General features: G+C 35.1%; 56 protein-coding genes (1 of these 56 running past the window's edge). 22 read left to right on the top strand and 34 right to left on the bottom strand.

The window, feature by feature from the left end:
* From gyrB to dnaA, 3 genes are all read right to left on the bottom strand, one after another.
* Positions 1–1,164, bottom strand: partial view of a DNA topoisomerase (ATP-hydrolyzing) subunit B gene (gene gyrB, locus OQK60_RS10825; RefSeq protein ID WP_297686929.1) — the 5' portion only. The gene continues 1,149 nt to the left of window position 1, outside the view; the window shows 1,164 of its 2,313 coding nt (coding positions 1–1,164); its start codon is at positions 1,162–1,164; its stop codon lies off the left edge, out of view.
* 160 nt (positions 1,165–1,324) lie between these two features.
* The gene (dnaN, locus tag OQK60_RS10820; RefSeq protein WP_297686927.1) at positions 1,325–2,392 is read right to left on the bottom strand and encodes a DNA polymerase III subunit beta; all 1,068 of its coding nucleotides are present in this window, start codon (positions 2,390–2,392) and stop codon (positions 1,325–1,327) included.
* 179 nt (positions 2,393–2,571) lie between these two features.
* Positions 2,572–3,882, bottom strand: coding sequence for a chromosomal replication initiator protein DnaA (gene dnaA, locus OQK60_RS10815; RefSeq protein WP_297686924.1), 1,311 nt, complete (start codon positions 3,880–3,882; stop codon positions 2,572–2,574).
* A 246-nt stretch (positions 3,883–4,128) separates the two neighbouring features.
* Between dnaA and OQK60_RS10810 the strand changes: the two genes are divergently transcribed.
* From OQK60_RS10810 to OQK60_RS10795, 4 genes are all read left to right on the top strand, one after another.
* Positions 4,129–4,464 (top strand): hypothetical protein, encoded by a 336-nt coding sequence (locus tag OQK60_RS10810; RefSeq protein ID WP_297686922.1) that lies wholly within the window; start codon positions 4,129–4,131, stop codon positions 4,462–4,464.
* Complete coding sequence (gene ruvC, locus OQK60_RS10805) at positions 4,464–4,940, top strand: crossover junction endodeoxyribonuclease RuvC (protein WP_297686920.1); 477 nt, start codon at positions 4,464–4,466, stop codon at positions 4,938–4,940. The genes OQK60_RS10810 and ruvC overlap by 1 nt, the downstream gene beginning before the upstream one ends.
* Positions 4,941–5,021: 81 nt before the next feature.
* A complete protein-coding gene (locus OQK60_RS10800; RefSeq protein ID WP_297686918.1) occupies positions 5,022–5,978 on the top strand; it encodes a PAS domain-containing protein in 957 nt (318 codons plus the stop codon).
* A 32-nt stretch (positions 5,979–6,010) separates the two neighbouring features.
* Positions 6,011–6,322, top strand: a complete 312-nt coding sequence (locus OQK60_RS10795; RefSeq protein ID WP_297686916.1) for a pyrimidine/purine nucleoside phosphorylase — start codon at positions 6,011–6,013, stop codon at positions 6,320–6,322.
* 39 nt (positions 6,323–6,361) lie between these two features.
* Here OQK60_RS10795 and OQK60_RS10790 read toward each other — a convergent pair whose 3' ends face one another.
* The 6 genes from OQK60_RS10790 to purB form a co-directional block, all read right to left on the bottom strand.
* Positions 6,362–7,642, bottom strand: coding sequence for a citrate synthase (locus OQK60_RS10790; RefSeq protein ID WP_297686914.1), 1,281 nt, complete (start codon positions 7,640–7,642; stop codon positions 6,362–6,364).
* Between the two features lie 51 nt (positions 7,643–7,693).
* Positions 7,694–8,116 (bottom strand): thioredoxin TrxC, encoded by a 423-nt coding sequence (gene trxC, locus OQK60_RS10785; RefSeq protein WP_297686912.1) that lies wholly within the window; start codon positions 8,114–8,116, stop codon positions 7,694–7,696.
* 15 nt (positions 8,117–8,131) lie between these two features.
* Positions 8,132–9,514, bottom strand: coding sequence for a Do family serine endopeptidase (locus OQK60_RS10780; protein WP_297686910.1), 1,383 nt, complete (start codon positions 9,512–9,514; stop codon positions 8,132–8,134).
* A gap of 97 nt (positions 9,515–9,611) precedes the next feature.
* The gene (locus OQK60_RS10775; protein ID WP_297686908.1) at positions 9,612–9,977 is read right to left on the bottom strand and encodes a hypothetical protein; all 366 of its coding nucleotides are present in this window, start codon (positions 9,975–9,977) and stop codon (positions 9,612–9,614) included.
* Between the two features lies 1 nt (position 9,978).
* Positions 9,979–12,345, bottom strand: a complete 2,367-nt coding sequence (locus OQK60_RS10770; protein WP_297686906.1) for a ribonucleoside-diphosphate reductase subunit alpha — start codon at positions 12,343–12,345, stop codon at positions 9,979–9,981.
* Positions 12,346–12,559: 214 nt separating this feature from the next.
* The gene (purB, locus tag OQK60_RS10765; RefSeq protein WP_297686905.1) at positions 12,560–13,888 is read right to left on the bottom strand and encodes an adenylosuccinate lyase; all 1,329 of its coding nucleotides are present in this window, start codon (positions 13,886–13,888) and stop codon (positions 12,560–12,562) included.
* A 102-nt stretch (positions 13,889–13,990) separates the two neighbouring features.
* Here purB and OQK60_RS10760 point away from each other — a divergent pair, with 102 nt between their 5' ends.
* Positions 13,991–14,902 (top strand): RluA family pseudouridine synthase, encoded by a 912-nt coding sequence (locus tag OQK60_RS10760; RefSeq protein WP_297686903.1) that lies wholly within the window; start codon positions 13,991–13,993, stop codon positions 14,900–14,902.
* Positions 14,903–15,524: 622 nt separating this feature from the next.
* On the opposite strand, the gene OQK60_RS10755 is transcribed toward OQK60_RS10760, so the two are convergent.
* From OQK60_RS10755 to hisF, 4 genes are all read right to left on the bottom strand, one after another.
* Entirely contained in the window at positions 15,525–15,764 is a 240-nt protein-coding gene (locus OQK60_RS10755; protein WP_297686901.1) for a hypothetical protein, read from the bottom strand.
* A 186-nt stretch (positions 15,765–15,950) separates the two neighbouring features.
* The gene (gene rlmN, locus OQK60_RS10750) at positions 15,951–17,024 is read right to left on the bottom strand and encodes a 23S rRNA (adenine(2503)-C(2))-methyltransferase RlmN (protein WP_297686899.1); all 1,074 of its coding nucleotides are present in this window, start codon (positions 17,022–17,024) and stop codon (positions 15,951–15,953) included.
* Positions 17,021–17,566 (bottom strand): purine-nucleoside phosphorylase, encoded by a 546-nt coding sequence (locus OQK60_RS10745; protein WP_297686897.1) that lies wholly within the window; start codon positions 17,564–17,566, stop codon positions 17,021–17,023. Before OQK60_RS10745 ends, rlmN begins: the two co-directional genes overlap by 4 nt.
* Positions 17,567–17,696: 130 nt before the next feature.
* Complete coding sequence (hisF, locus tag OQK60_RS10740; protein WP_297686895.1) at positions 17,697–18,455, bottom strand: imidazole glycerol phosphate synthase subunit HisF; 759 nt, start codon at positions 18,453–18,455, stop codon at positions 17,697–17,699.
* 424 nt (positions 18,456–18,879) lie between these two features.
* On the opposite strand from hisF, the gene rsmA reads away from it, so the two are divergent.
* The 4 genes from rsmA to fliI all read left to right on the top strand — a co-directional run bounded on the left by rsmA (position 18,880) and on the right by fliI (position 23,637).
* On the top strand, positions 18,880–19,650 hold the full coding sequence (gene rsmA / locus OQK60_RS10735) for a 16S rRNA (adenine(1518)-N(6)/adenine(1519)-N(6))-dimethyltransferase RsmA (RefSeq protein ID WP_297686893.1): 771 nt from the start codon (positions 18,880–18,882) through the stop codon (positions 19,648–19,650).
* A gap of 20 nt (positions 19,651–19,670) precedes the next feature.
* The gene (locus OQK60_RS10730; RefSeq protein WP_297686891.1) at positions 19,671–21,617 is read left to right on the top strand and encodes a ribonuclease J; all 1,947 of its coding nucleotides are present in this window, start codon (positions 19,671–19,673) and stop codon (positions 21,615–21,617) included.
* A gap of 118 nt (positions 21,618–21,735) precedes the next feature.
* On the top strand, positions 21,736–22,320 hold the full coding sequence (folE, locus tag OQK60_RS10725) for a GTP cyclohydrolase I FolE (RefSeq protein ID WP_297686889.1): 585 nt from the start codon (positions 21,736–21,738) through the stop codon (positions 22,318–22,320).
* A gap of 6 nt (positions 22,321–22,326) precedes the next feature.
* On the top strand, positions 22,327–23,637 hold the full coding sequence (gene fliI, locus OQK60_RS10720) for a flagellar protein export ATPase FliI (protein ID WP_297686887.1): 1,311 nt from the start codon (positions 22,327–22,329) through the stop codon (positions 23,635–23,637).
* On the opposite strand, the gene OQK60_RS10715 is transcribed toward fliI, so the two are convergent.
* The 6 genes from OQK60_RS10715 to OQK60_RS10690 all read right to left on the bottom strand — a co-directional run bounded on the left by OQK60_RS10715 (position 23,621) and on the right by OQK60_RS10690 (position 32,937).
* Entirely contained in the window at positions 23,621–25,738 is a 2,118-nt protein-coding gene (locus OQK60_RS10715) for a WD40 repeat domain-containing protein (RefSeq protein WP_297686884.1), read from the bottom strand. The genes fliI and OQK60_RS10715 overlap by 17 nt on opposite strands.
* A gap of 91 nt (positions 25,739–25,829) precedes the next feature.
* Positions 25,830–26,804, bottom strand: coding sequence for an MBL fold metallo-hydrolase (locus OQK60_RS10710; protein WP_297686882.1), 975 nt, complete (start codon positions 26,802–26,804; stop codon positions 25,830–25,832).
* Between the two features lie 96 nt (positions 26,805–26,900).
* On the bottom strand, positions 26,901–28,403 hold the full coding sequence (locus OQK60_RS10705; RefSeq protein WP_297686880.1) for an FAD/NAD(P)-binding oxidoreductase: 1,503 nt from the start codon (positions 28,401–28,403) through the stop codon (positions 26,901–26,903).
* A 146-nt stretch (positions 28,404–28,549) separates the two neighbouring features.
* Positions 28,550–30,163 carry a single-stranded-DNA-specific exonuclease RecJ gene (gene recJ, locus OQK60_RS10700; RefSeq protein WP_297686878.1) on the bottom strand — a complete coding sequence of 538 codons (1,614 nt, stop codon included), beginning with the start codon at positions 30,161–30,163 and terminating at the stop codon, positions 28,550–28,552.
* On the bottom strand, positions 30,153–31,772 hold the full coding sequence (locus tag OQK60_RS10695) for a CTP synthase (RefSeq protein ID WP_297686876.1): 1,620 nt from the start codon (positions 31,770–31,772) through the stop codon (positions 30,153–30,155). Before OQK60_RS10695 ends, recJ begins: the two co-directional genes overlap by 11 nt.
* 103 nt (positions 31,773–31,875) lie before the next feature.
* Complete coding sequence (locus OQK60_RS10690; protein WP_297686875.1) at positions 31,876–32,937, bottom strand: GGDEF domain-containing protein; 1,062 nt, start codon at positions 32,935–32,937, stop codon at positions 31,876–31,878.
* A 155-nt stretch (positions 32,938–33,092) separates the two neighbouring features.
* Here OQK60_RS10690 and OQK60_RS10685 point away from each other — a divergent pair, with 155 nt between their 5' ends.
* The 5 genes from OQK60_RS10685 to OQK60_RS10665 all read left to right on the top strand — a co-directional run bounded on the left by OQK60_RS10685 (position 33,093) and on the right by OQK60_RS10665 (position 37,993).
* On the top strand, positions 33,093–34,709 hold the full coding sequence (locus tag OQK60_RS10685) for a cation:proton antiporter (protein WP_297686873.1): 1,617 nt from the start codon (positions 33,093–33,095) through the stop codon (positions 34,707–34,709).
* A 1-nt stretch (position 34,710) separates the two neighbouring features.
* Positions 34,711–35,541, top strand: coding sequence for an HAD-IIB family hydrolase (locus OQK60_RS10680; protein WP_297686871.1), 831 nt, complete (start codon positions 34,711–34,713; stop codon positions 35,539–35,541).
* Entirely contained in the window at positions 35,531–36,799 is a 1,269-nt protein-coding gene (locus OQK60_RS10675) for a sugar MFS transporter (protein ID WP_297686869.1), read from the top strand. The genes OQK60_RS10680 and OQK60_RS10675 overlap by 11 nt, the downstream gene beginning before the upstream one ends.
* Positions 36,766–37,659, top strand: a complete 894-nt coding sequence (locus tag OQK60_RS10670; RefSeq protein ID WP_297686867.1) for a D-hexose-6-phosphate mutarotase — start codon at positions 36,766–36,768, stop codon at positions 37,657–37,659. Before OQK60_RS10675 ends, OQK60_RS10670 begins: the two co-directional genes overlap by 34 nt.
* Positions 37,660–37,741: 82 nt before the next feature.
* A complete protein-coding gene (locus OQK60_RS10665) occupies positions 37,742–37,993 on the top strand; it encodes an iron oxidase oxidoreductase (RefSeq protein ID WP_297686865.1) in 252 nt (83 codons plus the stop codon).
* A gap of 6 nt (positions 37,994–37,999) precedes the next feature.
* Here the strand turns inward: OQK60_RS10665 and OQK60_RS10660 are convergent, their stop codons facing one another.
* Positions 38,000–38,974 carry a lytic murein transglycosylase gene (locus OQK60_RS10660; RefSeq protein WP_297686863.1) on the bottom strand — a complete coding sequence of 325 codons (975 nt, stop codon included), beginning with the start codon at positions 38,972–38,974 and terminating at the stop codon, positions 38,000–38,002.
* A 50-nt stretch (positions 38,975–39,024) separates the two neighbouring features.
* Positions 39,025–40,239 (bottom strand): GGDEF domain-containing protein, encoded by a 1,215-nt coding sequence (locus OQK60_RS10655; protein ID WP_297686861.1) that lies wholly within the window; start codon positions 40,237–40,239, stop codon positions 39,025–39,027.
* 204 nt (positions 40,240–40,443) lie between these two features.
* Between OQK60_RS10655 and OQK60_RS10650 the strand changes: the two genes are divergently transcribed.
* Positions 40,444–40,587: a hypothetical protein gene (locus OQK60_RS10650; protein ID WP_297686859.1), complete on the top strand. Its 144-nt coding sequence runs from the start codon at positions 40,444–40,446 to the stop codon at positions 40,585–40,587.
* Here OQK60_RS10650 and OQK60_RS10645 read toward each other — a convergent pair.
* Both OQK60_RS10645 and murU read right to left on the bottom strand, forming a co-directional pair.
* On the bottom strand, positions 40,574–41,002 hold the full coding sequence (locus OQK60_RS10645; RefSeq protein WP_297686857.1) for an NUDIX hydrolase: 429 nt from the start codon (positions 41,000–41,002) through the stop codon (positions 40,574–40,576). The genes OQK60_RS10650 and OQK60_RS10645 overlap by 14 nt on opposite strands.
* Positions 41,003–41,014: 12 nt before the next feature.
* Entirely contained in the window at positions 41,015–41,674 is a 660-nt protein-coding gene (gene murU, locus OQK60_RS10640; RefSeq protein ID WP_297686855.1) for an N-acetylmuramate alpha-1-phosphate uridylyltransferase MurU, read from the bottom strand.
* A 104-nt stretch (positions 41,675–41,778) separates the two neighbouring features.
* Here murU and OQK60_RS10635 point away from each other — a divergent pair, with 104 nt between their 5' ends.
* Positions 41,779–42,438 (top strand): ferritin family protein, encoded by a 660-nt coding sequence (locus OQK60_RS10635; RefSeq protein WP_297686854.1) that lies wholly within the window; start codon positions 41,779–41,781, stop codon positions 42,436–42,438.
* 8 nt (positions 42,439–42,446) lie between these two features.
* Here OQK60_RS10635 and OQK60_RS10630 read toward each other — a convergent pair whose 3' ends face one another.
* From OQK60_RS10630 to secG, 10 genes are all read right to left on the bottom strand, one after another.
* Positions 42,447–43,325, bottom strand: coding sequence for a radical SAM protein (locus tag OQK60_RS10630; protein WP_297686852.1), 879 nt, complete (start codon positions 43,323–43,325; stop codon positions 42,447–42,449).
* Entirely contained in the window at positions 43,319–44,257 is a 939-nt protein-coding gene (locus OQK60_RS10625; RefSeq protein WP_297686850.1) for a phosphotransferase, read from the bottom strand. Before OQK60_RS10625 ends, OQK60_RS10630 begins: the two co-directional genes overlap by 7 nt.
* On the bottom strand, positions 44,250–45,335 hold the full coding sequence (locus OQK60_RS10620) for an anhydro-N-acetylmuramic acid kinase (RefSeq protein WP_297686848.1): 1,086 nt from the start codon (positions 45,333–45,335) through the stop codon (positions 44,250–44,252). Before OQK60_RS10620 ends, OQK60_RS10625 begins: the two co-directional genes overlap by 8 nt.
* A gap of 5 nt (positions 45,336–45,340) precedes the next feature.
* Entirely contained in the window at positions 45,341–45,913 is a 573-nt protein-coding gene (locus OQK60_RS10615; protein ID WP_297686846.1) for a thermonuclease family protein, read from the bottom strand.
* On the bottom strand, positions 45,913–46,656 hold the full coding sequence (locus tag OQK60_RS10610) for a M15 family metallopeptidase (protein ID WP_297686844.1): 744 nt from the start codon (positions 46,654–46,656) through the stop codon (positions 45,913–45,915). The genes OQK60_RS10615 and OQK60_RS10610 overlap by 1 nt, the downstream gene beginning before the upstream one ends.
* 59 nt (positions 46,657–46,715) lie before the next feature.
* A complete protein-coding gene (locus OQK60_RS10605) occupies positions 46,716–48,197 on the bottom strand; it encodes a sodium:solute symporter (protein WP_297686842.1) in 1,482 nt (493 codons plus the stop codon).
* Between the two features lie 2 nt (positions 48,198–48,199).
* Entirely contained in the window at positions 48,200–49,303 is a 1,104-nt protein-coding gene (locus OQK60_RS10600) for a glycoside hydrolase family 3 N-terminal domain-containing protein (protein ID WP_297686840.1), read from the bottom strand.
* A 32-nt stretch (positions 49,304–49,335) separates the two neighbouring features.
* Entirely contained in the window at positions 49,336–49,944 is a 609-nt protein-coding gene (gene pyrE, locus OQK60_RS10595; protein WP_297686838.1) for an orotate phosphoribosyltransferase, read from the bottom strand.
* Between the two features lie 132 nt (positions 49,945–50,076).
* Positions 50,077–50,634 (bottom strand): ribosome recycling factor, encoded by a 558-nt coding sequence (gene frr / locus OQK60_RS10590; protein ID WP_297686836.1) that lies wholly within the window; start codon positions 50,632–50,634, stop codon positions 50,077–50,079.
* A 111-nt stretch (positions 50,635–50,745) separates the two neighbouring features.
* The gene (secG, locus tag OQK60_RS10585) at positions 50,746–51,090 is read right to left on the bottom strand and encodes a preprotein translocase subunit SecG (protein ID WP_297686834.1); all 345 of its coding nucleotides are present in this window, start codon (positions 51,088–51,090) and stop codon (positions 50,746–50,748) included.
* Between the two features lie 99 nt (positions 51,091–51,189).
* On the opposite strand from secG, the gene OQK60_RS10580 reads away from it, so the two are divergent.
* From OQK60_RS10580 to OQK60_RS10565, 4 genes are read left to right on the top strand one after another with little or no spacing between them, the layout of a single operon-like run.
* Entirely contained in the window at positions 51,190–52,128 is a 939-nt protein-coding gene (locus OQK60_RS10580; RefSeq protein WP_297686832.1) for a metal ABC transporter substrate-binding protein, read from the top strand.
* Positions 52,125–52,889, top strand: a complete 765-nt coding sequence (locus OQK60_RS10575) for a metal ABC transporter ATP-binding protein (protein WP_297686830.1) — start codon at positions 52,125–52,127, stop codon at positions 52,887–52,889. Before OQK60_RS10580 ends, OQK60_RS10575 begins: the two co-directional genes overlap by 4 nt.
* Before the next feature lie 4 nt (positions 52,890–52,893).
* The gene (locus OQK60_RS10570; protein WP_297686959.1) at positions 52,894–53,691 is read left to right on the top strand and encodes a metal ABC transporter permease; all 798 of its coding nucleotides are present in this window, start codon (positions 52,894–52,896) and stop codon (positions 53,689–53,691) included.
* Entirely contained in the window at positions 53,688–54,371 is a 684-nt protein-coding gene (locus OQK60_RS10565) for a methyltransferase domain-containing protein (protein ID WP_297686828.1), read from the top strand. Before OQK60_RS10570 ends, OQK60_RS10565 begins: the two co-directional genes overlap by 4 nt.
* On the opposite strand, the gene OQK60_RS10560 is transcribed toward OQK60_RS10565, so the two are convergent.
* Complete coding sequence (locus OQK60_RS10560; protein ID WP_297686827.1) at positions 54,368–54,808, bottom strand: MOSC domain-containing protein; 441 nt, start codon at positions 54,806–54,808, stop codon at positions 54,368–54,370. The genes OQK60_RS10565 and OQK60_RS10560 overlap by 4 nt on opposite strands.
* A gap of 250 nt (positions 54,809–55,058) precedes the next feature.
* On the opposite strand from OQK60_RS10560, the gene soxC reads away from it, so the two are divergent.
* Complete coding sequence (gene soxC, locus OQK60_RS10555) at positions 55,059–56,372, top strand: sulfite dehydrogenase (protein WP_297686825.1); 1,314 nt, start codon at positions 55,059–55,061, stop codon at positions 56,370–56,372.
* A gap of 17 nt (positions 56,373–56,389) precedes the next feature.
* Positions 56,390–57,487, top strand: a complete 1,098-nt coding sequence (locus tag OQK60_RS10550; RefSeq protein ID WP_297686824.1) for a c-type cytochrome — start codon at positions 56,390–56,392, stop codon at positions 57,485–57,487.
* Positions 57,488–57,671: the final 184 nt, after the last annotated feature.

Here is a 57,671-nt window from a genome sequence, read left to right as displayed (position 1 = left end):
TAACTCTCTTGCCTTTTTAGCAGCTTCACGACCACGAGCAGCCATTAGCGCTTTAGAAACAATTGCTTTAGCTTCAATAGGATTTTCTTCAAAATATTTAGAAAGAATTTCATAAGTTGACTTTTGTACTAATGGTCTAACATATGTATTTCCAAGTTTACCTTTTGTCTGTCCTTCAAATTGTGGTTCTGGTACACGAGCAGAAACAATTGCTATAAGACCTTCACCTGTATCTTCAGCAGAAAATTTAACATCTTTTTCTTTTGCCGAGCCATTTTGAGTATTATAATTAGAAATTACACGAGTAAGTCCAGCTCTAAAACCGGCTTCATGAGTACCACCGTTTGGAGTACGAATATTATTTACAAAAGATGCTAATTTTTCTTCATAAGAATCATTGTACATCAAAGCTATATCAAATTCTACATCTTCTATTTTTGCTGAAAATGAATAAACTTCTGCTACTTTAATTTTTTTATTCATATCTGTAACATATTGAGCGATACCGCCCTCAAAGTGATATGTTTCAGAAACATCTGTTCTTTCATCTTTAAAATTAATAGTTATAAATGGATTTAAGTATGCTAATTCTTTAAAACGACGAGAAAGGTATTCATATTCAAAATTGGTAGTTTCAGTAAATATACTAGGATCTGGTGAAAATTCAATTGTTGTACCGCTTTTACGAGTTTTCCCAACAACCATTAATACTTCTTGAGGAATCCCTTTTTTAAAATCTTGTTCAAATATTTCACCATTTCTATTAATGGTCATTTTCAAATCAGCAGAAAGTGCATTTACAACGGATACACCAACACCATGAAGACCACCGGAAACTTTATAAGTATCTTTATCAAACTTACCACCGGCGTGAAGAACCGTTAAAACTACTGTTGCAGCACTCATTCCTTCAGTTGGATGCATATCTGTTGGAATACCACGACCGTTATCCGATACTCTACATGTACCTTCTTTTGTAAGTACAACATTGATAGTATCACAATGACCAGCCATTGCCTCATCAATCGAGTTATCAATTACTTCATAAACTAAATGATGTAAACCTCTATGGCCTGTATCACCAATATACATACCAGGTCGTTTACGAACAGCCTCTAAACCTTTGAGGACTTTAATATTACTAGCACCGTAATTTTGTTCCATTTGATACTCCATCATCATATTTTGCATAATTGAGGATATTCTATCTAATTTATTCTAAAAGAAAGTTTTATAAACCGGTTAATCGGGGTTTGGTATTTGTTTTTATTATTAAATGGCTTTCTTCTCAACTATATATCAAGAAGAAATTAAAAATGAAGATTTATATTACTATTGGCATTACTACTGTTCTAAAATTTTCATCACTTAATATAAATGGAAGGTTACCTTCATTTAGTCCAATGGTAAATTCAGAACTGTTAATACTATTTAAAAAATCTAAAAGATATTTAGAATTTATTGCAATAACAAAAGGAGATGAAAAACCTGTTTGACAGTTAATTTCTGTCTTTGCTTCTATATTATCATCACTAAGCGATTCAAAAGTAATCAAATCATTTAAAAAAGTAATTTTTACATCTGTAGAAATAGTTGTAATCTGCTTTAGAGATTCTATCATTATTGCTTTTGGCAATATTAAATTATTTGCTATCTCTTTTGGAATAATTCTAGAATATTCAGGAAATTTACCGTTTATTAGTTTTGTAAAAAAAGTATATTGGTTTGAGTGTATTATAAGACTTGTTTCATCGTAATATAACTCTATATCATCAAAAAACAGTTTTTGAATTTCAATAATTGCTTTTTTTGGAACAATTATTGATAACTCAGAGCTGTTGTGATTAGGTATATTAACAACTGCTAATCTTCTTGTATCAGTTGAGGCAAAATTTATACTATCTTGTTTAATATCAATCAAAGCACCATTTAATTCAAATTTGGGATTATTGGTATCTATTGAAGGTGTTATTTTTTTTAGAGACTCTATAAGTGAATGAGAATCTATGGAAATACGAGGTTTACCTTCATAAGTTGGAAATTCTGGAAATTCATTATAAGCAAATGTAGGTAATTTAAAATTTGAGTGAGCTTGAGAAATATATAATATATCATTTTTAACTTCTAAATTAATATCACCTTCTTTTAAGATTCTTACAATGTCTAATAATTTTTTACCATTAGCAGTAACACTACCATTTCCAATAATATTTACATTATCTGTTGATACTAAAAAGCCTATTTCATAATCTGTAGCTTTAACAGTTAATTTAGAATTAGACACATCTAAAAATACATGAGATGTAATTTGTGAAGTATCTTTTTTTTCTAAGAACGGTTGAGCATGGACTAAGATGTTTTCAATAATAGATTTTTGCAATGTTATTTTCATATGAATTTCCTATTTATTATATATAAATTATAGTATTAGTAGTAGGGGATAGTGAATATGTGAAAAACACTATAGAGTCCCTACTTTAAGAGTTCTTTAGATGTGACGAACATATCTAACTCTTTTCACAATTGTTCACATAGAGAATTATATCTTTTTTTTACTACTTTTTTTATTTTTTAAGAAGATGAAGTAATTTTATTTGTCAATTCTTCTATTTTAACTTTGAAATCTTCATCGTTTTCAAGTAGTTCATTTATCTTTTTTAAAGTATGACTAATAGCTGTGTGGTCTTTCATACCAAAGTATTGAGCTAGTTGAGGCATAGTGTTTTGAGTTAATTCACGGCATAAATATATAGCGATTCTTCTTGCATAAACAAGATTTTTACTTCTGCCTTTTGAACGAAGTTCACTAGGTTTTATATTTAAATCTTTTGCAACACTTTTAGTGATATTATCCAGAGTTAGATTTGCACGATTTTCTTGCATCTGGTCTTTTAATATATTTTTTGTAAATGGCAGATCTATATCAACATGCATTAGTTGAGAATAAGCATGCAGTTTTGAAAGTATTCCTTCTATTTCACGCACATTACTCTCTATAACAGTAGCAATATAGTTTATAATATCGTTTGTAAGTACGACTTTATTGATTTCACATTTATTTTTAATAATAGCAATTTTTGTTTCAAGTTCTGGAGGTTGTATATCAGCAACAAGACCATGTTCAAAACGGCTTTGAAGTCGTTTTTCTAAACCACCGATTTTTTTAGGATGTTTATCTGCTGTAAGAATAATCTGCTTTCCGGTACCTTTTAGAGCTTCAAAAGTGTGAAAGAATTCCTCTTGTATATTTTCTTTGTTGCTTAAAAATTGAATATCATCAATAAGAAGAACATCACATTTACGATATTTCTCTTGAAATCTATCCATAGTCTTGTTTCTTATGTGTCTAATAAAGTCATTTAAAAATTGTTCTACTGTTGTGTAAATAACAATTTTTCCTTGATTTTGAAAAACATTACCGGCTGCCTGCATAAGGTGAGTTTTACCAAGACCAACACCACCGTGGATAAAAAGAGGATTATAAAGTTCTCCAGCTTTTTCACTAACACTTTTCACTGCTGAGTATGCAAATTGGTTGGAGCCACCAACCATAAAGTTATCAAAAGTATGTGAAGGGTTTAAAAGAGAGTGTATAGAAGGTTTTTGTTCAACTGCTTGTTTAGTTTTTCTTTTATCAACAAAATTTTTCAGTGTAATATTAACAGTAACCTTTCTGTTAGTGTTTACTTCAAACAGATGTTCTATTTTTATTGTGTATTTATTTCTTATCCAGTTTGAAACTAGGTTGTTTGGAGCATAAAAGATGGCTAAATCGGCAGTAGATTTTTTTGTATCATATGTTAGATGTTTTATATATCTGTTATATTCAACTTCTGTTATCTCTTCTTTTAATAGTAATAATATCTTTTGACCTATATTCACACAAAACCTCGTAAAGTTAATTAAATGTGAATAATATCTTTTTATAACATAAAGTATTGTTAAGTCATCACTGGTCACATTATGACAATGCCTATAGCTGTGAACTTATAAGCAACAAAAAACCCTTGTTTGCTTGAGCATTTTAATGTGAATAACTAATTTTATTAAGTGTGAATAATATTATGAAACTAAAATATGGTATCAAGCTTGCTATTAGTATTTTAATAAATAAAAAAGGATTCCTAAATGCATGAAAGTATTTATTTTGGTATAGATTTTATTGTTAGCACACTGTATGCGATGTTTGGTTTGTTACAGATGCTGACTTCAACAACTGATGTTGAATCATTAATAACTGTATTGGCTTTAGTCTTTATAGCTGTTTACTCAGTTATGAAACTGTTAGAAATAGAAACAATATTTAAAAATATGCTTTTTATACTGGCTATTTTTGCACTTTTTGCCAATATAGAAATGTATGGATCGGTAAATGTGTATTTAGTATCAACGCTTTTAGGAATTATATTTCTTATAATAATTTCAGTATTTACTAAATATGAAGATGCAAAAGAATACGCTTAATGATAATTCTTGGAATAGATCCAGGAACGAGAAATATGGGTTATGCTCTTATATTTTTAGATAAGGGTAAAATATCACTTCTTGAAGCAGGTCTTATCAAAATAAAAGCGGATGAATTACAATTTCAAATTCCACAAATGGTTGAAGCTTTTGAGAGTATATTTAAAAATCATAAAATTGATGAAGTTGCCATAGAAGATATCTTTTATGCGCATAATCCAAAAACAACTATAAAATTAGCTCAATTTCGCGGAGCGATTATGCTTACAGTACTTCAGCAGTTTGGACAGTTTAGTGAATATACGGCACTTCAAGTTAAGCAGGCATTAACTGGAAACGGTAAAGCTACAAAAGAACAAGTTTCATTTATGGTAAAGAGACTTTTAAATATAAAAAAAGAGATAAAACCGCTTGATATCACTGATGCCATAGCAGTTGCTATAACTCACTCACAAAGAGTAAAACTAAAGCAATAATAACTTTTTATCTTGTTTCATATCAAACGCTAAAAATTATAAACAGAGTATAATCCCTCAATTAAATCACTAAGGCAATAAATGAATAATTTACCTGAGGGTCACCCAGTAAGAGTATATTTAGAAGAAAATCAACTTATTCGCGGATTGATGGCTAGTATTAACAGCATTAATATTCAAGATAACAATGAAGAGTTTAAAGAAAAATTTGCAAGACTATGTCTGGTAGAAAAACATTTTGCAAGAAAAGAAAATCAATTATTTCCATATTTAGAGCAGTACGGATGGACATCACCTTCACAAAATATGTGGGCATTTCATGATGATATTCGTGCGATAATCAAACAAACAAGAAATTTAGTAGAGGCTAACGAAATTCAATCACTGAGTATGGCACTACAAAATCTTTTTCACAATTTAGAGCATATCATGCAGGTTGAGGAAGGCAGGCTTCTTCCAAGAGCTTTAGAGATGCTTCAAGAAGATGACTGGAAAGAGATGCGTGATGGAGATGAGGAGATAGGTTGGATGTTTGACGAAGCACCAGTTCCTTATCCGGCACACACTTCTGATGAATATGTTCATCCATCACAAGATACCAAAAAAAGAAAACTTCCATTTTCACTTGATGGCAGGATAGATTTAGAACAAGGTCATATGCTTCCTGAACAGATTAACTGGCTACTTAAGTTTATGCCTGTTGATATCACTTATGTTGATGAAAATGACATTGTAATATTTTATAATCGCGGTGAAGATAGAGTTTTCCCAAGAAGTGCAGGGATTATCGGCCGTGAAGTTAAGTTCTGTCATCCTCCAAAATCTGTTGACCAAGTATTGATGATTCTTCGTGAATTTAAAGCCGGTCGCAGAGATGAAGCTGAATTTTGGATAACTTTTAAAGGTAAATTTATTCACATCCGTTATTTTGCAATTAGAGATGATGAGGGTAATTATAAAGGTGTTATAGAAGTTTCTCAAGATGTTACTCACATTAGAGGTCTTGAAGGTCAGCAAAGACTGCTTGATTGGGAATAGTTTAGTTATAATAAGACAAAAAAAGGTTAGACATGTCAAAACTTGAAAATGTTAGTGTAGTAAAAGAAGCAAATATCTATTATGATGGAAAAGTTACAAGTAGAACAGTTGAATTTGCTGATGGCTCTATAAAATCTCTTGGAATTATGTTGCCTGGTGATTACACATTTGGTACCAACGATGCTGAAATAATGGAGATGCAAAGCGGAGAGCTAAATGTAAAACTTCCCGGAGAAGATTGGAAAACTTTAAATACGCCGGAGAGTTTTAATGTGCCTGCCAATTCATCTTTTGATGTTAAAATCAAAACGGTAACAGACTACTGCTGCTCATACATTAAATAGTAAAATACAATTTTTTTATAATAATATACTCCAGAGTTGTTAATACTCTGGAGTTCTGTCATTTGGACCTGTGTAGAGTTGACGAGGACGGGCGATTTTTATAGTTTTTTGTTTATTCAACTCACTCCACTGAGCAATCCAGCCAGGTGTTCTGCCGATTACAAAAATAACCGCAAACATCTCTTTTGGAATTTTAAGCGCTTGAAGAATTAATCCCGAATAAAAATCAATATTTGGGTATAAATTACGACTTATAAAATATTCATCGCTTAGAGCAATCTCTTCTATTTTATTTGCTACATCTACAAGCTCGCTGCTGATTCCCAGCTCATGCATTAGTTCATTACGAATATCTTTTAGTATAGTCGCTCGCGGGTCAAAGTTTTTATATACGCGATGTCCAAATCCCATAAGTCTAAATGGATCTTCTTTGTCTTTAGCTTTTGCAATAAACTCATCCACTCTATCAACACTTCCTATCATCTCTAGTTGACGAATAACACTCTCATTAGCTCCACCATGACTTTTCCCCCATAAAGCACCAATACCGGCACTTATAGCTGCATAAGGGTGAGCATTGGTTGATGCCAGATTTCTTACAGCCGTAGTAGAGGCATTTTGTTCATGGTCGGCGTGAAGAGTAAAGATTGTGTCGAGTGCTTTTATTTCTATCTCTTTTAGTTCTACATAGTTGTGAGGGTATGATCTTAACATGTAAAGAAAGTTTTCTGTAAAACCTCTGTTCATATCAGGATATATAATGGGTAAACCATTAGAGTATCTATGTGAAAATGCTGCTAGAGTAGGAATCTTTGCCACTATTCTATTTGCCATCTCTTTATACTCTTCTTTAGTATTTATCTCTAAATGCTTGTAATAGAATGCAGAGAGAGCTGAAACACCTGCTGAGAGTATTGCCATAGGGTGAGCATGGTCTGGAAAAGCATCAAAAAGGTTTTTTACACCTTCATTAACAAATGAGCGCTTTTGCATCTCAAATGAAAAGTTGTCCAACTCTTCTTTGTTTGGTAATTCACCATTTAAAAGAAGGTAAGCTGTATCTAAAAAAGTTTTTTTCTTGGCTAGATATGCGATATCATAACCACGATACATAAGCTTGCCTTTTTCGCCATCAATATATGTTATAGACGAACGACAAGAAGCGGTAGATGTATAACCTTCATCATAAGTGAACATATCGGTCTCTTTGTAGAATGTTGATATATCAACTACAGATGGACCAACAGTTGCGTTGAGTATTGGAAATTCATAACTTTTAGCATCACGATTGTTTGTTAGTGTTATAGTATCTTTATTCACAATATATCCTTTTGTAATATAATAAAATACTATTGCAATAGTTCTTAATTGTTACATAAATTGTGATACTAAATTATTTAAGCTGTTTTCATCCAAAGCGCCAGATACCCTGTGAGCCTCTTTGCCGTTTTTAAATATTATAAGAGTAGGTATACTTCTTATGCCAAATCTGGCACCAAGATTTTGTTCATTTTCAGTGTTTACTTTTGTAAAAAGTGTTTTTAAGGGAAAGTTTTTTGCACTTTTTTCAAAGTTTGGTCCCATCATCTTGCATGGACCACACCATGGAGCCCAAAAGTCAACTATTACAGGTATATCACTGTTAACAACAACTTCATCAAAATTATCAGTTGTTAACTCTATAGGTTTTGTATCCAAAAGAGACTCTTTACATTTACCGCAATTGGCTTTTTTGTATGAATCTTTTTGTGCAACATTATTGACACTTTTACAATGTGGACAGACAATTCTCATTTTTTCTCCTAATTGTTATAAAACTATCGCGAAAATAGAGCCTCTGCGATAAACAAAAAACCTTTTTTTATTTTTTGAAGCTGTTGCTCTTTTGAAATCTTTCAGCGAGTTAATCTCTATGTTTTCTATTTGGATTATTACATCGCCCTCTCTTACTCCGCTATTATACGCTTCACTGCCATTTTCTACATCTGTAACTATCACACCGTTTACATTGCTGCGCAATTTTTGTCTGTCAGTTGTAACCAGTTCTGATAGATTCATTCCTTTATATGTAGTTTCTCCTGTTACAGATTTGTTATCAAGTGAGGCTAGTTTTACATTTAATGTTTTTATTTTTTTATCTCGTAGAAATTTAATATTTACAATTTTTGATGGTTCGTAAGAGCCTATAGTGTTTTTTAAATCACTTGCACTTTTAATTTTTTTACTATTGACAGAGATAATTAAATCTCCACGCTTTAGACCGGATTTTTCAGCTGGAGAGTTCTCTTCTACTCCTGTTATCAATGCTCCATATTTATTGTTATAAAAACTACTCATGTCATCACTAACATCTGAAATCGTTACACCTAGATAAGCTCTCGTAAATTCGCCTTTGTCTATCAGTTGAGTTGCTATTGAAGTAACCATATTTGATGGGATTGCAAATCCTATCCCTACATTTCCACCGGATTTTGAGATTATTGCTGAGTTTATTCCTATAAGATGTCCTGCAGAATTTATAAGTGCACCACCTGAATTTCCTGGATTTATAGAGGCGTCAGTCTGTATAAAATCTTCATATTCAACAATTCCGACACCGCTTCGTCCTGTTGCAGATACTATGCCCTGAGTTATAGTCTCACCAACTCCAAACGGATTGCCAAGAGCAAATACAACATCGCCAACTTTTACTTTGTCAGAGTTGTAAAAGGTTACAGCATTTAAATCTTTAGCTTCTATTTTTATGATTGCTAGATCACTCTTTTTATCTTTACCTATTATCTTCGCTTCATACTCTTTTTTATTTCCGGCAATAGTTACTTTGATTTTATCAGCACCTTCAACCACATGGTTGTTAGTAACTATATAGCCATTTTCAGAGATTATAACACCTGAACCTAAGGCACTTTGGATTCTCTCTTGAGGAATTCTTCCTTGTCCTCTAAAAAACTCTCTAAAAAAAGGATCATCCATAAAAGGGTTTGCATAGCCACCGTTTTTTACAGTTTTAGTTGTTGAGATATTTACAACAGTTGTTCTTACGGTCTCTAATATATTGTTATATGACAGTATATGGTCTTGAGCTGTTGGATGTTTTCTTTGTGTATCAGTATCAGCATATTTGAATTCTACACTATCTCCTGCATAAAGCATTGTTAGAGCAACTACACATATTAAAATCAGATTTTTCATTTGTATTCCCCTGTCTTGATATTTATTGTTTAAGTTTATAACTAAATTGTTTACAGAGTGCTAATGAATGGATAATAAAAAGTTAATAATAAAAAGTTTAAAAAGCGCCTTCTTCATATTTAAGAGTAGATGATGTTATATAACATGTAGAGTTTTGTATGCTCGATAAGTTTGTGTAGTTTCCAATGCCAAATACATATTTGTCATCTTCATAGATAATATTTATGCCCTCATCCGTATCTATAAGGGAGAGTTTAGAATTTTCGAGTACTCTCGCATCGCTAACACCACTAAACTCTAGTTTTATACTTAACCAGTCAAAGCCTCTGGCACTGTCTTGAGCAGCCAAGGTCACTAACATTGTTGTTGGTGAAGTTATATCTATGGAACGAAATTCACAGTCAACAAAATTACCAAATCTTTTTAAGAAAGTCGGTAAATCTTTTTTTAGAAGTGGCTTCATTTTATTGACAACCTGCACACTCCATACTTCTATCTTCTACATCGTTTGCAACTTCTGGAGATTGTGAACGAAGGTAATAAGTAGATTTCAAACCTAGTTTCCAAGCTAACATGTATATCTCATTTAGGTATCGTCCACTTGCTTTATCAAGTGTAATAAATATGTTTAGTGATTGGCCTTGGTCTAACCATTTTTGACGAATCGCAGCCGCTTTGATAAGAAGTGTTTGGTTTAACTCGTAAGCTGGGGTATAGTAAGACCATGTATCAGGAGAGAGGTTAGGAACAACTACCGGAATCAAACCAGAGAGGTTCTCCTCATACCATTTTCTTTTATATACCGGCTCAATTGCTTGAGTTGTTCCGGTAAGAATAGATATAGAACTTGTAGGAGCGACAGCCATCAAGTAACCATTTCTCATACCTTGTTTTTTTACTTTAGCTCTTAAGTCATCCCACTCATAAGAAGATGCAAAAAGTCCACCACGGTCAACAAGGTTTAAAACTTGAGCATTTGCGTGATCCATCGGCATGATACCTTGACTCCATTTAGAGCCTTCATACTGAGGATAAATACCTTTTTCTGCTGCTAAATCAGAAGATGCAGAGATAGTGTTATAGCTAACAGCTTCCATAATCTCATCTATCTTATCAAAATGTTCTTGTGAGCCCCAAGCTATACCTTGCTCAGCTAACATCTGCGCTTCACCCATTACACCTAAACCAATAGAGCGACTTTTCATGTTAGTGCGTTTTACTTTTTCAACAGGGTAGAAGTTAAGGTCAATAACATTGTCCAAACATCTAACAGCAACAGGAACGATTCTATCTATGTCCTCTTTAGTGTTAATGCGAGACAAGTTTACAGAAGCAAGATTACAAACAGCCGTATCACCGTTTATTTTTTCTTTCTCAACAACATAGATTGGCATACCGCCGATAGAGTCAAGAGCTGTAACTTTTTTAGCAGGTTTTTCTATTCCGCTGTCAACTTTTATTATCTCTTCTTCTTCATAAGAGATACTCTCTCCATTTTCAAAAATAAACTTTATCTTGTAATGGTTAGGGTTTGTATTTTGAAATATTTCTGTACAAAGGTTTGAACTTCTTATGGTGCCGGCATGACTGTTTGGGTTAGCTCTGTTAGCGTTATCTTTAAAACATAAAAACGGTGAACCTGTTTCAAAGTAAGATGTTAGTATCTTTTTCCAAAGATTTTTAGCTTTGATTTTTTCTTTTACAATACTTTCGTCTTCTTCGAGCTCTTTGTATCTTTTGTTAAACTCTTCACCATAAAGTGTAGTTAACTCCCTCACATCATAAGGATCAAAAAGAGTCCAAATACCATCTTCTTCAACTCTTTGCATAAACAAATCATTGAGCCACATGGAAGGGAAAAGGTCATGAGCACGACGGCGCTCTTCACCAGAATTTTTCTTCAGGTCTAAAAAGTCATTTACATCTATGTGCCAAGGTTCAAGATAAACGGCGATTGCACCTTTTCTTGTTCCTAGCTGGTCAACAGCTATTGCAATGTCATTTGTGATTTTAAGAAATGGCACTGTACCACCTGCTGCATTTTTGTGGCCATCAATAAACGAACCCATCGAACGAACATTTGTCCAATCCCATCCGATACCTCCACCAAACTTAGACAGCATAGCCATCTCTTGGTAAGAGTCAAAGATACCTTCGATATTATCAGGAGTAGAACCAATATAACAAGAACTTAGCTGATGTCTTGTTGTTCTGGCATTACTTAGAGTCGGTGTTGCAAGCATTACTTCAAATTGAGAAATCATGTCATAGAACTTTACAGCCCATTCATGCTTGTTTTCTTCTCTTTGAGCCAAGAACATTGCTATAGCCATAAACATGTGCTGTGGAAGCTCTATGGGATTGGCTTTGCTATCTTTGATTAGATATCTGTCGTACAGTGTTTTAACACCTAGATAGTTAAATAGCATATCTCTCTCAGGTTTGATGTGTTTTTCCAATTTGTCTAAGTCATACATCTCTTTTAGACCTAAAAGAAGTCTGCCCTCTTTTTCTCCTCTGACAAAGTACTCCTCAAGTGAGCCGTAACCTGTAAAACCATTAACCTGATGATACATGTTAAATAAAAATAGGCGTGAAGCAACAAATGTCCAATTGGGAGCGTCTATATCTATTTTATCAACAGCAGTCTTAATAAGAGTCTCTTGTATCTCTTTTGAAGTTATGCCGTCACGAAAGTGAATCTGAGCATCAACTTCCAGCTCACTTTGAGATACATTGTCTAAGCCCTTTACCGCTGCAGAAGTGTATTTCTGTATTTTTGTAATATCTAATGTTTCTGTTCTACCGTTTCTTTTTATAATTGTTATCATTTATTGTCCTAATCAGATTAGTAATTTTTAGACAAATATTGTCAGAATTTTTCTCTAAAAAACATTTAATTAATATTGATTTTATCTAAGAGTAGTTGATTTGTAGATTAAATTATGAAGAGATTTTTGAAAAATAAGCTATATATTTAACACATAATTATTAGTATAAAATATACTAATAATTAGCATAACCAGAAGGCTATACTAAATATGATTATTTAAAAACTCTTTTGAAAATGTTGTCTACATTTTTTGTATAGTAATCATAGTTAAAACACTCACGAATCTGTTCTTCATTCAAAGAATTTCTCAATTCTTCATCCGCTAACAAATGGTTAAGATACAAACTCTCGCCTTTTTCATTTGTAGTTGGCTTGCCTTGTTGTATCTCTTGCCAAACTTTCATAGCGTTTCTCTGTACAATTTTGTAAGCATCTTCACGGCTTACACCTTGTAGAGGAAGTTCAAGTAAAACTCTTTGAGAGAAAACTAATCCTCCGGTAAGGTTTAGATTTTTCATCATATTATCTGGAAATACTGTTAGGTTAGCAATTACATTGTTCATGCGGTGAAGCATAAAATCCATTGTAATAAATGCATCCGGTAACCAAAATCTTTCAGTAGATGAGTGAGAGATATCGCGCTCATGCCACAGTGCTACATTTTCCATAGCCGGTGCTGCGTAAGCTCTAATAATTCTTGCTAAACCTGTGATGTTTTCAGTAAGTATAGGGTTTCTTTTGTGAGGCATTGCGGATGAGCCTTTTTGACCTTTTGCAAAAAACTCTTCAGCCTCATATACTTCTGTTCTTTGTAGGTGTCTAACTTGAACTGCAAACTTTTCAACCGAGGAAGCAAGTAGTGCTAAAGCAGTAGCAAGTCTTGCATAGCGATCACGATGCACAACCTGGTTTGAACAAGGCTCTGGTTTTAATCCAAGTTCAGCCATTGCATACTCTTCCAACTCAAGTGGTGCATGAGCAAAGTTACCCATAGCTCCGGAGATTTGTCCCACTGCAATAACCTCCATAGTTTGCTCAAGATTTAGAAGGTGACGAGCTACTTCATCATACCATACAGCTAAAGTCAGACCAAAAGTTATAGGCTCGCCGTGGATTCCATGACTACGCCCAACCATAAGAGTCATCTTGTGCTCCTCTGCACGCTTTTTGATAGATTCCATCAACATCTTTACATCATCAATGATAATGTTTAAAGAGTCTCTCATTTGAAGCGCTACACCGGTATCAACCGCATCAGAACTAGTCATTCCATAATGAAACCATCTTGACTCTTCACCTAAGCTCTCTGAAACACTTGTGTTAAAAGCAATAAGATCATGTTTAGTAACTGCCTCAATCTCTTCTATTCGTTCTACAGAGAATGTTGCATTTTTTACAATTTTGTCTGCATCATCTTGAGGAATTTTTCCAAGTTTTGCCCAAGCTTTTACTGCAGCTTTTTCTACTTCTAGCCACGCAGCATATCTTGCATGCTGTGTCCATTTTGATGCCATCTCTTCTCGTGAATATCTATCGATCATATTTATTGCCTTTAATGATTATTGTTTATGCTAAAATTCGCACATAATTAAGTTGTTTATTCTACTAAACTTATAGTAAGAGAATGATTAAAAGGGATTGATTTGCCATTTGTAATTAAGAAGATGTATGTTGAAAAAAAGCAGAGAGCTTTCCTTTTTTTTATAAAAGAGTTGAACTATACACAAAAAGAAGCTCAGCGTTTTATAGCCAGAGGTCGCTTGCTTATAAATGGCGAAGTTATGGATAAGTCTTCGCAGAAGATTCAAGGAGAAATTGAGTATATATATTTTGAGCCAATCACTAGAGGATTGAATGTGCATGTAGAATACGATCAGTTTGTAGTATTTGATAAACCAAGCGGAGTGTTAATCCATCCGCAAAATAAAAACACACCCTACTCTTTAATAGATGAATTGAAATATCAGTATGGTAGAGATGCCAATATAGCTCATAGAATAGATCAAGAGACAAGCGGCTTAGTGTTGTGCTCTAAAAACAAAAACAGTGAAAGAGATATCAAGATGATGTTTGAACACAGAGATATGAAAAAGAAGTATCTTGCTATGGTTCACGGTGAATTAAAAGATGATATATCTATAGAGGCTCCGCTTCTCAGAAAAGAAGATGAGAGTGCAATTGTTAGAATGGTAGTAAAAGTACATGTAGATGGTAAAAGCTCCAAAACTGATATAAAGCCTTTAAAGTATTTTGCAGATAAAGATATTACATTGGTAGAGTGTTCGCCACTTACCGGAAGACAACATCAAATAAGAGTACATTTGTTTCATGTGAAACATCCAATAGTCGGAGATCCAATTTATGGACAAAGTGAAAAAGACATAGTCAGGTTTTTAGATAAAGAGTTAAGCATAGAAGATCGTATTAATCTTAGCGGTGCTTCAAGATTACTTTTGCATGCAAATGAATTGGAGTTTGATCTTTACAACGAAAAGTTTCATATTAAAAGTGATGTAGATTTTGAAAAAATATGTTTTGAGAGTATGAGTATCTAAATGACATGTTACTTTATCGAATTATAATAAAAAAGTTTGCTTAATGTAATTAGAACGATATTTCAAATGAAATATCTATCTTGTTTATTTGAACTGTAGTGAGAACATTTGTTTCACATGAAACATTGTTATTACTAATCAATTTAGTGAATATTTACAACTATATATAAAATATTTATTTTAATTATTAGTTACTTCGCTAGATGTTTTCATGTATAAATATATGAGGTGTGAATAACTTATTGTATTATATAGAGACAAAGTATATATAATTATAACTACAAATAACTAAATCCCTATAAGCCCCTAATTATAGGCATTTAAGCTATCTCAAAGTATATTGATTTCAGGATAATTTTATATAAATTTGTTCTTAAATAATAAGAAAATTTGAAAATTTGTACATGACAGCAACTCACAGTATTCACACCTTAGAACAATGTGTGAATACTGCACACTTTGAATAAATATATTAATTATTTTAATGCTAAAATTATATTTAAGTTTATTGTAGAAGATGACGAAGATTATTTTCTTATAAGAAAAGTAGGGTATTATTACACTTATAAACGACCTCCCTGGTGTGTTGGTCGTTTTACTTATTTGTGAACTAAATCACTTATTAAACCGCGTTATATCTCTTGATGATTTTTTTAACACGATTTTTTAAATTACGAAGAGCTTCTACGCTTGTTTCACCATCAGCAGTTAGGTTCTCAAATCCATCATCAAACTGTGCTTTTGCAATCCAACCAATTTTTTTATGATATTTAATCCCTACAAAACGAATATCACCAAAATGTTCTTCACACAAATCATATATTCTTTTAATTCTATCAGTGTTTGTTTTCTTTACAGCCATAGTTATATCCTTTAAATTAAATCGCTTTCAATATAATATCATTTTTTTAATTTCAAAATGATTACAGATTGTACTACTGTTTCTTGTCATCACCTGTATCATCATTTGTAGCAGCTTTTATAAAACCAATCAAGCCAACTGCAAATACAACTATTAAAAAAACTATTTGAAATATCTCTATATAGCTCATTTTATTTCACCTTGTTCTGTTTGTTCTTTTAATTGACCGCATGCTGCACTGATATCTATGCCTTTAGAGTCTCTTATAGTACATAATAAGCCATGATTGACTAAATACTCTTGGAAAGCTACCATATCAGCTCTTGTAGGTCTATCGTAAGTCGTACCAGGATAAGGATTGAAGTATATGAGGTTAACCTTCGCCTTGATATCTGTTAGTAGCTTTACGAGCTTCTTAGCAGAGGCTATATCATCATTTTTATCTTTAATGACTAAGTATTCAAACATAACTCTTTTTCTGGTATCAATTGGAAAGCGTTTAACCGCTTCTATAATAGAAGAAATATTGTGGGCTTTATTCATAGGTATAAGCTCAGTGCGTAGCTCATCATCAACAGCATGTAGCGATATAGCGATATGAACACCTAAGTCCATCTTGCCTAATTGGTCTATTTTATTGCTCAAACCACTTGTAGAGACTGTTTGTCGTTTACCGGATATACATAAGCCCTCTTCTTCTTTATATATCTCTATAGCTTTTGCAAGATTATCTAGGTTGTCTAGCGGTTCGCCCATGCCCATATAGACAATGTTGATTTTTCTATTGTGTTTATGGTCGTTATCTCGTTTTAGTGCAACAACTTGAGCTACTATCTCTCCGGCAGTCAAGTCTCTTGTAAAGCCACCTTTTGCAGTTAAACAGAATGTACACCCTACTTTACATCCTACTTGAGTAGAAACACAGATAGTGTATTTTGCTTCTTGAATCACTTCGCCCTTATCATCTAACTGCGTTTCTTTCATTTTAAGCCATACAGCTTCCATTGTTTTGCCATCTTGAAGCTCAAATAGGTACTTTATGGTCCCATCACTTGATTCTTCTTTATTTACTATTTTTAGAGGGTCTACTATATATTTTTGAGAAAGTTCTTCTTTGAGAGCTTTGGGAATATTTTTCATATCATCAAAGTCAGATGCATAGTTATGATAAAGCCAGCCAAATATCTGTTTTACTCTAAAAGCAGGTTTTATTTGAGACAAAAGTTCTTTCTGCGTAAAGTCTAGAAGTGATGGCTTCATTTTGCTGTCAATTCCTTGATTCTTTTTTTAACATGTAGAGTTAAAAGTTCTTTTGCCTTTTCATGATTTTTCATAAAATCATCATGAGCATCTTTGTTAGTATAGTTAGTTATACAAAATACACCCCCAGCAGGAATATCAAACTCTTGCGCTATTTTCAAAACCGCGAAAAATTCCATGTTTTCTATGCCTACACCAAGTTTTAAAAACTTTTTTGTTAGCTCCTCATTTGTGGAAACATAGTTCGAAGAATTGACTATAACATCTTTTTTTTGGCTATCTATGTTAGTGGAAATTACATTATCCAAAGGAGTGTAAGCGTCATTATTTAAAAATCCAAGTTCAATATTTGAAGCTGTTTTTGACTCAACAATGTCAAATATTTGTGAACTGCCATAACTACCTGCAGAACCGACAAACAGTAAAAACTCAGGTTTGTCAAAGAGACAAAGTCTTGTAAGGTTCATTGCTGTTTCGATTAAGCCAACCCCTGTTGGTTGTGCAAAATCAAAAGTTTCATTATTTCCGGCGCAAATAATCATATTTCTCCTTTAATTTATTTTATAAATTTAAGGGAACCATTTATCCCTTTTCTAACGATAAAGGAAGTAATTCCTTTATCTACGCTAACGCTTGGTTCTCTTCGGCAGAGAGCCCTCGCATCTTGATGCTCTAAAGTCTTACAGGTATGTTGTTGTCATGAAGATAATGTTTTAAATCCATAATATCTATCTCTTTATAGTGAAAAATACTCGCGGCAAGTGCAGCATCGGCACCGTGTTCAAAGGCTTCTTTAATATGTTGCATTGTCCCTGCTCCGCCACTTGCGATAACGGGAACATTTACAGCTCTACTTATCTGCTGAGTAATATTTAGCTCAAACCCTGCTTTTGTACCATCTGCATCCATTGAAGTCAGAAGTATTTCACCGCTTCCTCTTTCTACGACTTCTTTAGCCCATTCTACGGCATCTATACCGGTGTCAACTCGTCCGCCATTTAAGTAAACATTGTATCTGTCACCGGTTTTTTTAACATCAATCGCAGTGACAATACACTGTGAACCAAAGCGTTTTGCACCCTCGTCTATTAGCTCGGGTCTTTTTATCGCTGCAGAGTTAACGCTTACTTTGTCACAGCCTACATTTAAGAGTTTATATATGTCATCAAGCTTTCTAATGCCGCCACCGACTGTAAGAGGTATAAAAACTTCTTTCGCCACTTGAGCTACGATATCTACAATTGTATCACGGTTATCGCTTGAAGCTGTAATATCCAAAAAAGTAAGTTCATCCGCACCCTCTTGGTTGTATCTCTTTGCAACTTCAACAGGATCACCGGCATCTCTAAGCCCGACAAAGTTTACCCCTTTTACAACACGACCATCTTTAACATCTAGACAAGGGATAATTCTTTTAGCAAAATAGTTCATGGTAGTTGAGAGCCTCTTATAATTTAGTGCAATTATACACTTTGCGGCTTATATTTAGGTTATTGTTTTTATTGTGCCTATTTACATGTAAGTTTATTTAATGCAGCTAAAACGGAATAATAATGAAAACACTTGTTTCATAAGTATTTTCATATTAGTTGCTATAAAAGAAATTAAATGTTTCATGTGAAACAAATATTTTCATTTTAGTTTTTGCAAACAAGATAGATATTTCAAATGAAATATCATTTTAGCTACATTAAAAAAAGTAATGTGATATTTATTGTAGTATCAATAATTATTATTATCTATTGTTATAATCATAGATATTTTGAAATAATAAAGCTCAAGATGTGATATAAATATTAATATTTCTTATTGATATTAACTAATTATAAGCAAAATTATAATACACTGTCCGCTAATGGATAAAATTGTAGCAAAAAAGAAGTTTGGACAAAATTTCTTAAAAGATGAGACTGTTTTACAAAAAATCGTCGAAGCGATGCCCAATAATGATAATAAAATCGTTGAAATTGGGCCTGGCTTAGGTGATTTAACTAAATATTTAGTAGATGTCAAAAGTGTAGAAGCTTTTGAGGTCGATACCGATTTGTGTAAACTGTTACAAAAAAAATTTGATAAAGAGATCGCAACCAAGCAGCTGCATATAAATTGCGGCGATGTTCTTGAAACTTGGCAGAGTAGTTTAGTAGATGAAGATTACGATTTAGTGGCAAACTTGCCTTACTACATCGCAACAAATATAATCTTAAAAGCACTCGCAGATCCAAAATGTAAAAATATACTTGTAATGGTACAGCTTGAAGTGGCAGAGAAATTTTGTGCAACAGAGGGTGAAAAGGTATTTGGGTCTTTGGGTGTAATAACTCAAAGTGTAGGAGAGGCGCATATTGTTGTGCAGGTTCCACCAACCGCTTTTGAACCACCGCCAAAAATAGACTCAGCTGTATTCTTGATTGAAAAAAGAACTGATAGAAGTGATGAGAATTTTGAGGGCATGCTTAGAGTTGCATTTAAGCAGCCTCGCAAAACTCTTATGAAAAATCTATCGGTGATTTATGATAAAGAGATACTTCAAGAAGTTTTTAATGAACTAGAATTTACACAGACAATTCGTCCTCATCAACTCTCAACTAGTGACTATCACCAACTCTATAAAAAAATAATATAAAAGATAAACAAGGAGTTTGGATGCAAGACAATAAAGGTAACACTCAAGAAGGTGTTAAACCAGCAGTAAACGGTAATAAAAAAGAAGAAACAAGACCTAATCAAAATCGTAGACCAAATAATAATCAGAATCGTAACAACAACAGTGGCAAGCCTCAGGGCGGCAATAACCCTAACAAAAATAAAGGTGGAGGAAGAGGGCGTCGTCGTCAAAGTACACCGGTAGATGAAAATCTTAAAAAATTTGTTGGTATCAACCAAGAAGCACAGAAACAAAGACTAAATCCTCACTATAAATTAGATTTAAACTCAAAAGCAAAAATCCGTATCACACCGCTTGGCGGGCTTGGTGAAATCGGTGGAAACATTACAGTATTTGAAACAGAAAATGAAGCAATTTTAGTTGATGTCGGTATGAGTTTTCCAGATGAAGATATGCACGGTGTTGATATACTGGTACCTGATTTTACTTATATCAGAGAGATTAAAGATAAGATTAAAGCGGTAGTAATTACTCACTCACATGAAGATCATATCGGTGCAATGCCATATCTTTATAAAGAGATGCAATTTCCTATATATGCTTCACCTCTGCCGCTTGCAATGATTGGTAACAAGTTTGACGAGCATCATATCAAAGAGGCTAGAAAGCATTTTAATCCAATTGTAAAAAGAAAGATTTATGAGATAGGAAATGACTTTAAAATTGAGTGGATGCATATGACTCACTCTATTTTAGATAGTTCTTCTTTAGCAATTACTACTGATGCCGGTACAATTATCCACACGGGTGACTTTAAGATTGACCATTCTCCGGTAGATGGCTATACGGCAGACTTACATAGACTCGCTTACTATGGTGACAAAGGTGTTCTCGCTCTTTTAAGTGACTCTACTAACTCTTACAATCCACAACCTACTCCATCTGAGTTAAGTGTTGCACCGGCACTTGACAGAGTATTTGCAAAAGCTGAAGGTAGAGTAATCTTATCTACTTTCTCGTCTAACATACATCGTGTTTTTCAAGCTATTCAGTATGGTGTAAAATATAATCGTAAAGTTTGTGTAATTGGTCGTTCGATGGAAAGAAACATTGAAATCGCTATGCAGTATGACTATATAAAGCTGCCAAAAACTATTTTTGTCGAACCGGATCAGATCTCTGGTATGAACGATAAAGATGTTCTTATAGTTACTACAGGTTCACAAGGTGAGCCTAGTTCAGCACTATTTAGAATGTCAATCGGTGAACACAGGCATGTAAAGATTAAGCCAACAGATTTAATTGTTCTTTCATCTCGTGCTATTCCAGGAAATGAGGGTTCAATCTCAGGAATGTTAAACCACTTACAGCGTGCCGGTGCTAGTATTTCTAGAGAAAAAGATATACATGTATCAGGTCACGCTTCTATAGAAGAGCAAAAGCTTATGCTTCGCCTTGTTAATCCTAAATTCTTTTTACCTATCCACGGTGAGTATAATCATGTAATGAGACATAAAGAGACGGGTATGATTTGTGGTGTTCCTGAGCGTAATATTTATATTATGAATGATGGCGATACTGTAGAAGTGGCTCCAAAATATATGAGAAAAGTTAAGTCGGTAAGAACCGGTAAGACATATATTGATAATCAAAACAATCATAAAATAGATGATGATATCGTTATAGATAGACAGAAACTGGCTACTGACGGTATTGTTATGATTGTTGCCCAAGTTGATGGACAACACTCTAAAATGTTATCTAAGCCGCTAGTTACTACATTTGGTTTGGTGGCCGATAAGCAAGATAAATTCTTTGCAAAAGAGATTGAAGATGTTATAGAACACTTTTTATTACATATAAAAGACGGGCTAATAGAAAACCCAAGAGCTTTAGAGAATGATCTTCGCCAAGTTGTAAGAAAACATATCTATAGAAAAATGAAAAAATATCCACTTATTGTTCCACATGTATTTGTACAGTAGGTAAAATGTCAAAATGCATTAACATGTAGAATTTTCTACATGTTAATTTCTTCCATATATAAACCTCTCAGCTATTTATTGATACTCTATCACTATAAAAACTCTAAAAGGCAAAAAATTGTCACAAAATAAAGATTTAGAATTTGAAAATGCTGTAAAAAACATGATGCTTCATGTCGGGGAAGACCCAAGCAGAGAAGGACTTTTAAAAACTCCACAAAGAGTTAGAAAAGCTCATGAATTTATTTTTGGCGGATACAAAGAAGACCCAAGAGAGATTCTTAAATCTGCACTATTTACTAGCTCAAATGATGAGATGGTGCTTTTAAAAGACATAGAATTCTACTCTACATGTGAACATCATCTTTTACCCATTATCGGAAGAGTACATGTAGCTTATATTCCGGATGGGAAAGTTGTAGGTCTTTCTAAAATTCCTCGTGTTGTAAATGTTTTTGCGCGCCGTATGCAGATTCAAGAACAGTTAACCGAACAGATAGCTGATGCCATCATGGATACTATCGAACCAAAGGGTGTAGCAGTTGTAATTCAGGCTCGCCACATGTGCATGGAGATGAGAGGTGTAGAGAAGATAAACTCTACTACAACATCATCAGCTCTTCGTGGTCTGTTTAAAAAAGATGAGAAAACAAGAAGTGAGTTTTTCTCTCTTATCAACTCCCCTACCGGCACACGCTACTAAACCATCATGCCTTTTGCATCATTAAAAGAAAGAATCTCAGCTAAAAACCACTCACTGGCATTTGGTGAAGTTGTTAAGATAAATGCTACGGTCATCACTGCAAATGGTTTAAAAGTCAGTATAAGCGATATGGTGAAAATTGTTTCAAATGCAACTAACCAAGAGACAATGGGGATGGTTACAGAGATAGACGGACCTACATTTTTTATAACCCCTTTTAGTTTTGTTGAGGGTTTTTGTTCTGGCGATAAAGTTTTTTTGGATCAGACGGGTCTAAACATACCAGTAGGCGAATCGCTGCTCGGACGGGTTGTTGACCCATTTATGAGACCTATAGATGGCAAAGGCAACATAAACAACACAACAATTTTACCAATCATAAAAGCTCCTATTGCCGCAATGAAGCGCGGAATGATAGATGAAGTCTTTAGCGTGGGCGTTAAAAGTATTGATGGACTTTTGACATGTGGAAAAGGTCAAAAGTTAGGCATTTTCGCAGGAAGCGGAGTAGGGAAGTCTACTCTTATGGGCATGATTGTAAGAGGCTCTGATGCACCCATTAAAGTTGTAGCACTTATTGGTGAGCGTGGTCGCGAGGTTCCGGAATTCATAGAGAAAAATCTTGGAGGAGATTTGACTAATACTGTAATAATCGTAGCGACTTCGGATGATTCTCCTTTGATGAGAAAGTATGGCGCATTCGCGGCCATGAGTGTTGCTGAGTTTTTTAAAGACCAAGGCTTAGATGTGCTTTTTATCATGGACTCGGTTACAAGGTTTGCTATGGCTCAAAGAGAGATAGGTCTGGCTCTTGGTGAGCCGCCGACTTCAAAAGGTTATCCGCCATCATCTCTGACACTTCTGCCGCAACTTATGGAGCGTGCCGGAAAAGAAAAAGGCAAAGGTTCTATTACAGCCTTTTTTACGGTTCTTATCGAGGGTGACGACATGAGTGACCCTATCGCTGATCAATCCCGTTCCATTTTAGATGGGCATATTGTACTTTCACGCGAGCTGACTGACTTTGGCATATATCCTCCCGTTCACATATTAAATTCTGCCTCTAGGGTTATGAACGATATAATCTCAATCGATCAGTTTAAAGCTGTAATGAAATTTAGAAGGCTCTATACACTTCTAAAAGAGAATGAAGTTCTTATACGCATCGGTGCTTACTCAAAAGGCAGTGATTCTCAGTTGGACGAAGCTATGGATAAAAAAGAAAAGATGGAGAGGTTTTTGATTCAAGGCTCTACATTTATAAGCCCATTTGAAGAGACTTCAGAGACTCTTATAAGTCTTATGAGTGACTCTTAATAATATCAGAATCAATCCAGCTGTCTCTTGGAGGTCTATCTTGCTGAGTTTGTGTTATTGCAAGCTTGCGAGTTGAACTTTTTTCAAACTTCTTCATAGATTTTACCACCTCGCTGTCAAGACCAAAAACATCAATATAAGAGTATATGATCGCTTCAGCACCGGTAAAGTTCTTCTTTTTTAGTAGTTGCTTTATTCTGACATGGAAGCTTGTTCTGATTAGATTGCCGGTTCTGTTATATCTTGTAGGCAGGTCAATAAGCTCACCAAGGGTTTTTTTAATATTTTTTATATTGCCGTTTAACGCGTATTCTTCACATTTTAACATCAGTTTTGTCCAGTGTTTTTCTAAAAGAATTCCTAGTTCACTGAGCTTTAGTGAGTTGTGTAAATCCAAAAGTGTGTAGCAGGATTTGAAATCATCTTTGTTATAAGCATTGCGAAGCTCTTGCATAAGCCTATATTGGCCATATAGATACTCAATTTTGTCTTTTATATGTGGAACTCCCCTAAATGTTGCTAGCTCTTCTCTTGTAGTTGTTGTGTGAGACATATTTATCTCTTGTTCTATATCTTTTAGTTTAGTATCTATCTCATTCATTAGTGAAGTATAATTTGGCAATTGTGCAAAAAGTTCATTAGTATCTATGAGTTCATATATTTTTTTAAAGTCTTTACTCTGTATTGCTTTTAAAAAATCAATAAACTCTCTATTTTGCGTTAGAACAAGCTTTATGATTGGTTTTTTGGAGATAACTGTCATATATTCATGTAGAAACTCTTTAGCTTTGTCCATATCACCTTTTAAAATTGCTTTTTGTGCATTTGTAAAAGCAGTTTTGAAAAGAGATTCTATTTTTTCATACTCTTTTGTCTGCTTTAGAGCTGGAAATTTTGATGCCATGGCATATGCAAGAGCATACTTTTTGTCAAAAATTATTTCTTGAAATCTAGGGTAGCTTTTAAATGCATCAAATAAATCTTTTATTTGTGATTTTTTAGAGTTTATATTTTTATAGATTTCCAAAACAAGGCTTGCCTGCGCTTCATTATTATTTATTAGTGCCTTTGTAGCTCTCAAATAATCATTTTCAAACCTCTCTTCAAGCATAATATAAGCACTTGAACCGTTTAGCATAGGCTCTTGAGCAACAAGCTGATATGCTTCTTCAATAGAGTTGCTGATAATGAGTGATTTTAGTTTTGCATTGTTGGGAAGTTCTATATTTATAATTTCATTGTTTTGCAAGGCAATTATCAAGTAAAAGTCGTCTATGAGAGCTACTTTGCTTATCTTCGTTTTAAGTTCAATGTACTTGCTATGTACAATTTTATATTTTTTTATATCTACTATAGAGATAATATTGCTATCTCCTACAAGCATTACATAGTCTGGATTTTGCATAATAATAATCTGTTTTATTGATGAAAGAGGAGTGCTTACTCTTTTGTGATTTTTCACATCATGCAAAGGTGTTATGTAAACTTCTCCAGCTTTATTGGCGCTCACTATAGTGTTTTCATCTAAAAAACACAAAGCACATATAGAGCTTTTGCTATGCTCAATGCTACATATGTTTGTTTGCAAGTGCAGGTCTATTATGCAAATGTTCCCATTATTATCGCCACACGCAGCATAGTGAGCATAAAAGGCAAAGGAATTTACTTGATTCTCATGAGACTCTGTATACGAAAATGAGCACAGTCTCGCTAAGAGAGTTGAAGAATCATATCTGTATTGAAGCACTCTTGCATCTTTGGTTCCTGCAATAATATACTTTGACGATGCGTCAAAACCAATAATGCTTATCTCTTCATTATCTGTCTCTGTCATCTGAATAGTATTTCTGGTTTGTATATCCAATACATAAATAGTTTGATTATTTACAAATGCAAACATCTTGCCATCTGGACTAAATGCCGATACTTTTGCATCTATGTTTAAATATTTATGGGTAATATTGCTTATAAGTCTGTTGTTGTCACAATTAAATATCTCAATCCCATGTTCTTTTGTGCTATATGCAACAAGAGAGCTATCAATAACCTTTAACTGCTCAATATCGGATTTTGCTGTAAGATGTTTTTGTATATAAGACATGGGATATTATAGATAATAAATCTAGTATTTTGGCTGAAATTGTAGTGTTGAAAATAGAGGGTTGAGCCACGAATCGTGACTCAAAATGGTGTTACATATCTCTGGCTTCAACTTCAGAGTAAGCTTTCATCAGGTGTTTACCCATCTGACCTTCGATATCATCCCAGCTGTGAAAATCTTTTAAATTCTCCATAACTTCGGGTTTAATCTCATAACTCTCCATCCCTTCTTCATAAGCTTTTTCAGCTCCTTGTACAACTATCTTCATGTACTTTAAGAATGGGTCTAGAGTTTCATGTAGAGCACCTGAAGGACCATGACCAGGAACATATAGTTTATAATCACCGTAACCGTCTTTTTTATTTATAACATTTTCAAGTATCTCTATGTTGGCGTAAATGCTTGACGATTCATCAAAAGCACCAAAGCGACCTTTCATGAGGTTATCACCTAAGAAAAGTGTTTTAGAGTTAACATGCTCTATTAAAAGGTCCGTATCTGTATGACCGCGTGCCGGATGACGCATAATAAAAGTTTGACCGTCAACTACAACAGTCTCTTTATGGTCAACACCGGTATTTGGAAAAGCAAAAGGATTGTTCGTTCCAGCTAAGTTACCTGTCAGTCTGTCAAGGATTCCGTACCATAGGTCTGCTGAGCTTTCTTTAACTTTTTCTATCATATATGCTAATGCATAAATCTTAACATCAGGATATTTTTCTTGAAAGTTTTTGTTTGCAAACCAGTGGTCGCCGTGCTTGTGTGTATTAAATATAGCAATAACCGGTTTTTTACTTACTTTTTCTACTTCTTTAAGTATTTCCTTGCCTACATTATAGTTACCGCCCGGATCTACTATTATAAGGCCGTTTTCGCTTTCAATAAGTGCAGGATTATTCATAAATCCACCATTTTCTTTATTGGGCATCATTACAGGACCGTGCATTACCCAAACATTAGCATTTACTTTTTCAAATTTAAAATCTCCAAGTTTGCCTAAAGTCCATGCGTTTAGCGATAAAGAAAATAGCATTGCCATTGTGATTAAAAGAGTGATTTTTTTCATTTTGTTTCCTATTTGTAGTTTATAAAGGGGAATGTAAATTTAGTCAAAAAGCGTGACTAAGTAGAATCTAAATAAATTCAGATTCTACGAGATATATTATGCTTTACCTGAAAGCATACCGTGGATTGTCATTGGTTTAAGAGCGTAAACTTTTAATAACCACCAAATCCATCTCTCTTGAGTCGGGTCAAGTGGGAATGACGCAGCATTTTCACCAGAACCTGGCTCTTTAGAAGCCCAGTTAAACTCAGCTAGCATAACAGTACCGATACTTGTAATAAGTGGACAAACTGTATATCCATCATATTTAGCAGTAGGCTCTTTACCGCTCATTACTGAAATCATGTTATCAACAACAACTTTGTATTGTTTACGAGCAGAACCACCGGTTTTACCCATTGGAACACCGGCAACATCACCTAGAGACCATACATTAGGGAAGAAAGATGATTGTAGAGTCTCTTTGTTAACTGTTACCCAGCCTGGACCTTGAGAACCGATTTCTGATTTACCGACAACATCCGGAGCTTTCATTGGAGGTGTTACATGCATGAAATCATACTTAACTTCTACAGGCTCAGAAACCTCCACTTTTTTCATATAAGGCTCATCCATCTCATCTAAGAACTCTTTTTCTACCATTTTCCATTTGTCGAAAGTAGCAGTTTTAGTAGCTGTATCTACTGCAACCAGATTATGTTGATAGTTCCATTTGAAATCTCTTGCTTCAAACTGTTTAAGAATTGCCGTGTGGTAATCTTTGATACCAAACATACCGCCGCCATTTGGATAGAAAGTCAGTTCAACTTTGTCACGAACACCGGCTTCTTCTAAACGAGCATGAGTTAAATACATGATTTTCTTAGGAGCACCACCACATTTTAATGGTCCTCTTGGGTGAGTAAATATTGCTTGAAGTTTTCCCGGACCTTTATGAGATTTTGCTTTTTCAATTAACTCTTGGATACCTTTCCATGTTGCAACAGCACCATCTTGGAAGTAAATTGAGTGAAGACCATCTTGAGTGATAGTTTTCTTAGTAGCTGCATTGTCTGTACCAGCTGAAGTGATTTCACCCTCAAGACCTTTGATAGCTCCGTAGTTAAGGTTGATACCAGTTGCAACAACTAGTTGGTCATAAGAAACTTCTTGACTTCCATCAACAGTAACCTTGTTGTTTTTAGCATCAATATTAGTAACTGTACCTTTGATTAGTTTAACACCTTTTGGTACGAACTCATCTCTTTTGTATATAATATCTGACAGTTCCCAAACACCGGCACCGATTAAAGTTTGACCAGGCTGGTAAGAAACAGATATTGGATCCGGCTCAATTACAGTAATGTCAGCATTGCTGATAGAGTTGTTAAGACGAGCTGCTGTACTCATACCAGCTAAACCACCACCTACAATAACAATTTTACCGCTAACATCTGCAGATGCTGCACTTGCAGAAGATGCGCCTACCGTAGCACTTGCTAAAACAGATGCTGCTAATGGAGATATTGTTAAATACTTTAAAGCGTCACGACGAGACATAATCTCCGGATGCTTATCAACTTCATTTAAAATCTCTTCTAAAATCTCATTTTTTTTCATGATTTCCCTTTTTTTGTGATAAAGTTATCAATTTTACATCTTTGTGGCTTAAGAAAGTTTTAAACATTACTGTTTTTGGGTGTTATATGCTATTTTATCTATATTGTTGGTTAGTTGAAGCTTGATTTTAGTAGAAAAGTCTTTATTTAATAATTGTATATTTTATTTATAATAAGTTGAGCTGATACTCTATTGTTGAATTCATTTTTAGTGACCCTATAACTACATGTTAGTTTTTTGTTTTTAGGCATTTGTAGAACTTTTTTAAACAAAATCAATTCTATAGTTTTTCTTTCGTGAGTAAATTGTCTAACAATAATTTTGGTATGAGATTTATCTTTTCCAAATAGTTTTATTTCAATTATATTAGCATCTTGTATTAAAAAAAGAGGTCGAGAGTTTGCTTCACCGTAAGGCTCAAAGCTATCCAGTATATTTAAAAGTTCCAAATCTATTTCATCACTTGGCATTACGCCGATTATTTCTTCTGATGGCATAAAATCATCCGGATGCAGTGCAGATGCAGATTTGTTTATAGCGGCTCTAAAAGCATCAATATCTTCTTCTAAGAGACCAAGTCCGGCTGCCATTTTATGACCGCCAAATTTTGTCAGATATTTTTCATTTTCTTTTATAAGTTTATAAATACTTACATTTCCAATACTTCTAGCACTGCCTTTGGCTACACCGTTTTCACAGCTAAGTACAATTGCCGGTTTACAAAAATGATCTACCAATCTTGCCGCTACAATACCGACTACACCTTCATGCCAATCTTCATTAGCTACAACAATTACGGTGTCATTTTCATTTCCACAAGAGAGCGCTTGTGCAGTTGTATCAGCTTCGGTTTCACGTCTAAGCTCATTAAGAGAGTTTAGTTTTTCAAACTGTTTATATGCTTGGTGCATATCTGCAGCTGTAAAAAACTCTAAAGCGATGCCGGCATCTTCAAGTCTTCCTGCTGCATTTATGCGAGGTGCAATCTGAAAACCTATATCTTCTGAGGTGATAATAGATTTATTTAAAAAGTCTCTTATGACTACACAAGCAGGTCTGCTTGAACTCATCAAAACTTTCAAACCTTCTATTACAAGAGTTCTGTTAATATCTATGAGAGGCATAATATCTGCAATTATAGCTATAGCCAGTATGTCTAAAAACTGTTTCATATCAATAGAGAGTTTCAGTTCTTTTTTTACAAGTCCCAGAAGCAACCAAGCGACCTGCGCCCCACAAATCTCTTTAAAAGGATAACTACATGTAGAAAGCTTTGGATCAACTATCGCATAAGCTTCAGGCAAAACTTCTGATGGAGTATGATGGTCTGTTATGATTAACTCTATCCCTTTTTGCTTGCATATCTCAGCAGCCTCAACAGCAGATATGCCATTGTCAACAGTAATGACTAAATCAGCATCAACTCTTTGTAAAACTGTAGGGCTTACACCGTAGCCGTCATTGAAACGATTTGGGATGATAGCTTCAAGCGGATAGGGAATTTGTCTAAAAAAATCAACCATTATTGCAGTTGAACTAACGCCATCTACATCATAATCACCGACAAGGGTTATCTTTTTGTTTTGTTTTATAGCATCGGCTATTTTTTTGGCAGCTTTGTCAGCATCTTGAAGCAGGGCAGGGTTAGGGATCTGAGAGAGCTTTTTGTACCCAAAGGGCACACCGTTTTCGCCGTCAAATCTAAGAGAGAGCAGCTCAAAGAGAGCTGCCTTGTTTAAAATGTTTATATTATTCAGCACACAATGATGCTTTTACGAAAGCTAGTATAGATGGGTTTGGAGTTTGAAGTCTTGATGTAAACTCAGGGTGAAACTGAACACCTAAAAACCAAGGATGATCTTTTATCTCAACAGTTTCTATAAGTCCATTAGATTCGCCTGTTACTATCATTCCAGCTTTTTCTAACTGTTCACGGTAAGCAGGGTTGGCTTCATAGCGGTGGCGGTGTCTCTCATATATAGTTTTCTCGCCGTTGTATGCTTTTCTGATTATTGAACCCTCTTTTGTATCACACGGATATTCTCCAAGTCTTAAAGTTCCACCCATAGGAGAAGTATGAGTTCTTAATTGCACCCCTCCGCTTTGGTCAAGGAAGTTGTCGATTAGATAGACCATTGGATGAGGAGTATTTTCGTCAAACTCAATAGAGTTAGCACCCTCTAAGCCAAGTACATTTCTTGCATATTCAACAAGCGTAAGCTGCATACCAAGGCAGATACCTAGATATGGAACTTTATTTACACGGGCATACTCAATAGCTTGTATTTTTCCCTCAACACCGCGAGAACCAAAACCTCCGGCAACTAAAACAGAATCACAGTCACCAAGAAGCGCCTCGGCACCTCTTTCTTCTATCTCTTCAGAGTCTACCCAATTGATTTCAACCCGAGTATCCAAGTGAGCACCACAATGAATAAGTGATTCAGTTAAAGATTTGTAAGCCTCTTTAAGTTCAAGATATTTTCCAACAAAGCCGACAACTATCTTGTTCTTGGGTTGAACAATTTTTTTAACCAGAGAATCCCACTCTTCCATATCTGGATTAAGTTCACCAAGCTCTAGGGCTTTTGATATAGGAGTTAAAATGTTTTGTCTTAAAAATGTAACAGGGATATCATAAATAGTCGCTGCATCAAGTGCTTCTATTACCGAGTCTTGTGAAACATCACAGCTCATCGCAAGTTTCTTTTTGAATGTTTTTGGAAGTGCATTCTCGCTTCTTGCAATTATCATCTGAGGAGTGATACCGATACGGCGAAGTTCTTGGACAGAGTGCTGAGTCGGCTTAGATTTAAGCTCACCTGCGGCTTTTATGAACGGGATAAGAGTTACATGTATAAAAAATGTTCCGGCAACTTCTTCATCATGTTTCATTTGACGAATTGCTTCCATGAAAGGAAGACCTTCTATGTCTCCGACAGTTCCGCCAAGCTCAACAACAAGTATCTCATGACCTTTACCCGCGAGTTTTATGCGGTTTACAATCTCGCCAACGATATGTGGAACAACCTGAATAGTCTGTCCAAGATAGCCGCCGCTTCGTTCACGCTCGATAACGCTTGAGTAAACCTGGCCGGTAGTAAAGTTACTTGACTTTAAGTAAGAAGAGTCTAAAAATCTCTCATAGTTTCCGATGTCAAGGTCAGTCTCTGCGCCATCTTTTGTAACAAAGACTTCACCATGTTCCAGTGGACTCATAGTTCCTGGGTCGACATTGATATATGGATCTATTTTCAGCATGCCCACTTTTTTACCAGAGTGCTTAAGAAGAGTACCAACACTAGCAGCTGTAATCCCTTTTCCAAGAGAACTTAAAACCCCACCGGTAACAAAAATGTATTTGGTCATTTTGACTCCATATATAAATAATGACGCGATTATAATATAGAATCTCTTAAAATCTGTATAGCCCTGTAAGTTACAAAGAGCTATCTTTTATTATTGTCAAAAACTATTTGGCAACAACTTTGTTTCGTCCACTCTCTTTGGCCTCGTAAAGTGCGTCATCAGCCCGTTTTATGGTGCGTTTAATAGAGTCATCTTGAGTAGAATACTGTGAAACACCGAAGCTGCATGTCTTATGACCAACAGGTTTTATAGCATGTGACTCTACGGTTTTTCGTAATTTTTCTGATAAGATTTTTGCTGATTGCAAGTCTGTCTCAGGACATAGTATGATGAACTCTTCTCCTCCCCATCTAGCCATAATATCTGTACTTCTAATGTTTGATTTGATAATATTGGCAACTTCAACTAGAACAATATCGCCCACATCATGGCCAAAATCGTCGTTAACCAGTTTGAAGTGATCAATATCCATGAATATTATTGAAAAAGTTTGTTGGTATCTTTTTGCTCTTTGTAATTCAGCCTCAAAAATATTTTCCATGTATAAACGATTGTAAAGCTTTGTTAATGGGTCAGTTACAGACATCTCTTGAAGTCTTTTTTCATAACGGGTCAACAGTAATGAGATTATAAATAGAAAAACAAGAAGAGCAAGCAGAGTGAGAAAGTATGTTATTTTATATGCTTTGAGCTCGGAAAGTATAGTTTTTTGCAGTTCATTTTCTATAGTGTATACTTCTGCGATAAGCTCTTTAAACACAGTATCATACTCTTTGAGTATTTCACTGTCGGCATGAAAATCGTTAAGGTTTTCATATCTTAGCTTCGTGAATTTTTGAAATTTTTTAAGTTTATCTAAAATAGATTTTGGTTTTATTTCCAGTACTTTATTGTCTATGGCTAAAAATGTTCTCTCATGATTGTCTCCACCATGGATAATGGCATTTGTGTACCAGATTGCATTATCGATATTTTTTATGACCTTGTCGATGTCTTTTTGCTTCTCTGCGTTTAATATCTCCTCAAGCCGAAGATGAGCTGTTGTAGTTTCTAGTTTGATTTCTGCGGCTGCTTCAATGAGCGGAGTATACTTTGATGTCATGTCGTAGCCAATGTGAAAGTTGTGGGTAATCATTAAAGCAACAACCAAAGTAATAGTTGACATAAGTAGCATTAATTTCAATGTAAATGATTTTGTGCAATTAACAAGAAAATTTATCATACACTTATTGTACATCAATATAATAAATATAACTTGACTTTTTGATAAGCTTAATAGTATATAATACTTTAATTAAATTGTTTACGGAAAGTATATTAATGGATTCTGCACTTCTTTATATAGTTATGGCACTAGGTGTCTCGACAGTATTAAACCTTTTTTTAAAGCGTCTTGGTGTTTCGCAGATCATAGGCTATATCTTGACTGGTACCATCATAGTCTATGCATTTGATTTAAGAGATATGACTGATTCATCAATGCTTGAGCATATTGGCGAGTTTGGTATAGTCTTTTTAATGTTTACTATTGGACTTGAGATATCTCTGGCAAAAATGAACAGCATGAAAACGGAGATATTTTTTAACGGCTTTATGCAGGTTGGTTTTACAGCTTTGGTTGTTTATGCTATTAGTCATTATATTTTTGACCTTGAGTCTATCTCGGCTCTTATACTCTCTTTGGCTTTTGCCCTCTCTTCCACGGCAGTTGTGCTAAGTTATCTCAAAAGTTCAAAAGAGATATACAACCCTTACGGTCAGCGTGCGACAGGAATACTCATATTTCAGGATATTGCGGTTATCCCGATTTTAATTCTTTTGGGGTTTTTAACCAGCAATGGCGATAGCTCAGTTGGAATGATTTTAAGAGACACTTTTGTAAGTGCTGTCATAATTATTTTACTGATGTTTGTCGTTGGTAAAAGAGTTATGACTTGGTTATTGCACTTCTCAGCTTCAAGTGAAGTCGATGAACTTTTTATGGCCTCCGTTTTGTTTATCGTTATTAGTGCTTCACTATTGGCTTCGGTAATGGGCTTTACATATTCGCTCGGTGCTTTTGTAGCTGGTATGATTATAGCCGAGACAAAGTACCATCATAAGGTGGAATCGGATATTGCACCATTTAAAGACATACTTCTAGGTACATTTTTTATTGTTGTGGGAATGAAAGTAGATATTCTTTTTCTTGTAAACAACATTGGAGCAATAGTAGGGATATTTGTACTTGTTTTAATACTCAAAACCATAATCATATATCTTTTACTCAGAATTACATCTTCGCATATGCTATCACTTAAAACAGCTCTGGCACTTTCTCAGGTAGGAGAGTTCTCTTTTGTTATATTTGCAGTTGCAAGCATGGGAGGATTGCTTGATAAAGAGCTAGAGTCTCTGTTTGTTCTTATAGTTATTTTATCTATGGTCGTTACACCATTTTTTATCTCTAAGATAAACAAGTTTGTCAGCCGTATAACACATCATGAATATCTGGGCTTAGACACTTCGGATTTTATTTCAAGAAAGAATCATGTGATTGTGTGCGGGTATAGTATTATAGGTAAGTTTGTAGCAAAAAACTTAGATACGATAAATGCTCCATATGTGATAATCGATAATTCACCAAAACATGTTCAAGAAGCTTTGCATGAGGGTAAAGAGGCATATCTGGGAGATATGTCCAAGCTCTCTCTTTTAGAAGCCATTCATGCAAGTGCCTCAGCTGCCGTAATAGTGACTTTGGACAATATTGATAAAAAAAGAGCAGTTTGTGAAGCGGTACTTAAACATACTAAAAATGTTAACCTTATTGTAAAAGTAGCGACTTTAGAAGATAAAAAGAATTTAGAAGATTTAAATATTACATCTGTAGTTGATACTAAGGTCGAAATTGGGCGAATTTTGGTCGAGAAAATGATGACATGTAAGTTGAAATAAAATGAAAAAAGTATATATAACAGATCTTGACCACACATTTCTGCGAACAGATTTATCGGTAAGCTCCTTTACTAGAGAAGTTTGGAACAGTGTCGGAATTGATTCTATTGTAAGTGTTGCAACGGCAAGAACATACAAAAAAACAGCACAATTTTTAAAAGATATTCATATCAATGCACCGATGATACTTCTTGACGGTGCCCTGATAGCAACTATGGATAAGAAGATAATTGACACAAAGTTTATAAACAAAGAACTAGGCGATGCTATCATAGATGAAGGTGCAAAATTTGGCATATACCCTTTTGTACTCTCTTTGGCTGATAAGGACTTAAGTGAGTCTTTTTTATACTCTACTACTTTAAATTCATATCAAAAAGAGATTATTAAAAATTATAAAAATGACAATCACCACCATCAACATAAAAATCTTCGTACAATGGATGAAAACTTTAAAATTGTGTATTTTGCAGAGCAAAAACAATTAAGCGAAATTGCTGAGCATTTCAAAAAGACTTTTGGAGATATATTGAAGTATATTTTAGCACCGGAAGTTTACGCAGGCTGCTACTTTTTAACTGTCTTACATAAAGATGCAGATAAATCTCACGGGATTAAAAGCATAAGTGAATATGCCGATTTTGACCTCTCAAACCTTAGTGTGTTTGGTGATAATTTTAACGATTTAGGAATGTTTGAACTTGCAGGCAACGCTATTGCAGTTGCAAATGCTCAAGAGAGCGTAAAAAAAGCTGCGGATATAATACTGCCACATACTAACGATGAAGATGCAGTTGCGAAATATTTAAAGGGCATAAGTAATGGACACTAAGACAACGATGTTACCTATGGTAATTATAGGAATCTTGTTCTTTATATTTGGATTTGTAACATGGTTAAATGGATCACTTATACCTTTTTTGAAAGTTATATGTGATCTTAACGACTTTCAAGCTCTTTTTGTAACTTTCGTTTTTTATATAGCATATACCGTTATGGCGCTGCCAATGTCTTATGTGCTGGAGAAAACAGGCTACAAAGATGGCATGGCTCTTGGTTTGGCTGTTATGGTTGTTGGTAGTCTTCTTTTTATACCGGCTGCAATAAGCGCAAGCTTCATGCTGTTTTTACTTGCACTTTTTACACTTGGAACAGGACTAACCATACTTCAAACCGCATCAAATCCTTATGTGGTTTGTATAGGACCCATAGAGAGCGCTGCCATGAGAATAAGTATAATGGGACTTATAAATAAAGGTGCAGGAGTAATCGTGCCTCTTCTTTTTACAGCTCTTATCCTTTCAGATATTGGTTCTTTAGAAAATCTATCGGCGTTTGAAAAAGAGGCTCTCTCATCTAGACTCATAACTCCTTATATTATTATGGCTATTGTTTTAGCGGGACTTGTAGCTCTTGTTAAGTTTTCATCGCTCCCTGAACTAGAATTTGAAAAAGAAGTTCTTTTGGATAAAAATAGTATTTTCCAGTTTCCTCGCGTTGTTTTAGGTGCTGTCGCACTTTTCTTTTATGTTGGTATTGAAGTTATAGCCGGAGATACCATAGGGCTTTATGGACAGTATCTTGGTGTGGGTAACTCCACTGCACTTACCTCTTACACTATGGTATTTATGGTTGCGGGCTACTTGGTCGGTGTAGCTTTTATACCTAAGTATCTTTCACAAGAAAAAGCACTTATAGGCTCTGCTCTTTTTGGGATTTTGTTTTTGATTGGTGTTGTATCTTCATCGGCAGACAGCTTCTTTATCTCAGAAATATTATGGGGATGGATGGGCATACCGACACTTCCAAATACCGTAACCTTTGTTGCGCTTTTAGGCTTTGCAAATGCTCTTGTGTGGCCTACCATCTGGCCGCTTGCATTGGAAGGTCTTGGAAAGTATACAGCACAAGGGAGCGCTCTGCTTATTATGGGTATTGCAGGTGGAGCGATAATGCCTCTTATTTTTGGTAAGATCTCATCTGTAAGCGGCGATATGCAATCAACATACTTACTAGGTATAATCTCTTATGTCTTTATACTCTTTTATGCTTTTAAATGGCACAAAATTACAGTTTGGCAAAAGTGGTGATAGAGCACAAAAAGCTCATTAACGGTTTTGAGTACATAGAAATAAAAAACACTTCAGCGACAGCCAAGATAGCACTTCAAGGCGCACATATTTTTGAGTATAAAAGACATTACGGCAACCCTGTTTTGTGGCTTAGCGAGAGTAGCGACTTTGAGCATATGAAGTCTATTCGCGGTGGTATTCCGGTTTGTTGGCCATGGTTTGGTACCCCAAGGGCACTTCCTTCAGGGCGTATGCCTAAAGATGAAAGCCTGCCTCAGCATGGTTTTGCAAGAACTGCTATGTGGAAGCTAAAAAATACCAATGAGACAGATGCCAACTCAACAGAAGTTACTTTTTCACTTTCTCACACACCTGAGAGTTTAAAACTGTGGCCGCATAGATTTGAGCTGGAGTTACATGTAATAGTTTCAGATACTCTTACTGTGGAGTTAAAAACTACAAATCTTGATGATAAAGCATTTCTTATTACGCAGGCTCTGCACACCTATTTTGATATTTCGCATATTTCACATGTCAGAGTAAAAGGTCTTGATAAAAAGCCGTATTTTGATGCTTTGAGTATGAAAGAAAAAATACAAGACGGAGATATAATTTTTAATAGAGAGATTGATAGAGTTTATCAAGATGTCTATGGAAAAATATTGCTAATAGACAAAAATAGAACAATCAAGATACAAAATGAAGGTTCATCTTCTGTAGTTGTTTGGAATCCATGGGTAGACAAATGCAAGAGAATGAGCGCTATGAAACCTAGTTCTTATGAAGGTATGGTCTGCATAGAATCTGCAAATGCTTTTGATGATGCCAGAATAATTAAACCAAATGAATCACACACTTTAAAAGCCATGATTAACTAAGACTAATTATAATAATTTATTATATGCTTAAGTAAAATCCACTAGAGTATAGTAATACGAATTATTTTAAAAAGGAGTTGTGATGAGAATTTCTACAAGAAGAGCGTTTTTTAAATATATGGCTTTACTCGGTTTAGTTACTTGGGGTACTACTCCACTACTGGCTAAAATTGCTCAAAATAAGATAGCTTATCAAGATACACCAAAAGATTCGCAAAAGTGCATTGATTGTATACATTTTCTCCCAGAAACCAATGAATGTAAATTAGTGGAAGGCTCTATCGATCCTAATGGCTGGTGTTTATTGTATTATAAGTATGTAGCAAAAAAATAAACTTATTTACTTATTGAGACTTTTATGTGCATCGTATGCCAGACGCATTACGCCCACAGCATAGTTAGATGAGTTGTTATAACGCATAAGTTTTTTGCTATATTCCCTAAGGTATGTTAATTCCGGTTTTTCACATGTAAAACAATCATAGACTTTGTTTGATTTTTTACTTTGGGCATAAACGAATGAAGCGTCGTCATTTTCGAACTCATAATCATACCACTCAGATTCTATGCTTGGAATATCAGGCATAATACTCCAATCAATCAACACTGAGAAATTTGCTTTTTTATGTAAGAATTTGCTTGCTGACACAATGGCATCTTCCATCTTTGTTAGATCTGCCACTTCTGTTTTATAGCCCTCCGCATAAACAAAACTGTTTGGCATAAACTGCGGTATCCCTACAGCTCCTGCATAAGAGCTTGGCAGATTACATTGCTCAGGAGTTACCCCCTTTTTATAACAGTGGACGATGATAGAGGTCATATTTGTCTTACCCATATTTAGCAGCCACTTTTCACGGCTAGAATTTGGTTTGGTTCGTACGACTAAAGTGTTAAATACTATAAAGGCATCATGAGTAGGTTTTATCTTGCCGAGTCTGGTCTCTTTTATTAAGATAGCAGCTATTATCTCGCGGTTTACACCGTATTTTTTCTCCGCATAATCATACACCTCTTTATATTTTTTTAGATGAGTTACCATATCGGGTATATATTTGACAAGTACATTGTTGGCTTTTTTCTCATTTTTTTTATGAGCTTTGATAAATCTCGGTTGAAGATATTTATAACTTACCTCATCAAATTTTTTCGTCTTAAAATATGAGAGTAAAAATTCATTGGCATATTTATATGAGACACCGTTTTTTACCGCTTTTTGGCATATTTCTGTATAGTTTTCATTTTTAAATTCGCAGTTTGTGTATTTTGCAAAAAGCAGAGTGCTTAGAGATATTAGTAAGATTGACTTTAACACTTCATTTCCTTGATAGTATATAATTTTGTCTAAAGTATACTATACTTGTGTTAACTGCTGCTATGCATAGCTTTATTATAAAACAAATAAGCATTTTTAGAAGCTTGTTTTACCTCGTACATAGCTTTATCCGCATTGTTTATCAGAGTGTCAATATCATCTGCATTTTTTGGAAAAAGACTAATGCCGATACTTACACCTATTTGTGAACTATTTGGTAGGTAATCGTAATCACGGTTAATTTCATCTATGATACGCTTTGCAATCATCTCAACATAGCTTATATCTTTAAGGTCACCTATAACAATCGCAAACTCATCACCGCCTAATCTTGAGATTTCATCCTCTTCTCTAAGCAGAGATTTTAGTCTAAAAGAAACATCTTTGAGTACTTGGTCTCCCGTAGCATGTCCTAAATTATCATTTACCCCTTTAAAACCGTCCAAGTCCATAAATAAAAGAGCAACGCTGTATTTATTTCTTTTTGCGTGTGCTAACTTGTGGCCGAGATGTTCTCTTAGGTAATATCTGTTTGGTAAAGCTGTAAGTGAATCATGATTGGCGTGGTACTCTAGTTTTTTATTTGCCTCATGTAGTTCTTGCGAGCGTTTTTGTAACTCTATATGCTCTTTTTTAAGAGCTTCATGCGTACTTCTTTCATTTTCATTTATATAATATCGAATTAAAAAGTAAATACCTGACAGCCCTAGTGTAATATTTAAAAGAAAAAACATCTCCACCGCTATTTGAGGCATAAAGGTTGTATGAGAACTTAAAAGACTCTCGTCTATAATAGTTGAAAAAACTATAAGAGCAATAAATGCGTAAAACCAGTAGAGTGCTTCGTTTTTGCTATTGTAAATCAAGGCTGAAATCGGTGCAAAAAAAGCCCATATAAAAACAAAACTTCCCAGCGCAAAACCGCCTAGAACCCACATAAGAAAAAATGGAAACAGAAGTATAAGAGTAGTTTGTATATTTTGAAAAAGAGCTATGTTTTTTGTCTTTTTAAAAGACCATAGATTCAGTAGAGATATTAGTGAATAGCTAAACGGAATTATTGCGGGAACCGAGTGGTCTAAATAAATATAAAACAATCCCCAGATAATCGCAAAAGGTATAAGGTAAATAGGGATGAGTACAAGGGCATTTTCTTTTATTTTTTGTGTATTATAATCGTTTGAGGACATGTTATTGCTAAAAAAAGCTACACTTGAAATCATGCCAGTAGTAAAATATTTTACAAAGTTTTTATAAGTATTCATGCATTAGTATAACCACTTAATATCAAATTAATATTAATTTTTATTATTATGTGTTTATAAGAGTATAGTTGTTTCAATATAAAAATAATATTTATTTTTATTATTTTATATTTTAATAAACTCTTGGTATTTTAAATTTATAATAAATATCGCCTATTACACTCATATCTGTTATAATTCCATAAATAAAAGATAGGAATATAGATGGTAGATAAAGCCTGCGACAATAAAACATGTATGAAAAGTGAAGAGTGTGCCCGTTACGCTTCTTGGTTAAATGGCAATCAGGATTATAAGACTTTTAAAGGTAATGAGCAAAAAGGGTGCGGACAGTTTATACAGAAGTAGAGTATTGCAGATACTCAAGCAGTATCTTTTTGTGATCAAACACCAAATCATCCAAAGGTAGCTTATCTAAGGCAAAAACTCTTGCCTCTTTTGCATCATCTGCTCCTTTAGGAGTGCCGATAGCTTTGCAGATATAAACAGCAGATGCAACATGAAACCTGCTATCTCTTGCAGGGTCCGAATAGATACCAAGCAGTTCATCTACATGTACATCAAGTGATATTTCTTCTTTCATTTCCCTTACAACAGCATCTTCGACACTCTCTCCAATATCAACAAATCCGCCGGGAAGAGCAAGTCCAAGAGGTTCATTTTTTCGCTCTATCAAGACAATACCCATAAATTTATATGACTCATCATATATTTCAACTATGCCGTCTGTTGCTAAATATGGAGTTTTCGGAGGCCATGACATGTATAAATCCTTTTATTTTAATCTGTTCGCAGCTTCGAGCCTCTGCGGAGTTCCGATGTCATACCAGATACCTACATGTAGATTTCCGCTGACACTGCTTTTGTCTATTGCCAAGCGAAGAAGTGGAGCCAATGCACTTTTTTCAGCTCTTAAACCTTCAAAAAGTTTAGGCGAGTAATAGCCTATGCCTGAAAAGGTGAATTTTTCTTCACCATTGTTTAAAACTCTTTCATCTTTTAAAGCAAAGTCGCCGTCAGGATTGTGCTTTGGGTTTGGCACCAAGATAAGATGAGCCAAATTATCGCCAAGCTCAAAACTAGAATCAAATTCATAGTCGCAAAAGATATCTCCGTTTACAACTAAAAAGGTGTCATTTCCAAAAAATGCAAGTGCTTTTATGATTCCGCCGGCACTCTCTAATGCTCCGCTATTTTGCTCATCAGAGTAGACTAGGTTTACTCCCCATTTTGAGCCGTCACCTAAAGTCTCAGGTATTTTATAGCCCAAATGCGCGATGTTTATCACTATTTCATCAAATCCAAGACAAGAGAGTTTTTCAATGTGATGTACAATAAGAGCCTTGCCGTGAACTTTTAATAATGGCTTTGGAGTGTGGTCTGTAAGTGGTCGCATTCTCTCGCCCCGACCGGCTGCTAAAATCATTGCTTTCATTAGATTGATTATAACAAAATGTAAATAAGTTTGTCTAACAGTAAAATAAGTTTAAATAGAGTAAACTTTTTAAAAGATACCATTTTATTATCAAAGGATAAGCTGTGAGAAAGTACGAATCATATAAATGTAAAAAGTGTGGGAATGCTGTTGAGGTACAAGCTGTAGGTGGCGGAACTCTTTCTTGTTGTGGACAAGATATGGAAATGGTCACTGATGACTTGACTCTGGTAAACCTGCTTAAAGCATTCGCCGGTGAGTCACAAGCGAGAAACAAGTATGAGTACTTTGCTAAAGTTGCTCAAAAAGAGGGTTTTAGAGATATCGCAGAACACTTTCAAAGAGCTGCTGACAATGAAAAACAACATGCTAAAATGGAGCTTGCTCTTCACAACAGAATGCTAAACGAGAGTGAAGATAGCTTTGGAGATACTGAATATAATCTTCAAGAAGCTATTGACGGTGAGCGTTATGAACACACGAAGATGTATCCTGAGTTTGCAGCTATTGCAAAAGAAGAGGGACACAAAGAAGCGGAAAAACTATTTACCGGAATCGGCAAGATAGAAGTCGAACATGAAAAAATGTTTAAAATGCTCTTGGATAGACTCGAAGAAGAAGCAGAGTTTGTAAGTGAAGATGAGAATGAGGCTTGGATATGCGAAGTCTGCGGTCATATCCATTATGGCAAAAAAGCGCTAAAAGTCTGTCCGGTGTGTAAACATCCACAAGAGTATCAGTCAAGGCTGAATTCTAAAAAGTAGAAATTTGCCTAAAATCCTCTAAAGTAGTTAGGAACAAAAGCAGATTTTCCGACATCTAGAGCCATTTTTAGCTCTTGAACAAGTCTGTCTCTGTCTTTTGGCAGAGTGCCTGCTAGATGAAGAGCATTTGAAGCGTGGTTAGAGCGAAAAATGATTTTGTTAGTCGGCTCTAGTAGTTCTAAAAACCTTTTTTGCTCAGAGAGTATCTGCTCATCATCTGCCATTGTAAAATCATCAAAGTATCTGTAGAAATTTTCTTTCGCTTCTTCTTCAATTCCTAGTTGAAGAGTTGAGAGATAGTTGACTTTTGTAGCATTGATAATTTTGGCAGTCTCTTGTACATGTAAGTCGGAGTATTTACTTCCGCCAATGCCTAAAATGACCGTTGCAGATATCTTTACACCTGCGTCAGTCGCTTTAGTCAGTGAGGTGATTATCTCTGCTTGATTTACACTCTTTGTAATCTTCTTTAGCACAACATCACTGCCTGTCTCGATACCATAATAAAATAGATTTAGTTTGGATTTACAAAGAAGTTCTAGCTCTTTGTTTGATTTACCAAGTATATTTTGAGTAGAAGCATAAGTTGATACTCTTCGCAGTTTAGTAAATGTGCTGTTTAGTTTATCTAGTAATATTAACAACTGTTCACAAGGCAAAGAAAGAGCATCACCGTCAGCCAAAAAGATTTTAGTTGCGTTTGGGTAATGATGCGCGAGAGTATCTATCTCCTTGAACACATCTTCTAGCTCTCGTACCTCATAATTCTTAGTTTTGTACATAGAACAGAAGCTGCAGTTGTTGTAGCTGCAACCTAATGTGACTTGTAGGATGAGGTTGTTAGCTTCTGCCGGCGGACGAAATAACGGGTATGAATACTCTAGCATTTCGCTTTTAAAAACTCTGCCAACTCTTTAGTCTCATCATATCTGCTTGCAGTATCAAGTACATATTTTAGAGTGAGAGGTATGTCTTTTAAGTAACCATCTTTGCCATCACGAAGATATAGACGAGAAAAAATACCAAGCACTTTTATATGTCTTTGCATACCCATAAAATCAAACCATTTTAAGAATGTCTCATCATCTACATGTAGATCGATTTTATCACGAAATGCTAAGGCAAGGTTTTTTATCTCTTTGCGGTCATAAGCGACATAGCAATCTTTTAATAAAGAGACCAAGTCGTAAGTGATTGCTCCGTTCATTGCATCTTGATAATCTATAACACCTATATCATGCTCGTTTGCAATCATAATATTGCGTGAGTGAAAATCTCTGTGAACAAAAACATCTTGGGGCTGCTCAAGCACAACAGTTGATATAGCATCAAGAGTCTTTGTTATGAGCTCTTTTTGAGACTCATCTAGTGTTAGGTTTAGCTTCTTTTGCAAATACCACTCTTTCATCAAATCCATCTCTACATGTAGAAATTTTTTATCATAAATTGGAAGGCCTGAAGTATCTGCTTTTTGCATCTTTAAAATGGTATTTATCGCTTTTAAATAAAGGCTCTTATAGTTTTGATTGTCTAAAACATCCAGATAGTGAGTGTTTCCAAAATCTTTGATAATCAAAAAGCCGTCTTGCAGGTTCTGTTCTAAAATACAAGGAGCATTGACATGTACATCCAAAAGTCTTTGAGTCACATCCAAAAATGAAGTGAGAGATTCTTTTTCAAGTGATGAGTCCATAAGTAAAACAGTTTCATCTCCACTTGTAAGTCTGTAGTATTTTCTAAAACTTGCATCAGCAGAAGCAATTTCTAAAGAGTGATTTTTGTATTTTGTTGTTTGTAGCCACTCTTTTATTTTATTCATATATACAACCCAAAACAGAATTTTCTCTCGCACCGGTAACCGATGAAAGCTCTACTTTTTCTTTGTTGATCCGTTTATACGCAAGCCATGCAAAAGCCATAGCTTCCATAAAGTCGCCGTTTAAACCATAATAATCGCTGATAGATACTTCAATATCTTTGAACTCTCTGCGAAGCTTTTCCATAAGAGCACCGTTTTTTGCACCACCGCCACAAACTAAAAGAAGCTCAACGGAGCTTTTTTTTACTTCATTTGCGATAGTTACTGCGGTAAATTCCAGAAGTGTTGCTTGAACATCTTTGTCTATAACATATCCAAACTCTTCTAGTTGCTTCTCTATCCATTTTTCGTTGAAATATTCACGACCGGTACTTTTTGGAGCTTTTTTCGAGAAGTATGGATCACGGAGCATTGTGTCCAATAATTCTGCACTGACATGACCGGACCTTGCCCACTCTCCATTTTTGTCGTAAGTGAGGCCTTTTTTCTTTGATATCCAAAAATCCATTAAAACATTTCCAGCTCCCGTATCGTAGCCAAGTAGTTGATTTCCCAATATGCTAAGATTTGCGATGCCGCCAATATTAACAACTGCAATATTACGATTTAGTTTTGAGAACATCTGCTTATGAAAGGCAGGCGCAAAAGGTGCTCCTTGACCGCCAAGTGCTATATCTTTTTGTCTAAAATCACTGACAACACTAATGCCTGTTTGTGCTGTTATAATGTTGGCATTTCCAAGCTGCATTGAAAAAGGAAACTCACCGTCTGGTTCATGCCAGAGTGTTTGACCGTGTAGTCCAATGGCACTTATATCTTTTTTTTGTAAATTGTTATGGCGCATAAAAGCAGTAATATACTCGGCATAGATTTTGCCTAAACGAGTGTCAAGTTCACCTATGGTTTTTAGAGTAGTCGGTCCATTTATAGCAGTTAAAATATCATTTTTCAAGTTTGTATCAAAAGGGTATTCCGCATAAAACACAAGCTCACAAGAGCCGGAATTTATCTTGCATAGAGCTATATCAACTCCATCAAGGCTTGTGCCTGACATCACACCAATGTAAAGCTCATCCATCTGATTTACTTTGATTCATAGCTAGATTTATCTGTCTTGCTATCTTGAGAACTTATTTTTTCCAAGCACTTAATAACTTCGCCTCTTTGAGAGTTGTCTCCCCAAAGACCATTATTTTTATTTTTTGCATAGGTTAAAATACTACTGAAGTTTTGTTCCTCTTTTTGTTTTTTGTCAACCTTCCACACTACAGCATACCCATCAAGCAGCATCTTCTCACTAAATGTAATACCGTTACCGAGCGAAACCTCACAAATTTGTTCACTGTTTTTAATGTAGGTGCTATAGCTGTAGTTATTTCCAATTTTTAGTAATTTATTAGCATGTTTTGTCGCACTATCTCCAGCATTTAACATAACCTTAGTAGGTATATCTTTACATATTTCAATCTCTTGTTTTAGTTTGTCGTTGTAACTGTTTTCCGGAGTGTCAATGTATGCTATTTTACATTTGTCAATTTTATTTTCTGTTTTAAAATATAAGGTATCTCCATCAAAAATCTTGACTAAAACACCTTCCTTTGCTTGAGCGAGTGATGATATAAAAAGGATAGCTATTATATATATTAGTTTTTTCATCATATAATCTTTACATGCCATGGTTCATATCTAACGCCATCCAAGTTGTTTGGAGAGTATCTGATATTAATATATTCAAGTTTTGTCATCTGCTCAAACTCTGATGTTTTAGCAAAATCCAGTGTAAAGTTTCTGCTGCCAAGCCCCATCTTGCCGACATCAAAATCGCCGATAGTATGAAAAGAGTGAGACGGCGGGGCTATGTCTTTTGAGGCTTGAGTAATATTTCCTTTTACTCTTCTTAGTTTAGAACAGTAGAGACTTAGCTGTTTAATGGTGTTTCTTACACCTGATGTTAGGTAGAGAGTATGTCCGATATCACCAATAATCCTCTCATAGTCCTGAGTAGGCTTTCCTTTAAATATATAATGTCCGGTACGAGGAATTTTAACAACATCTTTTTTAGAGATTTTATTGTCTAAGTTGTAACATGTTCTTTCGCCGTAAAAACCGTATTTGCTTGGCTCATCATAAAAAAATCTATCGATAAGTGATATCTCTTCATTTGTGAATGCTCCTATTTTAGGGTTCATTTTTGCTATTTGTAAAGAGTCGCCATAGGAAATCAAATTAAAATTTCCAAATCCTACATGTCTTCTTATCTGAGTTAATCTATAGTCCAGCGAAAGTAAGGCTGTGTATTCGTTTGCAGATAAAAACACATCACTTTTATATAATTGCTCGGCATTAAGTGTGGTTAACGCTAGTGCAGATGAGTATAATAAAAAATTTCGTCTTGTCATATCTGAATCTTTTTTCTTATTTTTGTCCTTATGATTATAGCAATCTTTTTGTTATTTGCCTATAAACTTATTTTTGTGTCTGTTTTTTTGAGCTGCATTATAAAAAATGAAACAAAAGTTCCAATGACTATCTGCCATGAAAAGCCGATGCTGATACCAAAAGTGTATGGCTGAAGCGCCAAAACAGTCATAAATCCGCCAATCAATGCAAAAAGAACAGTCGTTTTGTTTCCGCGAGATGTAAAGATGGCAGAGAAGTAAACGCCTAAAAGACCGGTATATGCAAAAGCCATTACACCCAGAGCAAAACTGATAAGAGAGAGGTCACTGTAGCGTTGCCAGAAGTAACTGAGCATCGCCATAAGAGATAAAACAACGGCAAATAAAAGAACCGCAACTCTTGAAGCTTTTACAAAGTGCATCTCATCAGTATCTGTGCGTTTTAATCTCCATGGTCTGTATATATCTTCAACTGCTACAGATGCCATAGCGCCCAATACTGAGTTTGTACTTGAGAGTGCTGCGGCAATTGCTCCAACGGTCACTAGACCTCGCAGGCCCTCGGGCATCTCGTTTAGGATGTAGTACATAAAGATAGTAATTTTTTCACCCTCAAAACTCTGAGTCACATCACTTTGCAGATAAAAGACAAACAAAAGTGCGCCGATAGCTAAAAATAGAAGAACAAAGGGAATAGTCAGAAGTATAGAGATTATCAGTGACTTTGCAGCTTCATTTTTGTTCTTACATGAGAGAACTCTTTGGGTCATATCTTGGTCTAGTCCAAAGGCTGCGATGTTTAAAAGCAACCAACCGCTTAAAAGACCTACAAGACTAAATTTACCGTCTATGGATGTATCTACAAACTTTAGTTTGTTATGCTCTTGGAGCTTGCTTATAATGTCGATATTCTCTAAAGAGTAGTAAAGAAAAACCAAAACCGCAACACCTGCGCCAATGTAAGTAAGCGCTTGGATGACATCACTCAAAATTACTGAGCGAACACCGCCAAAGTATGTATAAGCAAGTGCTCCAAACATTAAAATCAAAATCGAGACAGCTACATGTACAAATATAATATTGCCAAAGAGTATCATGCTTATAGCAAGTGCTCCGATATAAAGTCGTGCTCCACTAGCCAAAACACGACCTACAAGAAACATGATACCAGCCTGCTTTTTAGCACTCTCTCCATACCTAACCTCTAGCAGTTCATAGACTGTAACGGCTTTCATCTCATAAAATTTCGGAATCAGTACATAGGCTACAAAAATTACAGCAAGCAAAGCTGAGAAATAAAAGCCTATAAATGTAAAGTCATGAACATATGAAAATTCAGGGGCGCCTAAAAATGTAGCGGCAGATTGACTTGTTGCAAGAACTGAAATTGCAACGGCAAACATAGGCATAGTATTTGAGCCAAGAAAATAGTCTCTTGAATTTGTGATTTTAACGCGACTTAGTATAAAAGATGTGAATGCGAGTATAACAAAGTAAGAGCCAAATACTAACCAGTCAAGATTTGAAAAGGCACTCTGCATGATTATATTTGTCTTTTTTTATGCAGTAGTTCTAATCTTTTGTTTGACTCGATGATTCTACTCATAGAAATTGCACCGTTTTTAACCTGTTTAATAATAACATCTACAAGTTCATCTATGTTTTGCTCTGAGAGCTGATTTCCAAAAAGCAACATGTCAACTCCTGAGTTTATAGCCAGAGTAACTGTCTGCTCCAATGTGTAGTGTTGCGAGATGGCTTTCATCTGTAAGTCATCACTGATAACTACGCCTTTGTAGTTTAGCTCATTTCGTAAAAGCTTTGTGTTTACATTGTATGAGAGTGTTGCCGGATATTTTTTATCTAGTTTTGAGTTAAAGACATGTGCTGTCATTATCATGGAAACTTCGCCAGATTTTATAAGCTCTTTGTACGGTTGAAGTTCAGCTTCGCTCCAAGTGTTGCTTATATCTACAAAACCTTTATGAGAATCTCCAAGTGATGAGCCGTGTCCGGGAAAGTGCTTCAGTACACTGATAATATTTTTATCTTTTAGTGAGTCCATAAATATTTTTGCGTATTTGACTACTTCTTTGGAGTTGTTTCCATATGAGCGTTCAAGCCCATAGATAACTTTGTTATCAGGGTTAACAGCCAGGTCAACTACAGGTGCAAAATCACAGTTGATTCCAGCACTTTGAAGCATCTGCGCTTGAGTCTTGTATATCTCTTTTGCCTTATCTACATGTAGAGTGGAAATCTGCTTTGCCGATGGAATTTCAGCAAAACCATAGGAGGGCTTTAGTCTTGCAACTTTTCCACCCTCTTGGTCTATGGATATTAAAAGTGCTTTGTTGGAGAATGATTTTAGTTTTGAAGTTAAAAGTTGAAGTTGTTTTGGTGAGCTTATATTTTTTGTTTTACTTCTGTCATCATAAAAACGGTCAAAAAGGATGACACCGCCAAGCTCATACTGTTTTATGTGTCTTGTTATCTCACTGTTTTTGTCTATGTCTTCATTTGGAAATCCGACAAGAAGCATTCTTCCAATCATCTTTTTGAGTTTTTCATCATTAGGAAGATTTTGGTGTTGTGTTGCACTAAGGGTTAGTACAATGCCGATAAGCAGTGCAAAAAATCTCTTCATTTTAATGAAGCAGCTTTAATGCATAACATCAGCTAGTTACCTCTAGAACCTGGTTTTATAGCTTGGCTTCCATCTTTACAAAGCGGGCACTCCTCAGGAGAGTACATCTCAAATGTAAAATCTTCAAGTGCAAAAAACGGGATGTTTTGAGGAAGTTTACAATTTGGTTTTGTTGTTATGTCACTGTTTTGGCGTTTACAAAAACCACGGTTTGCCAGAGCCGCTACACCTACTATCTTACCGCCAAGTTCTTTAATAGCAGCCGCCGCTTCCATAGCAGAACCGCCAGTTGTAATAATGTCTTCACACATTAAAACTTTTTCGCCTTTGCTTATTTCAAAGCCACGACGGATGCTCATCACGCCATCAACTCTTTCAGCAAAGATATAACGAACATCAAGAGCTTGAGCTAAAGCAAAACCGGCAATAAGTCCTCCAATGGCCGGAGCACAAACTGTATCAATTTCCAAGCCACTTGCTTTAATCTCGTCTGCAAGAGCCCGTGCGAGCAGTTGAGCTGTTCTTGGGTCTTCTAAGACTTTTGCAGATTGCAGATAAAACTGTGAGTGATTGCCACTGCTTAGTTTAAAATGCCCTTCTAAAAGAGCATCTGCATCCATATAAATTTGTTTTACATTCATTAATTTACCCTTATTTTATTACATAAAACGAAGGAAACCCTCCTATTTATTAATCACAACAAAGAAAGTAATTCCTTTGTTTACGCTAACGCTTGGTTTTTCTCAGCGTAAGGCTCACGCATCTTGATGCTTTTATACTTTAAGTATCTCAGCTTCTTTAGTTTTTAAAATACTATCGATTTCTGCTATAAATTTATCAGTTATTTTTTGTATATTGTCTTGAGCAGACTTAGACTCATCAATAGTTACTTCTTTGTCTTTTTCAAGTTTTTTGATTTGGTCATTCGCATTTTTTCTATCGTTTCTGATTGAAACTTTTGCGTTTTCTCCCATGCCCTTCATCTTTTTTGCAGACTCTTGTCTCTGCTCAACAGTCATAGCAGGAAAAAATAATTTGATTTGTTCACCGTCGTTATTTGGAGTTGCTCCGACATTGGCAGCACTTATAGCACTCTCAATATCAGCTAAAAGATTTTTCTCCCAAGGATTTACAACGATTGTAGTAGCATCTTGAGCTATTACAGAACCAACTTGATCAAGTGGAGTCGGAGTACCGTAATAGTCGATTTTAACATTGTCTAAAACCGCTGTGGTAACCTTACCTGTTCTAAGTGTTTTAAAGTCTTTAAGCATATGTTCTATGCCTGATTTCATTTTTGTTTCACACTCATTAAATATTTCGTTTAGCATTGGATTCCCTTATAATATGAAAAATAATTCGGATTATACAATAGATATGTTTAAAAAAAGAAGTGTAGTAAATATATAGCTACATGGTTAGTAGCTATAAATGTTGAGTGATTATTCTGAAGCTGGTGTTGTTGGTGCAGCAGCTGGTACTTCTGGAGTAGAAGCAGGAGTAGATGGAGCTACAACATCCGTTGTTTCTACCAGATTGTCTACAACAGATTCACTAGCAGCTGTTGAATACATGTAACCTAAAGTTATTGTATTTACAACAAATAAAAATCCTATTAAAAAAGTCATTTTAGCTAAAAAACTAGCCGGTCCTTTTGCTCCAAAAACAGACTCGTTTGAGCCACTATACGCGCCAAGACCGATGCTTGAGCTTTTTTGAAGTAGTACCGCTATTACTAACACTACAACTAAAACAATTTGAACAATAAGTAAAAAACTAGCTGTCATATATATATCCTGAGTTTAAAAAGTGGCGAATTATACCCAAAAAAACAATATATTACAAAATAAGGTATAATTTCAAAAATATTTCTCGGAGGGATTATCATGAAAAAGATTTTTTTTATAAGCATAATTGCTCTTTTCATCCTTTTTCTTACAACTATAAAACAAAATGAACAAGTTGATAGTACAACAAGTAAACAGGCTGTTGCACTTAGTACATTCTCCCTTTATGAAATTGCAAGGCATGTGGCAGATGGCACTGTAGAGACATTTATGATTCTTCCGCTTGGTGTTGATGCACATAACTATGAACCAACTCCAAAACAAGTAGCAAAGCTTTACAAGAGTGATTTGGTTATTTATAACGGGGCAGGATTAGAGCCTTGGATTGACGGTTTTGAATTTCAAAACAGAGCTATAAATATGAGTCAACATGTAGACTTGAAAAAGTTGTCTGATGATGGACATACCTGTGGAGATGACCATCACCATCATCATGATGAGGCAGCTGCAAATATTGACCCTCACTACTGGCTAGATATCCAAAATATGATAAAAGCGACACAAATAATCTCTCAAGAACTTATAGCTCTTCTGCCTCAACACAAAGAGCTTTATGAAAAAAATAGAGATAGTTATATTGACATGTTAAAAAAACTTGACAATGAGTACAAAGATACTCTGTCTGCTTGTAAACAGGACACTATTGTTGTAAATCACAATGCTTTTTCATATCTCTCAAGCAGGTACGGCTTTAAAGTTGAAGCTCTTAGCGGTCTTTCTCCGGAGGCAGAACCGAGTGCTAAAAATATGGCTAAGCTGATTGAACATGTAAAAGAGCATAAGTTAAAAACTATATTTTTTGAAAGTTTTGTAAATGATAAAGCTATTAAAAGCATAGCCGATGAAGCTAAAGTTGGTGTTGATGTACTTCAGCCTCTTGGCAATATTACAGCAGATGAAGCTGCCCAGAAACTCTCATATGAAGATATTATGAGAAGCAATCTGAGTAAAATCTCAAAGGCATTAGAGTGCCGATGAAATTTAAAGTTCCTATTTTTGATGTTAAAAATCTAAACTTCAGTGTTAAGGGTCAAAGCATCCTCTCAAACATATCTTTTGAGATTTTTGCAGAGGAGTATATTGCCATTATCGGTCCAAACGGCGGCGGTAAGACTACGCTTATTCGTATGCTTTTAGGGCTTGACAAGCCAACAAACGGCAATATAAAAATCTATGGCAAAAAATTGGAAGATTTTAAAGACTGGTATAAGATAGGTTATGTTCCACAGCGTGCTTCTCTTGTAGATTCATCCTTTCCGGCTACAGTTTTGGATATTGTAAAAATGGGCAGAACTTCACAAAGAGGATTTTTTAGCTCTTTTAGTGAAGAAGATAAGCAGTTCGTACAAGATGCGATGGCTAAGATGGATGTTTTAGACCTCTCAGATAAGATGGTAGGAATGCTCTCAGGCGGACAGAGGCAAAGAGTTATGATTGCCCGTGCTCTTGCATCAAAACCAAAGATTCTTATCTTGGATGAGCCAAACACGGGTGTAGATATGGTCTCACAAAAAAGTTTTTATGCACTGCTGAGACAATTAAATAAAGATGATGGCATCACTATTGTTTTTATTACACACGACATAGGTGTAATCGCAGATGATATAGCAAGACTCTTTACTATAAATCAAAAAGCTACAATCTGCAATAACCCAAAACAGGCTCTTAGCTGCCAAGAGATGAGCGAGCTTTACGGCATAGATGCTCACCTTCTACATGTACATAAGCACGAGCACTGATATGTTGATAGAGATGTTTTCGTATGATTTTATGCAAAGAGCCTTTTTAGCAGGAATTATCATAGCTATTCTTGCCTCTCTCAGCGGTACTTTTGTAGTGCTTCGTCGTTATTCTATGATTAGTGAGACACTGGCACATTCAGCTTTGGTGGGTGTTGCTGTTGGTCTTGTGGCAGGCTACAATCCTTTATGGATGGCTGTAGTATTTGCGATTATATCTGCTTGGCTTATAGAGTATTTAAGAAGTGCTTTTTCTCTGTATAGTGACTCAGTGCTAGCAATAATGCTTTCTGGTTCTTTAGCCGTCGCTGTAATCATTGTCTCTTTAGGCGGGGCTTTTAACAACTCACTCTTTTCATATCTTTTTGGTTCTATTTTGTCTGTAAGCATAGAAGATGTTATAACAATAGCAGCTTTTGGAAGCATCGCTCTGGTCATGCTTTTGATATTTTCAAAAGAGTTGTACTTTATAGCCTATGATGAAGAAGTGGCAAAAACGAGTGGTGTAAAAGTAAAGTTTTTAAATTTTTTACTTGTGAGTGTTGTCGCTATTATCATCGCTCTTTCTATTAGAATAGTAGGAACTCTTTTGATAGGCGCTCTTATGGTTATACCAACAGTCTCAGCCTTGCAGTTTAGAGTCGGATTTCTAAAAACAGTAATCATATCTCTTATTTTTGCACTAGCGAGTGTATCTGCAGGAATGACTCTCTCTTTTTATTTTTCACTGCCATCAGGAGCGACAATTGTTCTTTGTGTTTTATTTATTTTTATAGTATCTTTAATTGCAAACAGAAGATGAAAATAAGTTCAGAGTTTTCTAAACATGCCTTGCATTACGATACATATAATGTAATACAAAATAGAGTCATAGAAAAGCTACTCTCCCTAGCAGACAGCAAGCCTTTAAATATTTTAGACCTGGGCTGCGGTAATGGAAGCCTCTGCAAAGCAATAGATTGGGAGTATGAGCACTTCACAGGAGTTGATTTTGCTCCGGGTATGCTTGAGCTTCATCCAAAATCAAACAAAATAGAATGCATTTACGGCGACTTTAACGACAAAGTATTGTTTGAAAATCTGCTTACATATAAATACGATTATGTCTTTTCAGCTTCAGCTTTGCAATGGGCTAAAGATTTGGACATGGTTTTTAAAAATATAAAAAAACTAAATGCTCCTATCGCTTTGGCTATATTTACATCAAACACTTTTAAGACTTTGAACGAAACAGCATCCATTAACTCTCTTTTGAGAAGCGCAGATGAGGTAAATAGACTTCAAAAAAAGTACTTTGATGTAAATTTTGAAGTTGTAAATTATAAGCTTGAGTTTGAATCGACAAGAGACATGTTTAGATACATTAAAAAAAGCGGAGTTAGCGGAGCTAGAAAAATACTCTCATTTAAAGAGAGTAAAAAACTTTTAAATGAGTATCCAAAAAATTATTTGGAGTTTGAAGTAGCTTTTATTTATAATTAAACTATATAAACTTTTTCATCAGTTTTTATATCTCCACCACTAATAACTTTAGCAAAAATTCCTCTATCATTTTTTAACAATGTTGGAATTTTAACATCAAGAACTGCTAAGTGATTGCAGATTGTGCAGTGTTGAGAGATTTCTAAAATTGTGTCACCAATTTTTAGTCTAGTTCCTACATCTAAAGAGTAGGGATTATAGTCCATTAAAATATTCTCACCAAGGTAACCAAAAGGCATCTCTATGCCATATGTTTTGATTAAGTCATAACTGGACATAGATGCTATTAAAACTGATCTCTCAGTATTTTTGCCGTAAAACTTATCTTCAGTTACACCGTCTTTATCGAGGGTTAAACTCTCTCTATCAAATCTTTTGGAGGTTCCTGATTTAGAGATAAAAAGTTTTAATACCGACCCAACTGCTTTGCCTGACATCAACGCGCCTTTAATAATTTATATGTGAAATATTAGCATATTTTTTATTACTTTATCGAATGTAAAATATAAATAAGGTGTGTAGTAATTACAAAAATGTGAGAAAATTATTACATTTTTATATTTACGCTTGACAATTTAAGAAAACTTGCTATATAATCAAACCCTTGCATTTTGTACTTATGCATAATATTTATCTGTACTATGCATACTATAAAATCTACAAGATAATATAAGGAGGTAGATATAAATGAGTAATATTTCTGAAAATAATTTAGAAACTACTAACAGTAGAAGAGACTTCTTCAAAAAAACTGCTGCTTATTCAGTTGCTGCTGCTGCTGTTTTAGCACCTGCAAAACTGTTAGCTGATGATGAAAATATAATCCATCACACTAAATGGGGAACAACTTTAGGTGACGAATTAAATAAATACCCATACGGTATTCCATCAAAATACGAGCACAACATTGTAAGAAGAACTTCAAGTCTTCTTTCATCTGCTGGAGACATGCATGCTGCGGTTTCAATGACGCCGTTACATGAGCTAGAGGGTATCATTACACCAAATGGTTTACACTTCACAAGAACACATAATGGTGTTGCACATGTAGATCCAAATAAGTTTAGACTTATGATTCATGGTCTTGTTGAGAAGCCAATTGTTTTAACTCTTGAGCAACTTAAAAAATACCCGTCAGAGTCTAGAATCCTTTTTATGGAGTGTCCTGCAAATGGTGCTGCTGAGTGGAAGGGTCCTCAATTCAACTCTTTACAGTTTGTAAAAGGTATGATGAGTAATGCTGAATGGACAGGTGTTCGTCTTTCAGTTATTCTTGATGATTTAGGTCTTAAGCCAAGTGCAAAATGGATGCTTGCTGAAGGTTCAGACGGTTCTGAGATGAGTAGAACAGTTCCTGTTGAAAAAGTTTTAGATGATGCTATGGTTGTTTGGGCTCAAAATGGTGAAGCTCTTCGTCCAGAGCAAGGTTATCCTGTTCGTTTAATGTTACCGGGTTGGGAAGCAAACTTATGTGTTAAATACCTTAAGCGTTTAGAGTTTGGAGCAGAGCCTTGGTACTGTAAAGAAGAGACTTCTAAATATACAGTTCTTACTAAAAGCGGTAAATCTATCCAGCACTTCTATCCGTTAGAAGTTAACTCAATTATTACTACACCATGTCCTGAAAAGCCATGGACTGACCTTAAAAAAGGTGAGCTTGTGGAGATTGAAGGTATTGCATGGTCTGGTCACGGAACTATTACAAATGTAGATATCTCACTTGATGGCGGAGACAATTATGTTGAAGCTCAGTTAAAAGGTATGGTATTACCAAAATCATGGACTAGATTTTCGTACATGTATAAGTATGAGGGTAAACCTTTATTATTACAGTCGCGTGCTGTTGATGATAGCGGAAATGTTCAACCAACTGTTTCTCAAGAAAAAGACATTATCGGTGTTGAGGGTGTTTACCACAGAAACTCGATTTGTACATGGGAAGTTAGAAAAGATGGTTCAGTTCATAATGTTCAAGTTAGAACAGATAACTGTCCAGCATAGTAAGGGAGGAGTATAAAATGTTAAAATTAAATAATAAATTAATTGCTGCTACTGCGGCTTTAGTAATTTCAACTCTTGCTTTTGCTGGTAGCAATCCATTTAATGGAAAAAAAGATGCCTTGGATGGTGGTATGACTTATCCAAGAGCTAATGGTGTTGAAACTGCATATCGTTATAATACACAAGATGTTTCTGGTATTAACTACGGTAGAGTGCCAACTAAAAACGAACTAGCTGCATGGGATATGGATGTTATGCCGGATGGAACAGGTTTTCCAGATGGTTCAGGCTCTGTTGAAGAGGGTGATGAGTTGTATGAAGCACAATGTGCTTCTTGTCACGGTGAGTTTGGTGCTGGCGGTAAAGGTTACCCTTCATTAGTTGGTGGTTCTGTAGATTCACTAACAAACCAAAGGACTTGTCCTGGTAAAGATGCTCCAGTAAGAACATTTGGTTCTTTTTGGCCGCAAGTTTCTACATTTATCTGGTACATTCGTGATGCAATGCCTTATGCGCATCCAAAAAGTTTCACTAACGATCAACTGTATGCAATGACTGCGTATATTTTGGCACAAAATGAGATTACAATTGATGGTGAAGAACTTGATGATGAGTATGTTCTTGATAAAGAAAAACTTATGAAGGTTAAAATGCCTAATCGTGATGGTTTTTATCCAGATATTGATGGACCAAACGGCATTGAAAATGTAAGAAAATTCTTTGCAAATCCTAAAAACTACGGTGCTGTAGGTACTCGTTGTATGAAGAATTGTGGTAAAGAAGATGTTATGAGAATTGGAAATGAAATAACTGCCGTTGTTCCACCATATTCTACTGTAAGAGATTTACCGCCGGAAAAAGAGACTAGTTCTAAGTCAGCTGCTGAGAAAATGTACGATGCATCTTGTGCAGTATGTCATAAAACTGATGCTATGGGTGCTCCGGCTCTTGGAGATCGTGATGCATGGGCTACAGTAATGAAACAAGGCATAGATAAAGTCAACAAAAATTCTATCGATGGAATAGGTGGAATGCCTCCAAAAGGCGGTGCTATGGACTTAACAGACCAGCAAGTAAAAGACATTGTTAAATTTATGGTAGAATCTAGTAAGTAAAAGCTTACTGGTTTTGCCAACATTATATAAAGGAAAAAAAATGCAAAGAAGAAAATTTTTAAGTTTAGGTGCAGTAGCTGCTGCAGTAACTGTATTACCGTCAAGCGTTAGCGCTACAGACTTTAGAGCAACTGCTCCTGAGGCATGGGAAGCTGCAGGTTCAGCTGAAGCTATAAAAGCTCTA

This window comes from Sulfurimonas sp. (assembly GCF_026196735.1).
In the GTDB taxonomy this organism is placed as follows: Bacteria; Campylobacterota; Campylobacteria; order Campylobacterales; family Sulfurimonadaceae; genus Sulfurimonas.
Note: the sequence above shows the minus strand (reverse complement) of the source record. Positions and strands in the feature narration are given on the sequence as shown.

Excerpts from the sequence above, each read along its gene's own strand:
- dnaN (WP_297686927.1), bottom strand. The coding sequence starts at position 2,392 with ATGAAAATAACATTGCAAAAATCTATTATTGAAAACATCTTAGTCCAT.
- OQK60_RS10810 (WP_297686922.1), top strand. The coding sequence starts at position 4,129 with ATGCATGAAAGTATTTATTTTGGTATAGATTTTATTGTTAGCACACTG.
- ruvC (WP_297686920.1), top strand. The coding sequence starts at position 4,464 with ATGATAATTCTTGGAATAGATCCAGGAACGAGAAATATGGGTTATGCT.
- OQK60_RS10800 (WP_297686918.1), top strand. The coding sequence starts at position 5,022 with ATGAATAATTTACCTGAGGGTCACCCAGTAAGAGTATATTTAGAAGAA.
- OQK60_RS10795 (WP_297686916.1), top strand. The coding sequence starts at position 6,011 with ATGTCAAAACTTGAAAATGTTAGTGTAGTAAAAGAAGCAAATATCTAT.
- trxC (WP_297686912.1), bottom strand. The coding sequence starts at position 8,116 with ATGAGAATTGTCTGTCCACATTGTAAAAGTGTCAATAATGTTGCACAA.
- OQK60_RS10780 (WP_297686910.1), bottom strand. The coding sequence starts at position 9,514 with ATGAAAAATCTGATTTTAATATGTGTAGTTGCTCTAACAATGCTTTAT.
- OQK60_RS10775 (WP_297686908.1), bottom strand. The coding sequence starts at position 9,977 with ATGAAGCCACTTCTAAAAAAAGATTTACCGACTTTCTTAAAAAGATTT.
- OQK60_RS10770 (WP_297686906.1), bottom strand. The coding sequence starts at position 12,345 with ATGATAACAATTATAAAAAGAAACGGTAGAACAGAAACATTAGATATT.
- purB (WP_297686905.1), bottom strand. The coding sequence starts at position 13,888 with ATGATCGATAGATATTCACGAGAAGAGATGGCATCAAAATGGACACAG.
- OQK60_RS10755 (WP_297686901.1), bottom strand. The coding sequence starts at position 15,764 with ATGGCTGTAAAGAAAACAAACACTGATAGAATTAAAAGAATATATGAT.
- rlmN (WP_297686899.1), bottom strand. The coding sequence starts at position 17,024 with ATGAAGCCATCACTTCTAGACTTTACGCAGAAAGAACTTTTGTCTCAA.
- OQK60_RS10745 (WP_297686897.1), bottom strand. The coding sequence starts at position 17,566 with ATGATTATTTGCGCCGGAAATAATGAAACTTTTGATTTTGCACAACCA.
- hisF (WP_297686895.1), bottom strand. The coding sequence starts at position 18,455 with ATGAACTATTTTGCTAAAAGAATTATCCCTTGTCTAGATGTTAAAGAT.
- rsmA (WP_297686893.1), top strand. The coding sequence starts at position 18,880 with ATGGATAAAATTGTAGCAAAAAAGAAGTTTGGACAAAATTTCTTAAAA.
- OQK60_RS10730 (WP_297686891.1), top strand. The coding sequence starts at position 19,671 with ATGCAAGACAATAAAGGTAACACTCAAGAAGGTGTTAAACCAGCAGTA.
- fliI (WP_297686887.1), top strand. The coding sequence starts at position 22,327 with ATGCCTTTTGCATCATTAAAAGAAAGAATCTCAGCTAAAAACCACTCA.
- OQK60_RS10715 (WP_297686884.1), bottom strand. The coding sequence starts at position 25,738 with ATGTCTTATATACAAAAACATCTTACAGCAAAATCCGATATTGAGCAG.
- OQK60_RS10710 (WP_297686882.1), bottom strand. The coding sequence starts at position 26,804 with ATGAAAAAAATCACTCTTTTAATCACAATGGCAATGCTATTTTCTTTA.
- OQK60_RS10705 (WP_297686880.1), bottom strand. The coding sequence starts at position 28,403 with ATGAAAAAAAATGAGATTTTAGAAGAGATTTTAAATGAAGTTGATAAG.
- OQK60_RS10695 (WP_297686876.1), bottom strand. The coding sequence starts at position 31,772 with ATGACCAAATACATTTTTGTTACCGGTGGGGTTTTAAGTTCTCTTGGA.
- OQK60_RS10690 (WP_297686875.1), bottom strand. The coding sequence starts at position 32,937 with ATGTCAACTATTACTTTGGTTGTTGCTTTAATGATTACCCACAACTTT.
- OQK60_RS10685 (WP_297686873.1), top strand. The coding sequence starts at position 33,093 with ATGGATTCTGCACTTCTTTATATAGTTATGGCACTAGGTGTCTCGACA.
- OQK60_RS10680 (WP_297686871.1), top strand. The coding sequence starts at position 34,711 with ATGAAAAAAGTATATATAACAGATCTTGACCACACATTTCTGCGAACA.
- OQK60_RS10675 (WP_297686869.1), top strand. The coding sequence starts at position 35,531 with ATGGACACTAAGACAACGATGTTACCTATGGTAATTATAGGAATCTTG.
- OQK60_RS10670 (WP_297686867.1), top strand. The coding sequence starts at position 36,766 with ATGGCACAAAATTACAGTTTGGCAAAAGTGGTGATAGAGCACAAAAAG.
- OQK60_RS10665 (WP_297686865.1), top strand. The coding sequence starts at position 37,742 with ATGAGAATTTCTACAAGAAGAGCGTTTTTTAAATATATGGCTTTACTC.
- OQK60_RS10655 (WP_297686861.1), bottom strand. The coding sequence starts at position 40,239 with ATGAATACTTATAAAAACTTTGTAAAATATTTTACTACTGGCATGATT.
- OQK60_RS10650 (WP_297686859.1), top strand. The coding sequence starts at position 40,444 with ATGGTAGATAAAGCCTGCGACAATAAAACATGTATGAAAAGTGAAGAG.
- OQK60_RS10645 (WP_297686857.1), bottom strand. The coding sequence starts at position 41,002 with ATGTCATGGCCTCCGAAAACTCCATATTTAGCAACAGACGGCATAGTT.
- murU (WP_297686855.1), bottom strand. The coding sequence starts at position 41,674 with ATGAAAGCAATGATTTTAGCAGCCGGTCGGGGCGAGAGAATGCGACCA.
- OQK60_RS10630 (WP_297686852.1), bottom strand. The coding sequence starts at position 43,325 with ATGCTAGAGTATTCATACCCGTTATTTCGTCCGCCGGCAGAAGCTAAC.
- OQK60_RS10625 (WP_297686850.1), bottom strand. The coding sequence starts at position 44,257 with ATGAATAAAATAAAAGAGTGGCTACAAACAACAAAATACAAAAATCAC.
- OQK60_RS10620 (WP_297686848.1), bottom strand. The coding sequence starts at position 45,335 with ATGGATGAGCTTTACATTGGTGTGATGTCAGGCACAAGCCTTGATGGA.
- OQK60_RS10615 (WP_297686846.1), bottom strand. The coding sequence starts at position 45,913 with ATGAAAAAACTAATATATATAATAGCTATCCTTTTTATATCATCACTC.
- OQK60_RS10610 (WP_297686844.1), bottom strand. The coding sequence starts at position 46,656 with ATGACAAGACGAAATTTTTTATTATACTCATCTGCACTAGCGTTAACC.
- OQK60_RS10605 (WP_297686842.1), bottom strand. The coding sequence starts at position 48,197 with ATGCAGAGTGCCTTTTCAAATCTTGACTGGTTAGTATTTGGCTCTTAC.
- OQK60_RS10600 (WP_297686840.1), bottom strand. The coding sequence starts at position 49,303 with ATGAAGAGATTTTTTGCACTGCTTATCGGCATTGTACTAACCCTTAGT.
- pyrE (WP_297686838.1), bottom strand. The coding sequence starts at position 49,944 with ATGAATGTAAAACAAATTTATATGGATGCAGATGCTCTTTTAGAAGGG.
- frr (WP_297686836.1), bottom strand. The coding sequence starts at position 50,634 with ATGCTAAACGAAATATTTAATGAGTGTGAAACAAAAATGAAATCAGGC.
- secG (WP_297686834.1), bottom strand. The coding sequence starts at position 51,090 with ATGACAGCTAGTTTTTTACTTATTGTTCAAATTGTTTTAGTTGTAGTG.
- OQK60_RS10580 (WP_297686832.1), top strand. The coding sequence starts at position 51,190 with ATGAAAAAGATTTTTTTTATAAGCATAATTGCTCTTTTCATCCTTTTT.
- OQK60_RS10575 (WP_297686830.1), top strand. The coding sequence starts at position 52,125 with ATGAAATTTAAAGTTCCTATTTTTGATGTTAAAAATCTAAACTTCAGT.
- OQK60_RS10565 (WP_297686828.1), top strand. The coding sequence starts at position 53,688 with ATGAAAATAAGTTCAGAGTTTTCTAAACATGCCTTGCATTACGATACA.
- OQK60_RS10560 (WP_297686827.1), bottom strand. The coding sequence starts at position 54,808 with ATGTCAGGCAAAGCAGTTGGGTCGGTATTAAAACTTTTTATCTCTAAA.
- soxC (WP_297686825.1), top strand. The coding sequence starts at position 55,059 with ATGAGTAATATTTCTGAAAATAATTTAGAAACTACTAACAGTAGAAGA.
- OQK60_RS10550 (WP_297686824.1), top strand. The coding sequence starts at position 56,390 with ATGTTAAAATTAAATAATAAATTAATTGCTGCTACTGCGGCTTTAGTA.